This window comes from Actinomadura rifamycini DSM 43936 (assembly GCF_000425065.1).
Classification (GTDB): domain Bacteria; phylum Actinomycetota; class Actinomycetes; order Streptosporangiales; family Streptosporangiaceae; genus Spirillospora; species Spirillospora rifamycini.
Genome location: NZ_AULB01000008.1, coordinates 55,959 through 111,312, shown reverse-complemented (window position 1 = coordinate 111,312; position 55,354 = coordinate 55,959). Strand labels below are relative to the sequence as shown.

Here is a 55,354-nt window from a genome sequence, read left to right as displayed (position 1 = left end):
CCTTGGCGAGCGGGTTGCCGTCGTTCTCCACGCCGACGGCGCACTTGATCCACCAGTAGGGCGCGTGCAGGCCGTGCGCGTGGTGGTGGCCGCCGATCGTGAAGCCCGTCGACTTCAGCTTGGCCTCCAGCTCGGCGCGGGTGTAGATCCGCACGTGGCCGCCGGGGGCGGTGTGGTAGTCCTCCGACAGGGCCCAGCAGACCCGCTCCGGCAGCCAGGACGGGACGGTCGCGGCGAGCCGCCCGCCGGGCCGCAGCACGCGCAGCAGCTCGCGCATCGCCCGCATGTCGTCCGGGATGTGCTCGAGCACCTCGGAGGCGATGATCGCGTCGAAGTGGTCGTCGGGGAACGGCAGCTCCAGCGCGTCGCCCCGGACGGTCTCGGCGGCGGCGTCCTCGGGGACCTCGCCGCCGAGCCGCATCGCGCCGAACATCTTCTCGACGCCGGCCAGCTCGTCGGCGTCCTGGTCGAAGGCCACGACGTGCGCGCCCCTGCGGTACAGCTCGAACGCGTGCCGTCCCGCTCCGCAGCCCATGTCCAGGATGCGGTCTCCGGGTGCGACGCGGAACCGCTGGAAATCCACGGTCAGCAGGGTCGTGCTCCTTCCATGCGGGGAACGCCCGGCGGGCGTTCCCACGGGCCTTGCTGTTGGGGTCTGGTCGTCAGCCGCGCCGCGCCAGCCGCAGGTAGTTCTGCTGCGCGACGGCCTCGCGGTAGTGCCGCACGGTGGCCTGCGCGACGGCGGGCCAGGCGAAGCGCTCCTGGACGCGGGCCAGCCCGGCCGCGCCGGCGCGGGCGCGCTCGTCCGCCGAGTCGTGCAGGCCGCGCAGGGTGGCGGCGAGCTCCTCGACGTCGCCCGGCTCGACGAGGACGGCCGCGTCCCCCACAACCTCGGGCAGCGCCCCCGCGCGGGACGCGACCAGCGGCGTGCCGGACGCCATGTGCTCGACCGCGGGCAGCGAGAAGCCCTCGTAGCGGGACGGGACGACCGCGATCTCCGCGGACGCGAGCAGCGCGCCCAGCTCGTCGTCGCTGATGCCGCTCACGAACTGGACGCGGTCGCCGAGGGCGAGGTCGCGGACGAGCTTCTCGGTCGGGCCGTCCTTCTGCGGGCGGCTCACGACGACGACGTGCACGTCCCGCTCGGTGGCGAGCTTCGCGACCGCCCGCAGCAGCACGTCCACGCCCTTGATCGGCGCGTCCGCGCTGGCCATGGCCACGATCCGGCCGGGGACGCGCTCGCCGCGCGGGTGGAAGATCCGGGTGTCGACGCCCAGCGGCAGGATGTCGATGTCGCGGGGGTCGACCTTGAAATCCTTGACGATGTCGACCTTCGACGACTCCGACACCGTCAGGACGGGCCCGATCCGCCGCGACACCTGCGCCTGCATGCCCACGAACCCGTACCAGCGGCGCTTGCCGAACTTCTGCCGGATGCCCTGCGCCGCCTCCAGCTCGATCCGCCGGTCCACGCTGATCGGGTGGTGGATGCTGGTGACCAGCGGCAGCCCGAGCTTCGGGATGCCGAGGTTGCCGACGCCGAGCACCTGGTTGTCGTGGACGACGTCGAAGTCGCGGCGGCGGCGCCGCAGCTCCCGCAGGACCCGGATGCTGAACGTCAGCGGCTCCGGGAACCCGCCCGTCCGCATGTGGGCGAACTCCAGGACGTCCACCCAGTCGCGGAACTCGCCGAGGGCCGGGGTGCGGAACGGGTCCTCGTCCCGGTACAGGTCCAGGCTCGGGAGCTTGGTCAGCCGGATCTCGTCGCGGTCCAGCTCGGGATAGGGCTGCCCGGAGAACACCTCCACGGTGTGCCCGAGATCGACCAGTTCCCTGCTGAGATGCCGCAGGTAGACGCCCTGGCCTCCGCAGTGCGGCTTGCTCCGGTACGAGAGCAGGGCCACCCGCAGTGGACCGCCCGGCTCGTCTGCCTCACCCACGCCAGCCCCTGCCCACGCACCACTCCCGTCAGTCCCGGGACACCGGTCGCACACGCACCGGCATCTCCTTTATGCCGTTGATGAAACTAGACCTTAGCCTCCGTACGTTACCGCTGAGTTCGATATTGGGCATAGCGTCCAAGAGTGTTTCGAAGAGCACACTCAGCTCGAGTCGGGCGAGGTGGGCGCCCAGGCAGAAATGGGGGCCGCCTCCGCCGAAGCCGATGTGCGGGTTGGGGTCGCGGCCGACGTCGAACGAGAACGGGTCGCCGAACACGGCCTCGTCCCGGTTCGCGGACGCGTAGAACACCACGACCTTGTCGCCCGCCGCGATCTTCTTGCCGCCCAGCTCGACGTCGCGCACGGCCGTCCGCTTGAACAGGTTGACCGGCGTCACCCACCGGACGATCTCGTCCGCGGCCGTCCGGACGAGCGAGGGGTCGGCCCGCAGCCGCGCCCACTGCTCGGGGTGCTCGAGCAGCGCGAGCATCCCGCCGGACGCGGCGTTGCGGGTCGTCTCGTTGCCCGCGACGGACAGCAGCATCACGAACAGCTCGAACTCGTCGCCGTCCAGTACCTCGCCGTCGGCGTCCGGCTGCAGCAGCTTCGTCACGATGTCGCGGCGCGGGTTCCGCCGCCGCTCCGCCGCCAGCTCCGCCGCGTACGCGTACAGCTCCGTCGCGGCCTGCTGCCCCTCCTCGGGGCTGCGCTGGAAGTCGGGGTCGTCCGCGCCGATCAGCGTGTTCGACCAGTGGAAGATCTTGTCGCGGTCCTCCGGCGGGGCGCCGAGCAGCTCGCAGATCACGTAGAGCGGCAGCGGCGCCGCCAGGTCGCGGACGAACTCCGCCTCGTCCCCGCGCTCCGCCGTCTCCGCGACGAGCCGCCGGCAGATGTCGCGGATGTGCTCCTCCAGCGCGCCGATCGCGCGCGGCGTGAACCCGCGGTTCACGATGCTCCGCTTGCGCGAGTGGTCCGGCGGGTCCTGGTTGAGCATCATGAGCCGCTGCAGCGCCAGGTGCTCCTCGTCCGGCTCCTCGAACAGCGCGAGCCGCTCGTACGAGGAGAACACCTCCGGGTGGCGCGACACGTGGACGACGTCCGCGTGCCGCGTCACCGCCCAGAAGGGCGGGCCGCCCCGCTCCGGGTCGCCCTTGTGCCGGTGGACGGGATCGTGTTCGCGCAGCCACGCGAGCTGCTCGTGCGGGATGCCGCCGCGCTCGTAGGAGCCGGGCTCGACCAGGTCGATGTCGGGGGTGGCCGTCATCGTCGCGCCTCCGGGTCATGGGGGGCAGGGCACGGGGTGGAGTCAAGCACGCTTGGCCGACGGCGTGAACCGCACCGGCAGCTCCTTCAGGCCGTTGACGAAGTTGGAGCGCAGCCGGCGGGGCTCGCCGGCGGGCCGGATGTCGGGCATCCGGTCCAAGATCGTGTCGAACACGACCTTCAGGTTCATCCGGGCGAGGTGGGTGCCCAGGCAGAAGTGGGGGCCGCCGCCGCCGAACCCGATGTGCGGGTTGGGGTCGCGGGCGATGTCGAACGTGAACGGGTCGTCGAACACCGTCTCGTCCATGTTCGCGGAGCTGTAGAACAGCACCACCTTGTCCCCGGCCTTGATCGTCTTGCCGCCCATCTCGACGTCCGCGGTCGCCGTCCGGCGGAACTGGTTGATGGGGCTCACCCAGCGGACGATCTCCTCGACGGCCGTCGGCAGCAGGCTCCGGTCCTCCCGCAGCCGCTGCCACAGCTCCGGACGCTCGAAGAACGCCTGCATGCCGCCCGCCGTCGCCGTCCGGGTCGTCTCGTTGCCGGCGATCGACAGCATGATCACGAACATCGCGAACTGGTCCTCGCTGATCCGCTCGCCGTTCTCGTCCGGCGTGAGGAGCTTCGTCACGATGTCGTCCCGCGGCGTGGACTCCCGCTCCCGCGCGAGCTCGCCCGCCCATCCGGCGAACTCGGCGGCGTACATCTGCGACTCGGACCGGTCGCCGATGAACTCGGGGTCGTTGAACGCCACGAGCTGGTTCGACCAGTGGAAGATCTGCTGCCGCTGGTCCAGCGGCGCGCCCAGCAGCTCGCAGATCGTGTAGAGCGGCAGCGGGGCCGCGAAGTGCTCGACGAAGTCGCACTCGCCGAGCGCCGCCGCCTCGTCGATCAGCTTGTTGCAGATGTCGCGGATGTGCTGCTCCAGCCGTCCGATCATCCGGGGCGTGAACCCCTTGTTGACCATGCTGCGGAGCTTCGTGTGGTCCGGCGGGTCCTGGAACAGCATGATCTGCCCGTACAGGGCGATGTCGTCCTCGGTGAACTCCTCGAACATCGCCGTCCGGGTCTGCGAGGACAGCAGGTCGGGACGGCGGGACGCGCGGACCACGTCCTCGTGCCGGGTGATCGCCCAGAACCCGGGGACGCCCTCGTTCGGGTCGGCGTGCCAGTGCACCGGGTCGTTCTGGCGGAGCCACCTGAACTGCTCGTGCGGGATGCCGCCCCGCTCGTACACGCCGGGATCGATGACGTCGATTTCCCGGCCGGTGGGGGCGGGGGCCACGTCCTGTTGCGTCACGGTCGTCCCTTCGTGAAGAGCCGGCCCCGCGTCGCGCCGCACGGGACTCTGACTGAGCGCTTGCTCGGTCGAAGATCTAGAACACGTTCTAGCATGAGACTCCAGTCTCATCAAGAGTCTCAATCAGGAATCGTGCCCCGCCGCACGCCCCTCTCACCCCACCGCCACCACGCAAAACGCCCGCGAGCGCACAATGCACTCACGGGCGTTCGCGGCCGACCGGGTGGCCGGTCGGGTGGGTCAGGCGGCTCGGGGCCAGTTCTGGTGGCGGCCTTCGCGGTCCCACCAGTCGATGGCCTTGTCGACGGCCAGGCCGTCGGTCCAGAGGTCCTCGGGGTCGTCCGGCATGAGGACCTCGCGGAGCGCGTCGTCGAGCTGCCACGACTCGTGCTTCGCGAGGTCGCCCGTCTCCGGGTCCCTGTAGAGCGCGTCGACTTCGGCGGGGAGCAACGCCGCCTCGCTCTCCCGGCCGAGGGTGAACGGGAATCCGTATGCCGCGGACGCCGCGGTGTTCGGCTGCAGGCCGGTGGCCTCGGCCAGGCGGTGGATCTGGCGCACGTCGTAGGGGGCGGGCCCCCGCTCGTCGAGCAGACGCATGAACCGGGTGATGCGGTCGGGGCCGCCCCAGCCCTGCGGGCGCGGCTCGTACTTGTTCGTCCAGCCGGGGAAGACGAAGTCGCGGAAGGTCGCGTCGGGCGAGTACTCGATCGCCACCGAGTCCTTGTGCGGGTGGTTCTGGAAGGACAGGATCGCCATCGCCCCGTTCGGGGTCCGCCAGATCTGGCCGACCGGGTCCTGCGTGGTCTTCGACTGGAACCACAGGCGGCGCCACCGGCCGCTGCCGTCGCCCCACGGCGTGTCGCCCAGCGCGCCCAGCACGGCGAGCGACCTCAGGCGTTCGTGCTCGGGCGTCCACGGGCGGGACGCCAGCAGCGCCTCGCCGCCCAGCACGCCGAACCGCAGGTAGTTCGGGCGGGGGATGTCCACGCGGCCGAGCGGGTGCGGGGTGTCGTAGGCCGGGCCGGACTCGGCCGCCTCCGCCAGCACCTCCGCGAGGTGCCGGACGGCCGGGACCTCGCCGATGAACCGCCCGTGCCGCAGCCCGCTCACGCTCGCGACCCGGCCCGGCGTGCCCGCCGGGCGCGGCCGGCGGAGCGCGTCGTGCAGCCGCAGCGCGCGCAGGAGGGCGGCGGCGGTCCGCTGGACGAGCGTCCGGACGGCGCCGCGGAGCCGGGCGTCGGTGACGTCGGGCAGGACGCGGGGGAGTGCGTCGTCCAGCTCCCGCGCGTTGACGAGCGCCGCGTCGACGAGCCGGCCGAAGCCCGCGCGGTCGAGTCGGCGCAGCGCGGCCGAGCCGTCCGGGTCGGCGGGCGGAAGGTGCGGCCAGAAGCCCGGCGGGGGCATGACGGCGCCGTCCACGGCGCCGTGCGGGAACGGCCGCCGCGCGACCGTCCGGCCGTCCGCGATCAGCCGCAGGACGCCCCGGTCGAGCGTCACCTGCACGGGTTCGGCGGCTCCGGGGAACGTGACCGGGACGGACGTGGCGCTCTGCGGCCACGGCAGCCGTTCGCCGTCGGGGATCTCCAGGCGGCCGTCGTCCGCGAACCGGTACGTCTCCGGGCGCCCGTTGTGCAGGCGCGACAGGAAGGCGTCCGTGCCGTCGAACCACGGGAACGTCCCGGACGGGAAGGGCGTCGACCGTTCGTGCACGATCCCGCCGGGTCCGTGCACGACGATGCGCTCGCCGTCCAGCCCGAGCGTGAGCAGCTCGCCGTGCAGGACGGCCGTCACCGAGCCCTTCCCCGCGCCCGGGAACCGCAGCTCCTCCGGGAGGCCCGCGCGCAGCGCCCGCCACGCGCGGTCCACCGGGTCGGCGGCCTCGACGCCGGCGAGCATCTCGGCGTCCGGCAGCGTCTCGGCCAGCGGGACGAGCCGGGGCAGTGCGAGCTCCAGCCCCTCCAGGTCGGCGGCGCACTCGTCCCGCCACTCGGCGAACTGCTCGGCGAGCACCCGCCGGATCGGGCCCTGCGCCGTCATCGCGCGCATCATGGCCGGGTAGTCGACGTTGCCGTAGTAGCCGAGGGCGCGGACGAACGCGTCCAGCTTCCGGCGCTCGTCGGGGGAGCCCTCGATCTTCTCGGCGATGGCCGAGAAGTCGGTGTTTTCCCGCCAGTGCGGCGCCTCCTGGTCGAACCGACCCTTCGGCTTGACGGGGGTCAGCGGGTGCACGGGGGCGCGGCCGACGACCGGGTCGGCCTCGGGGTCGAAGAAGCGGCCGGGCGGCGGGAACAGCCGGTCGCCGGCGGCCGGCGCGAGCCGCAGCAGCTCGGCCGCCGGGAGCGGGCCCGCGGCGCGGAACCACTCGCGCGACAGCCGCCGCCCCGCGCGGACATGCCCGAGCAGCAGCAGCCAGTGCCGGTGGTGCGCGTCGCGCGGTTCCGGGTCGTCGTACAGGGCCGCGTCGGGGCGCGCCGCGATCAGCAGGTCGAGCAGTTCGTCGTCCGCGGCGAGCCCGCGCAGCGCCTCGTCCAGCGCCTCCCACACCGGCAGCGGCGCGCGCGGCAGGAGCCCCTCCCGGAGCAGCCGCTCGGCGACGTGCCGCTGCTCGGCGGCCGGGTCGGCCCCCGCCGCCCGCGCCACGCGGCCAAGGTCGTCCACGAAGTTGGGGTACGGGACGGTGCCCGCGTCGAAGAACGCGCCCACCGCCTCGCGGGCCCACCGGTGCGCCTCCTCCGGCTCGGGGTGGGTCGCGAGCCGCCGCAGGTGGTCGTACAGCAGGCTCGCCGTGATCGCCCCGGACGGGACGAGCGCCAGGAGCGTCCGCTGCGTCCGGGCGTCGTCCGGGGGCAGGTCGAGGAGCCGTGCGTGCGCGTCCGCGACCTCGCGGGACCGCCCGAACAGGAACGCCGCGTCCTCCGTCCGTCCGGCCGCCGCGAAGACGCCCGCGGCGTGCTCCAGGAACTCGGCCACCGCGCTCGCGGGGAGCGCCGCCGCCGCCCGGAACACCTCCTCCCGCGCACCCTTCGGGTCCTCCGCGGCCCGTGCCGCGGCCCCGTCCAGACCGGGCCATTCCTTGGTCATCCACACCCTCCTGATCATTTCTCCCGAGTCTGACGGACCGGCCCGCCGCGCGGCTCCCAACGGCCGGGAACGGTGCGGCATCACTTCCTGGCCGCCCAGTAGGCGGATCCCGGCCAGTCCCGGTGGCGGCCTTCGCGGTCCCACCACTCGACGGCCTTGTCGACGGCGAGGCCGCCGGTCCAGAGGTCCTCGGGGTCGTCCGGCATGAGGACCTCGCGGAGCGCGTCGTCGAGCTGCCACGACTCGTGTATGGCGAGTTCGCCGGTCTCCGGGTCGTGGTAGAGCGCCGCGACCTCGGCCGGGAGGAGCGCCGCCTCGCGTTCGCGGCCGACCGTGTACGGGAACCCGTACGCGGCGGACGCCGCCGTGTGCAGGCGCAGCCCGGTGGCGTCGGCCAGGCGGTGGATCTGTCGCACGTCGTAGGGGGCGGGGCCGCGCTCGTCCAGCAGGCGCAGGAACCGGGCGATGCGGTCGGCGCCGCCCCAGCCCTGCGGGCGCGGCTCGTACTTGTTCGTCCAGCCGGCGAAAGAGGTGCGGCGGAAGACCGCGTCGGGGGAGTATTCGATCGCTTCCGAGCCGTAGGTCAGCATGGCCCCGTCCGGGGTTCGCCAGACCCGGTCGTCCGCGGCCTGCTCGGGCATCGCCCGGAACTGCAACCGCCGCCACCGGCCGCTGCCGTCGCCCCACGGCGTGTCGCCCAGCGCGCCCAGCAGGTCGCGCGCCTGCGCGCGCGCGAAGTCCGGCGACCACGGGCGGGACGCCCGCAGCGCCTCGCCTCCCAGCGTGCCGAAGAGCAGCCGGTTCGGCATGGGCGGGACGGCGCGGTCGAGCGGCACCGGGGCGTCGGGCGCGGGACCGGACGCCGCGGCCTCGCCCAGTACCTCCGCGAGGCGCCGGACGGCCGGGACCTGGTCGATGCGGCGGCCGGCCCGCAGCCCGCTCGCGCTTCGGACCCGGCCGGGCAGCCCGGCGGGGTGCTCCCGGCCGAGGGCGTCGCAGAGCCGCAGCGCCAGGAGCACGAGACGGGCGGCTTCGGCCAGCATCGCCCGGACGGTGTCGCGCAGCACCGGGTCGGTGATCTCGGGCAGGACCCGGGCGAGCTCCGCGTCCAGCTCCCCCTCGCCGATCAGCGCCGCGCCGACCAGGTCGCGAACGGTACCGCGCTCCACCCGGCGCAGTGCCGCCGAGCCGTCCGGGTCGGCGGGCGCCAGGTGCGGCCAGAAGCCGGGCGGGACGCCCGTGAACGCCCGCCGGCGCGTGACCGTCCGGCCGTCGGCGCGCACCTCCAGAACGCCCCGGTCGAGCGCGACCCGGACGGGTTCGGCGGCTCCGGGGAACGTGACCGGGACGGACGTCGCGCTCTGCGGCCACGGCAGCCGTTCGCCCGCGGGAATCTCGACACGGTCGTTGCCCGCCACCCGGAGCGTCGTCGGCCGTCCCCTGAATACACACGACAGGAAGGTGTCCGTGCCGTCGAACCAGGGGACGAGCCTGCTGAAGTCGCTGAACCACCTCGCGCTTCCCGGGAAGAAGGGCAGCTCTCCCTCGTGCACCGGTCCGCCCGGTCCGTGCACGGCGATGCGCATGCGGGACGTGAACGTGAGAAAGTCGCCGTGCAGGGCGGCGCTCGCCCCCTCGACCCAGCCCTCCGGGGGACGGAACTCCTCGGGGAGTCCGGCGCGCAGCGCCCGCCACGCCGCGTCCACCGGGTCGGCGGCGGCGACGCCGTCGACGAGTCCGGTCCCGGCGGCGTCCGCGTCCATCGGCAGCCGCCGGGAGACCGCTACGGCCTCGGCCACCGGCGCCAGCCGGGGCAGCGCCTCCGCGAGGCCGTCGAGTCGGCCCGCCGCGCATTCCTCCCGCCACTCCGCGAACTGCTCCTCCAGAACCCGGCGGACCGGCCCGTGCTTCATCATCTTCCGCACCGCGGAGGGATAGTCGATATTGGCGGCCCTGCCGATAGCGCGGATGTAGGCGTCCAGGTCGCGACGCGCCTCGTGCTCCTTCTCCGGGTCCCCGAGCCGCGCCGCGAGCCGCAGGAGGTCGCCCCTCTCAGCACTGAAGGACGGCCACAACGCGTCGGTCCCGGACAGCGGGTGCGCGCGCGGGTTCTCGCGGCAGGCGACCGGGTCGGCGTCCACGGCGAAGCGCGGATCGGGCGGAGGGAACGCCCATGCGCCGGCGTCGTACGCCAACCCCATCGCGTCGTCCAGATGCAGCGGTCCGATGTCCCGGTACCAGTCGCGCGGCAGCCGTCCCGCTCCCGACCTCCCGACCAGCAGCCGCCAGAGGTGCTCGGTGCGGGCGTGGACGTCCGGCGGGGTGCCGGGGCCGGGAGCGGGACGCGCCGCCAGCAGCAGCTCGAACGCCTCGTCGTCCCGGGCGAGGTCGCGCAGCGCGGCGCCCAGTTCCGCCCACATGCCGATGGGCGCCCGCGGCAGCAACCCGTCCCGCAGCAGCCGCTCGGCGACGAACCGCCGCTCGGTGTCCGGGCGGGTGCCCGCCGCCCGCGCCAGGCGTGCCAGGTCGGGCATGGCGTAGGCGGGGACGGCGCCCGCGTCGAAGAACGCGCCCAGTGCCTCGCGCGCCCACCGGTGCGCCGTCCGCGGGTCCGGGTGGTCCGCCAGCCGCCGCAGATGTTCGGTCAGCGGACGCTCGTCGACGTCGCCGGACGCGACGCGCTCGACGAGCGCCCACTGCTCCCGCGCCACGGCCCCCTCCGCGTCCGGGATCTGCTCCGCCATCGCACCTCCGTCTCGTCGTGGTCCGCCGAGCCCCCCTCGGCGGACACCGCGTACGGCACTGTGACGATCTTGGACGGCGGCGGGATCCGGCCCGGCCGAAAATCGTTTGCGGGGCCCCGGGGCGCGGTTGGTACCGTCGGTCCCGTGCCACGCTTGTTCTTCCTCTGATCCCCTTCCGGACGGCCCGTCCCTCGCGCAGCGCGAGCCGCGGGCGGTCTGACGCTGCCATCAGCCAGCTCGAAGGCGCACCGTCCACGTGCCGTCCGCACGTGCGCGCCTCCGTCCGGAGGAAGAATGAACACCCTCTCCATCACCCTGCCCGCGCGCGCCCGCGCCCAGCTCGTCGCCGACGGGATCCGCGTCGCCCGCGGCGGGCGCACCGTCCTCGACGGCGTCACCCTGACCGTTTCGCCCGGCGCGCGCTGGGGGATCGTCGGCGAGAACGGCCGCGGCAAGACGACCCTGCTGCACGTCCTCGCGGGCGTCCTCACGCCCGACGAGGGCGCCGTCCAGCGCGTCGGCACCCTCGGGATCGCCGAGCAGGCCATGCCCGCCGGGGACGGCGCCACGGTCGGCGACGCGGTCGACGCCGAGCTCGCGGACGCCCGCGCCGCGCTGCGCGCCCTCGACGACGCGACCGCCGCGCTCACCGACGGGCGGCCCGGCGCCGACGACGCCTACACCGCCGCGCTCGACGCGGCCGAGGCCCTCGACGCCTGGGACGCCGACCGCCGCGTCGACCTCGCCCTGGAGCACCTCGGCGCCGTCACCGACCGGACCCGCCCGCTCGCCGCGCTGTCCGTCGGGCAGCGCTACCGGGTCCGGCTCGCGTGCCTCCTCGGCGCCGAGCACGACTTCCTGCTGCTGGACGAGCCGACGAACCACCTGGACGCGTCCGGGCTCGACTTCCTCACCGCGCGGCTGCGCGCCCACCCCGGCGGCGTGGCGGTGGTGAGCCACGACCGGGCGCTGCTGTCCGACGTCGCCACGACCGTCCTCGACCTCGACCCGAGCCGCGACGGGCGGCCCGCCGTGTACGGCGGCGGCTTCGCCGGGTACCGGGAGGGGCGCGAGGCGGAGCTGCGGCGCTGGGAGGACGAGTACGACCGGCAGCGGGCCGAGCACGCGCGGCTCACCCGCGACCTGTCGGAGGCGCAGAACCGGCTCGTCACCGGGTGGCGCCCCGACAAGGGGACGGGCAAGCACCAGCGGGCGACGCGGGCGCCCGCGCTCGTCCGGTCCGTGCACCGCCGCCGCGACGACCTGGAGCGGCACGCGGTGACCGCGCCGGTGCCGCCGCTGCGGTTCCGGATGCCCGGCCTCCCGGCGCGGCCGGGCGCCCGGCTGCTCACCGCGACGGACGTCCGGGTCGACGGGCGGCTGCACCGGGCGGCGTCGGTCGCGCTGGAGTCGGGCTCGCGGCTGGTCGTGACCGGGCCGAACGGCGCGGGCAAGTCGACGCTCCTGGCGGTGCTGGCCGGGACCGTCGAGCCGACGTCCGGGTCGGTGCGGCGGGCGCGCAAGGCGCGGGTGGAGCTGCTCGCGCAGGAGTCGCCGAGCGCGAGCGGCCGCCGCGCCCGCGACGTGTTCGCCGCGCGCGTCGGGCGGCTCGTCGGCACGGGCGTCCTCGCCGAGGGGGAGGCGGTCGCGCTGGGCGACCTCGGCCTGCTGCCGCCGGCGGACGCGGGCCGGCCGATGCGCGAGCTGTCCATGGGGCAGCAGCGCCGCCTCGACCTCGCGATGGCGCTGGCCGCGCGCCCGCACGTCCTGCTGCTGGACGAGCCGACGAACCACCTGTCGATCGCCCTCGTGGACGAGCTGACCGAGGCCCTCGGCGCGACCCCGGCGGCGGTGGTGCTCGCCACCCACGACCGTCAGCTCCAGAAGGACGCGGCGCCCTGGCCGCGCCTCGACCTGAGCGGGGACTGACCCGGGACGCCGCCCCGGCGGTGACGGCCCCGGACGCGCGCGCGGGAACGCGCGACGCCGTCCGGGGCGCCGGGGCGCGCGGGTGACGGCCGGGACGAGCGGACATGATCACGAAAGGTTCGGGCGCGTGCCAGCGGGGATCCCCTGAGCAGAGATGCCGTCGCCGGTTCCCGCGCTCCGGATCATGCGGGGCCGGGCCGCCCGTCCGCGGGCGTCCTGAGGGGAGGTCCCGCCGTGGTCGTCGCGATCCTGGTCTGCGGGGTCCTCGTGTACGCGCTGTTCGACCTCGTGCGGACGGGCGTGCGGCGGAGGCGCGCCGCGGCCGCCCACGCGGCGGCGGCCGCCGCGTGGGCGGAGGAGCTGGAGACCCTCGGGCCGATGCTGTGGACCGAGGCCGACCAGGAGTGGCTGGAGAGCCGCCGGATCAGCCTGCCAAGGTGAAGCTCAGGACGCCGTCGACGTCCCGGCGGCGCACGAGGCCGCGGTTCTCCAGGGTGCGCAGGTGCGCGGCGGCCTCGCCGGTCGCCATCCGGCGGGCCTCCAGGGGCATCTCGGTCCACGGGTGCCGCCAGGTGAGGCCCGCCGCCACGTCCCACAGGGCGGTCGGGGCCGCCGACAGCAGCGCGGTCACCTCGCCGAGCCGCTCCTCGTGGTGCTCGACGATCTCGCGGACGCGCGCGGGGAGGTCGGCGAACCGGTACTGGTGGGCGGGCAACACCTCGTCCACGGTCATCTCGCCGATGCGGGCGAGCGAGCCGAGGAACGCGCCGAGCGGGTCGACGTCCGGGATGTCGTAGGGGTACAGCCCGATGTGCGGGGTGATGCGCGGCAGGACGTGGTCGCCGGTGAAGATGCGGTCCGCGTCCTCCAGGTGCAGGCAGATGTGGCCGGGGGAGTGGCCCGGGGTGTGGATCGCGCGGAGCTTGCGCCCCGGCAGGTCGATCAGGTCGCCGTCGGACAGCTCCCGGTCGGGGATCGCGGGCGGGTCGACCCGGCCGCCGCCGCCGCCGGCGAAGCCCTCCAGCTCGGCCGCGGACGCCCCGGCGCGCTTCATCGAGTCGTGCTCGATGCCGGTGCGCTGGGCGCGGTCGACCGAGTTGAACAGCCGCACGATCTCGGCGTCCGCGCGGTGCATCGCGATCCACGCGCCGGACGTCTCCCGCACCCGGCCCGCGAGGCCCGCGTGGTCGGGGTGGAAGTGCGTGACCACCACCCCGTGCACGTCGGCCGCGTCGATGCCGAAGGTCGCGAGGCCGCCCGTCAGGGCCGTCCAGGCGTCCTCGTGCTGCCAGCCGGCGTCGATCAGGACGGGGCCGCGCGGGCTGTCCAGCGCGTACACCAGCGTGTACGCGAGCGGGTTGCCCGGGATGGGCACGGGAACGCTCCACAGGCCCCCGCCGAGGTCCTCCGGTTCCGGCTGCAATGGCAGACCGCCTTTCGCGCCTGGGGACGCCCGCGCCCGGGGCCGGGCGCGGGCGGTGCAACTGTCTCCGCGCCCGGACGGGGTCCGGGTGCGGACGCGTCCGGGGTCAGACGCGCTCGAGGATGGTCGCGGTCGAGAGGGCCCCGCCGCAGCACATGGTGACGAGGGCCGTCCCCGCGTCGCGGCGCTCCAGCTCGTGCAGCGCGGTGGTGATCAGCCGGGCGCCGGTGGCGCCGACGGGGTGGCCGAGGGCGATGGCGCCGCCGTTGACGTTGACCTTGTCCATGTTCGGCTCGTGGACGGACGCCCACGACAGCGCGACGGACGCGAACGCCTCGTTGACCTCGGTGATGTCGATGTCGTTCATCGTCATCCCCGCGCGGGCCAGCACCCGCTCGGTGGACTGCACGGGGCCGTCCAGGTGGTAGTACGGCTCGCCGCCCACGAGCGCCTGGGCCTTGAGGCGCGCGCGCGGGCGCACGCCGAGCGCCGCGGCCTTCTCCTCGGACATGACGACGACGGCCGCGGCCCCGTCCGAGATCTGCGAGGACGTCCCGGCGGTGTGCAGGGCGTCCTCGCCGAGGACGGGCTTGAGCTTCGCGAGGCCCTCGGCGGTGGTCTCCCGCAGGCCCTGGTCGCGGGTCACCGTGCGGGTCTCCCCGGTCGGGTTCCCCTCGGCGTCCAGGACGGGCGCCTCGACGGGGACGATCTCGCGCTCGAACCGGCCGTCGGCCCACGCCTTGGCGGCGAGCTGCTGCGACCGGGCGCCGAACGCGTCGATGTCGGCGCGGGTGAACCCGCGGCGGGCCGCGATCCGCTCGGCGGCGCCGAACTGGTCCGGCATGTCGAGCGACCAGTCGTCCGGGCGCGGGTCGGCGGGGTAGACGTTGGCGCCGAGCGGCGTGCGGCTCATCACCTCGACGCCGCAGCCGATGGCGACGTCCACGACACCGGCCGCCACCTGCGAGGCGGCGAGGTGGACGGCCTGCTGCGCGGAGCCGCACTGGGCGTCGACGGTCGTGACCCCCGTCTGCCAGGGCAGCCCCGCGTACAGCCAGGCGTAGCGGCCGATGTGGCCGCCCTGCTCGCCCGCCTGCGTGACGCACCCGGCGAAGACCTGTTCCACCTGGTCCGGGTCGATGCCGGAGCGCTCGACGGCGGCGGTCAGCACGTGCGCGAGGACGGCCTGGGCCTTCAGGCCGGCGAGCACGCCGTTCCGCTTGCCGAGCGGCGTCCGCACGGCCTCGACGATCACCGGGTTCCCCATGCGGTCTCCTTCTAGAACGCGATTCGCTTTCGAAGGTAACGCGTTCTAGTTCGGGTCGGAAGGGCGGTCCCGGAGAGTGAGATCGCCGCGACGGGTCAGCGGAAGCGGACGGGCAGCTCCTTGATCCCGTTCAGCCAGGCCGAGCGGAGCCGCCGCGGCTCGCCGGCCCGGGCGATGTCCGGCATCCGGTCGGCGATCGCGTCGAAGATCAGCCCGATCTCCAGCCGCGCGAGGTTCGCCCCGATGCAGTAGTGCGCGCCGGTGCCGCCGAACCCGAGGTGCGGGTTGGGGGAGCGGCGCACGTCGAACGCGGCCGGGGCGTCGAAGACGTCCTCGTCGAAGTTCGCCGAGCTGTAGTACATGGCGAGGCGCTGCCCGGCCTTGATCTCCACGCCGCCGAGCTCGGTGTCGCGGACGGCCGTGCGCTGGAACGCCGTCACCGGCGTCGCCCACCGGACGATCTCGTCCGCCGCCGTCGCGGGGCGCTCGGCCCGGTACAGCTCCCACTGCTCCGGGTGGTCGAAGAACGCGATCATCCCGTGCGTGATCGCGTTCCGGGTCGTCTCGTTGCCGGCCACCGCGAGCAGGATCATGAAGTAGCCGAACTCGTCGTCGGTGAGGCCCCGGCCGTCCACGTCCGCCTCGACCAGCTTCGTGACGATGTCGTGGGCGGGGCAGCCGCGGCGCTGCTCGGCCAGCTCCATCGAGTAGCCGATGATCTCCGCGGCGGCGCACGCCGGGTCGCCCTCGTACTCGGGGTCGTCGTAGCCGAGCATCTGGTTCGACCAGGAGAACAGCCGCCCCCGGTCCTCCTGCGGGACGCCCATCAGCTCGGCGATCGCCTGCAGCGGCAGCTCGGCGGCGATCTCGGTGACGAAGTCGCCGGTGCCGCCGCGGCGCCGCGCGTCCGCCACGATCCGCTCCGCGCGGTCCCGCAGGGCGTCGTGCAGCCCGTTGATCACGCGCGGGGTGAAGCCCCGGGAGACGATCCGGCGCAGCTTGGCGTGCGTCGGCGGGTCCATGTGCAGCAGCAGGTTCTCGCGCTGGACGTCCAGCTCCTCGGGCGCGAACCGCTCGTTGAACCGGATCACCGAGCCGTTCCGGGCGGCCGAGAACAGCTCGTGGTCGCGCGAGATCTCCTTGATGTGCGCGTGCTTGCTGACCACCCAGAAGCCGTCGTCGTCGAAGCCCGTCGCGCCCCGTGGCTGCGGGTTCCACCACGGGCGGGCGGTGCGGCGCAGCGCCGCGAACTCGGCGAGCGGGACGCGCTCGGCCATCAGGTCGGGGCTGCTGAAGTCGAAGCCGGCGGGGACGGCGGTCTCGGGTGCGGCGGTCTCGGGTGCGGTGGCGGTCATGGCGGCGCTCCTTGCCTGCGACGACGCTGCTGCTCCGCCCACCGTAGAACGCGTTCCACGGGCCGGACAAGAGAAAATGAGACTCAAGTCTAATCAAGAGTCTTATTCAAGTGCTTGCTTGGTTGAATCGCACTTTCGGCAGGCGAAACGGGCGCGGAACGTCCTGCCATGAGGACGTGATCGTTCTCAAGGTGAGGGGCGGTGAGCTTCGTCACCGGGCGAACCAGGTTTAGATAGAACACGTTCTAGTGAGCGTGTGGCGTCGGACACGCTGTCGCCGAACAACCGAGAGTTCACTCTCGGTTGTGTTAGCTTCGCTGGAGCATTAAGTGATAGTTGCGTATCGCTTGTGGCCGTCCCCGCGCGGGCGCCGCCCGATCCGCCGAGCGCGATCCGTCGTGATCATCCGAAAGCTCCCACGGAGGCTCGATACATGTCCCATGCGCAACCCCGGTCCGCGGAGCGGGAGGTGCCCGCGCCGGTGCGGGTGAACCTGGTCGTGGCGGTCCTCGCGTTCAGCGGGATCGTGGTCTCGCTGATGCAGACCCTGGTGATCCCGATCGTCCCCGACCTGCCCCGGCTGCTGGACGCCTCGGCGGCGGACGCCGCCTGGGCGGTCACCGCCACGCTGCTCGCCGCGGCCGTCGCCACCCCGGTGAGCGGACGGCTCGGGGACATGTACGGCAAGCGCCTCATGCTGCTGGTCAGCGTGGCCGCGATGGTGGCCGGCTCGGTCACGGCGGGGCTCAGCGACACCCTCCCGCCGATGATCGTCGCGCGGGTGCTGCAGGGGCTGTCGGCCGGCGTGATCCCGCTCGGCATCAGCATCATGCGCGACGAACTGCCCGCCGAGCGGCTGCCGTCCGCCATCGCCCTGATGAGCGCCTCCCTCGGCGTCGGCGGCGCCTTCGGCATGCCCGCCGCCGCGCTCATCGCCGACACCTTCGACTGGCACGCCCTGTTCTGGTTCTCCGCCGGCCTCGGCGGCGTCGCGTTCCTGCTCGTGCTGACCCTGGTGCCGGAGTCGCGGATGCGGACCGGCGGACGGTTCGACCTGGTCGGGGCCGCCGGCATGGCGATCGGTCTGGTCTGCCTGCTGCTGGCCATCTCGCAGGGCGCCGACTGGGGCTGGACGAGCGGCACGACCCTCGGCCTGTTCGGTGCGGCCGCCGCCGTCCTGCTGGTGTGGGGCGCGTTCGAGCTGCGCGTCCGGGACCCGCTGGTCGACCTGCGCACCACCGCGCGCCGGCAGGTGCTCGTCACCAACATCGCGTCGATCGCGATCGGCTTCTCCATGTTCGCGATGTCGCTGGTCATCCCGCAGGTCGTCCAGCTTCCGGTGGCCACCGGGCACGGCCTCGGCGAGTCGCTGCTGGTCGCGGGCCTGGTCATGATGCCCGGCGGGCTGGTGATGATGGCGACGGCACCGGTCTCCGCCGCCATTTCCAGGAGTGCGGGGCCGAAGACCACCCTGATGGCCGGCGCGCTGATCGTCGCCGCGGGGTACGGGGTGAACATCCTGCTGATGGAGGAGATCTGGCACCTCGTGCTGGCCACCTGCGTCATCAGCGCCGGCATCGGCTTCGCGTACGGGGCGATGCCCACGCTCATCATGGGCGCGGTGCCCGCGTCCGAGTCGGGGGCGGCGAACAGCCTCAACACGCTGATGCGGTCCATCGGCACGTCGGTCGCCAGCGCCGCGGCGGGCGTCATCCTCGCCGAGATGGTCGTGAGCCTCGGCGGTGTCCCGGTGCCCTCCGAGGACGGCTTCAAGGCGGTCATGGGCGCGGGGGCGGGCGCCGCCCTGCTGGCCTTCGCCATCGCCGCCCTCATCCCGCGGCGCCGTCCCGCCGCGCGGCCGCCCGCGTCGGGTACGGCGGTCGAGGGGGCGCCCGGCGGCGGCGCCCGCGAGCCGGCCGCCGCGGCCGACGTGAAGGAGGAGGCGCTCGCCGCCGCCCGGGGGCCCGGCGCCGCCGCCGCTCCGGCGACCCCGGCGGCCCCGGCGGGCCCGGGCCCGGCCGTCCCGTCCGGCGCGCCGGACGGGACGGGCGCGGCCGGGATCCCCGTCACCGGGCACGTCCGCGGGGCGGAGGGCGCGCCCGTGGCGGGCGCCGCGGTGACGCTGATCTCGCAGGCGGGACGCCAGGTGGGCCGGGCGGTCGCGCACCGCGACGGCGCGTACGTGCTCACCGCGCCGGACACCGGCTCCTACGTGCTGATCGCCTCCGCCGACGGCCACCAGCCGCAGGCCGCGTCGATCGCGGTCGGCGGCGCGCCGGTCGCGCACGACGTCCTGCTGGGCGGGACGAGCGGCCTGTCCGGCGCGGTGCGGTCGGTGCCCGGCGGGGCGCCGGTCGCCGGGGCCGTGGTCATCGTGACGGACGTGCGCGGCGACGTCCTGGCGACGGCGGAGACCGGCCCGCGGGGCGAGTTCGCCGTCGCGGACCTGGTCCCGGGCGCGATGACGCTCGCGGTCAACGCGCCCGGGCACCGGCCGCAGGCCGTCCCCGTCGAGGTCGGCGCGGGCGCCGCCACCCGGGTCGAGGTGGAGCTCCGCGCTGGCGCGCACGTGCGGGGCACGGTGCGCGGCGCGGGCGCGCCGCTCGGCGGCGCCCGGGTGACGCTGGTCGACGCGGCCGGGAACGCGGTCGCGACGACCACGACCGGCCCGGACGGCGCCTACGCCTTCTCCGACCTCGACGGCGGCGCGTACACGGTCATCGCGACCGGCTACCCGCCGACGGCGACCGCGGTCACCGTCACCGGGAGCGGGCTGGACGGCCACGACATCGACCTCGCGCACGGCGACGGGTAGCCGCCGTCCGGGCCCAGACCGGCCCGCCCCGGCGGCGCGTCAGCCGCCCGGGCGCCGGATCAGCAGCGGAGCCGGGGGCGGCAGCGGGCTCGCCGCCTCCGGCTTGAGCCCGTCGAGGAGCAGCCCGACGTAGCGCCGCCAGCCGTCCTCCCGCGGGTCGAGCGTCCACAGCACGCTGACCAGCATGGACATGATCCGGCGGACGTCGTCGGGCACGAGGTCGCCGCGGACGAGCCCGGCCTCCTGGCCGCGCCGGATCAGCGGGGCCAGCGACGCGAAGAACCGGGCGCCCGCGTCCACCGGGGAGCCGCCGGCGTTCCGGGCGGCGGCGACCATGTTGTAATCGCGGGCGGTGAGCGCCACGGCCGTCTCGATCACCCGGGCCAGCCCGCGGCGCGGATCCGGGTCGTCCAGGGCCTCCTCGATGACCGGCGCGAGCTCCTCGGTGAAGCTCTGGTCGAGGGCGGCCCGGACGAGGACGGCCTTGTCGGGGAAGCGGCGGTACAGCGTCGCGATGCCCACGCCCGCGCGGCGGGCGATCTCCTCCAGCGGCGCGTCGGGGCCCCGCTCGGCGTAGACCCGCCGCGCGGCCCGCAGTATCTTCGCGGAATTGCGGGCCGCGTCGGCGCGCAGCGGTCGGGAAGCTTCGCTCGGCACCTGCTCAGCCTATCAACCGATAGTGAACTATCGGTTTTGGCTCGGCGCTTGAAAAACGGCGCGGTGTCCGGTGGGTGCCGGCGTCAACTACCGTGGAGGCGTCCGCCCCCCGCGCCGGAGACGTCCGATGCCCGCAGATTTCGACGAGCCCGTGTTCGACGAAGACTTCGTCCGCGGTGCCGCGTTCACCGAACCCTCGGCACGAGAGCGGGCCCGCCCGCCGAGCCGCCGCGACCGGCGGGCGGCCCACCGCGCCGCGCGGCGCCGCGGCCGGGCCGCGCGCCCGCCGCGCGGCCGCCGGTTCCGCGACCCGAGCCACCGGATGGCCGTCGCGCAGCTCCTCGGCGGCATCATGGTGCTCCTCGCGATCTCGGTCGCGCTCTGGTGGTGGAACTCGCCGTCGCGCGAGATGGAGGCGCCCGGCCGGGTCGAGCCCGCCCCGACGACCACGGTGTCGCCGCCCGTGCCGTCCGCGGAGCCGTCCGGCGAGCCGGTGCCCCCGCGCATCTGACCCGCCCGGCCCGCCGGGCCCCGGTGGCCCCCGCTCACCAGGACGTGCGGACGTCAGGGGGCCGGCGCCACCCGCAGCTCCGCGTACGACGGGACGAGCACCCGCCGCGCCGCCCGCCGGCGCGTGATCGTGTACGGGCGCCCGTCGGCCAGCAGCGTCGCCAGCATCCGCGCCACCTGCACGCGTGCCACGGCGGCGCCCAGGCACAGGTGGCGGCCCCCGCCGAACCACAGCTGCCGGGTCTCCGGGACGTACGGGCGGCGCACGTCGAACGGTCCCGCGCCGTTCGTCGCCAGGTACGTCAGGACCAGCACGCGCTCCCCGGCGCGCAGCGTCCGCCCCGCGACGTCCGCGTCCCGCACGACGTGCCGTCCGATGACGGGCGCGGGCGCGGCGACCCGCAGGCCCTCCCGCACCGCGCCGTCGAGGAGGGACGGGTCGTCCAGCAGGGCGCGCTGGCCGCCGGTGTCGTGGACGAGCGCGACCGTCCGGACGGTCCCGGACGCCCCGGTCTCGGTGCCCGCGATCACCAGCAGGGTCGCGAGGCCGCGCGCCATCGGCAGCCCGATGCCGGTCTCCCGGCAGCGGCCGAGCAGGGTCTCGGGCCCGCCCGTCCGGTACGCCTCGGGGACGTCCGCGGTGATGCCCTCGACGATCGCGCGGGCCCGCGCGACGGTCGCCGGGTCGAGCTCGGTCGAGGCCGCGGTGCCGAGCGCGAGGGCGGCGAGGCTCTCCCCGGCGCCGAACAGCGCCCGGTACGTCCCGTCCGGCCGGTCCGCGGGGAGGCCGAGGACGTCGGCGACCATCCGGCCGGCGAGGACGCGCGCGGTGTCGGCGACGTCGACGGCCTCGCCGGCGGCGAGGCGGCGGGCCAGGTCGGCGTGGTGGGCGCCCTGCGACCGGTCGATCAGCGCGCGGGCGGCGTCCTCGGTGAACAGGTCGCGGGCGGCGGTGCGGACCTCGGTGTGCCGCGCGCCCCCGAAGAACTGCCCCATCTCCGCGCCGAACAGCTGCGTCCACAGGTGGCCGACGCCGCCCTCGCCGTTCATGCCGAAGTGCTCGTGGTCGTTGAGGACGCGGCGGGCCAGGACGGGGTCGGTCACCACCCAGCCGAGCCGCGGCACGCGCGCCACCGGGCCGGTGCGCCGCCCGGCCTGCAGGAGGGCGAACAGCCCCCGGTTGCCGTGCCACAGCAGCCGAGCCTCGTGCCGCCGCGCCTCCGCCGCCGCCCTCGCGCTCGGTCCCGTCGCCGGCCGCGGTGCCGGCCGGGTCGTCTTCGTCCTGGTCACCAGGTGATTGTCGCGGATCGTGTCACCGGACGGACCGGCTGTATCGCTCATTCGGGATAAGTGGTAGTACTCACCTCGAACTGGGCTACTTCCCCGGTGGCCTTTCCGTAAGGTCTCGCTGTCCGGAGGGCGCCCACGTCGGCGAACCTGGCCGTCCTGGCCGCCGACCGAGCACGAGGAACCGGGGGACCCCATGAGAGCCCGCATCACCGCCGTCGCCGCGCACCTGCCGGAGCGGACCGTGAGCAGCGCCGAGGTCGAGGCGCGCATCGCCCGCGAGAGCGCCGGCTACCGGCCGCACCCCACGATCGTCGAGCGGATGACCGGGATCCGCGCCCGGCACGTCATGCGCGACGACGAGCAGGCGTCCGACCTCGCCGTCGCCGCCGCCCGCCGCGTCCTCGCCGCCCGCGGCCTCCGCCCGGACGGCGTCGACCTGCTGGTCTTCGGGTCGGCGTCGCAGGACCTCGTCGAGCCCGCCACCGCCCACATCGTCGCCGCGAAACTCGGCGCGACCTGCCCCGTCTTCGACGTCAAGAACGCCTGCAACAGCTTCCTCAACGGCCTGCAGACCGCCGAGGCGCTGATCCGCACGGGGCAGCACGAGCGCGTGCTGGTCTGCACCGGCGAGAGCCCGTCCCGCGCGATCCGCTGGAGCGTCCGCGACCGCGCCCAGTTCGTCGACGCGTTCGCCGGCTACACCCTCTCCGACGGCGGCGCCGCGATGCTCGTCGAGGCCGCCCCCGACGGCGGGATCTTCTACCGCGACTTCGCGGCCGCCTCCGCGTCCTGGCAGATCGGGACGCTCCCCGGCGGCGGCTCCATGCACCCCCGCGACCCCGAGTACACCTACTTCAGCGGGGACGGCCGCCGCCTCAAGGACGCGTTCCTCGCGGGCGGCACCGAACTGTTCACGACCGCGCTCGAGAAGACCGGCCTGACCTGGGACGACTTCGCGGTCGTCGCCGTCCACCAGGTCACCGTCCCGTACCTGGAGGTGCTGCGCGCGGCCCTCGGGGTCCCGCCGGAGAAGCTCGTCGTGACGCTGCCCGACCACGGCAACGTCGCGTCCGCGAGCCTCCCGCTGCAACTGGCGACCGCCGTCGCCGACGGGCGCTGCGGGCCGGGCGACCGGGTCGCGCTCGTCGGCCTCGCGGGCGGCCTCAGCCTCGGCGTGCTGTTCGCGGAGCTGTGACCATGGACCTCTGGGTCGTCGTCCCCGCCTACAACGAGGAGCGCTCGATCGGAGCGACGCTGCGCCGCCTCGCCGAGCAGACCGACACCGCGTTCACGCTCGTCGTCGTCGACAACGCCGGCACCGACGCCACCGTGAAGATCGTCGAGGAGTTCGCCGCGGACGGCCCGGGCTTCGGCGTCCGGATCGTCCGGGAGGACGAGAAGGGCACCGGCGCCGCCGCCGACACCGGGTTCCGGCACGCCATCGCCGCCGGGGCCACGCACATCGCGCGCACCGACGCCGACTGCCTGCCGCACCGCGGCTGGATCGCGGCCGTGAAGCGGGCGTTCGGCGCGGGGCTCGAACTGGTCAGCGGGCCGCTGCGGCCCCGCACCGACGAGTTCCCGCTCAAGATGTGGGAGCGCACGCTGCTGCCCGCCGTCATCGACGCCGCCGCCCTGTTCGGCCGGTTCCGCCCCGGCAACCAGGACCCCCTCTACCTCGGGCCCTACGTGATGATGCCGGGCTGCAACCTCGCGATCACCGCCGACCTGTACGAGCGCGCGGGCGGCTTCCCGCGCACCCGCATCGAGGACGTCCACGAGGACCGCGCGCTCGTCAACCGCGTCCGGTACCTCACGTCCGCCTACGGGCTGCGCGACGACGTGGTCGTCTACGGGTCGGTGCGGCGGCTGCGCGCGTTCGGCCTGGTCCGGACCCTCGGCTGGTACGCCGACCACCGGTACCGGCCCGCGGAGGTCGACATCCGATGAACCGGGAACGCCGCCTCTACCTCGCCGCGCACCCGTTCGCGTACCCGCTGCTGCGCGGCCTCGCCCGGCGCGGCCCCGTCGTCCGGGTGCCCGGCGTGGGCGTCGTCGTGAACGACGCCGCCCTCGCCCGCGGCGTCCTCATGGACGGCGAGACGTTCCGCAAGGACGGCCCCGGATCGCCCGGCGACCTGTGGACGCCCGTGCTGGGGCCGTCCGTCCTGCTCAACATGGAGGGCGAGGCGCACCGGGCCCTCCGGCGCCGCCTCACCGACCTGTTCACCCCCGCCTACGCGGACGGCCTGTGCGCGCGCGTCCTGGACGGGCCGCTGGACCGGCTCGCCGGACGCCTCGCGGGCGGCGCGCCCGTCGACCTCGTGGACGCCGCGCGCGTCATGGCCGGCGCCGTGATCAGCGAGGTCGTCGGCCTGGAGCTGCGCACCGAGCACGAGTTCCGGCGGCTGTTCGAGCAGGGCGAGCGGGTCGTCTCGGCCGTCTCGCTGCGGACCCGGCGGCTGTCACCCGCGCAGGTCCGGCGCGCCCGCGCGGTGCTGGACCCGCTCGGCGACGCCGCCGCGAAGGCGTACGCCGCCGGGGACGAGTCGACCGTCATGGGACGCATGCGGACGCTCGGGCTGTCGGAGGAGGAGGCGCGCGGCGCCGCCGGGGCGTTCTTCCTCACCGGCACCGAGACCGTCGCGACGTTCACCCCCCGCCTCGTCGCCCTCCTCGCCGACTCCGGGCTGCTCGCCGACGCCGCCGCGTCCGACGGCTTCCTGGACCGGGCGATCGACGAGGCCATGCGGGTCACCACCCCGACGCCCGTCATGCTGCGCAGCGTGCACCGGCCGTCGCGGATCGGCGGCGCGGCCGTCCGGCCGGGCGACCGGATCCTCATCGCCACGCACAACTGCTGCCGCGACCTCGGGCCTTTCGACCCCGCCCGCCCGCACCCGCCCGAGCTGCGCCGCCTCTGGTTCGGCGCGGGCCCGCACTTCTGCATCGGCTACCCCCTCGCGCTGGCCCAGATCCGCCGCGTGGCCCGCACCGTCCTGGACGCCGCCCCCCTCCGGATCGTCGAACGCTCCGCCGCCCGGAACGTCCTGATCCCGACCTATCGCCGCCTCACGATCCGCAAGGAGCCCCGCCGATGACGCGCCCGCGTGCCTTGCCCGAGCCGACCGTCCGGCCGCGGACCCTCCCGCGGCGGACGCGCGCGGAGAGCGCGGCGCCTGCGCCGCGGCCGCGGCGCGAGCGGGCCGCCTGTTCAGGGGCGGGCCCGGCCGGCCGGGCCCGCGGAGGCGGCGCGGCGCTCGCGCCGCGCCTGCGGCGGGGGCGGGCCGCCCGGCCGGGGGAGGGGGCGCGATGACGCTCGTTCGGCGGTTGCTGGAGCAGGCGGGGCGGACGTCCGCGGCGGTCGCGCTCGTCGCGGGGGACGGCGCCGCGCTCACCTACGGGGAACTGCGGCGGCGGGTGCTGGCCGTCCGGCACGGGTTGATATCGGAGGGTCTGGAACCCGGGGACGGGGTGCTGTTCTCCGTGCGGCCGTCGCCGGAGTCGCTCGCGCTGGCGCTCGGCGTCGTCGCCGCCGGGGGAGTGGTCGTGTTCGCCGACCCGGGTGCCGGGCCGGAGATGTTCACCGCGCGGCTGCGGCTGGCGCGGCCCCGCTGGTCGGCGGCGGAGTCGGTCCTGTACGCGGGCAGCCGGCTGCGGCCCGTCCGGGCGTACGCGCGGCGCCGCGGGCTGCTCCTGCCGAACCTCGCCGAGCTGCGGGTCCCGGGCGCGGGGCCGATGCGGCACGTCCACGTGGGCCGGCGGCTGCCGGGCGTCCCGCGCGGCTCCCTCGCGTTCGCCCGCCTCGCGTCCGGCCCGGCGCCCGAACCCGCCGCGGACGCCGATCCGGACGCGCCCGCCGCCGTGATCTTCACGTCCGGGACGACGGCGGATCCGCGCGCGGTCGTCCACACGCAGGGATCGCTCGCGGCGGCGCTCGACCTGTTCCGGGCGCGGCTGCCGCTCGGCCCGGGCGACGTCGTCCACACCGACCAGCTCATGCTCGGGCTGCCCACGCTGATCTCCGGCGCCCGCTGGTCGCTGCCGCCGCTCGGCTGCCCGCCCGCCGAGTTCGCCCGGCTGCTCCGCGACCGCCGGGCGACGCACACGTTCTGCGTCCCCGTGCACCTCGCGGAGATCCTGGACGCGACGCCGGAGCTGCCGGGAACGCTGCGGCACGTCCTGCTCGGCGCTGCCCCGGCGCCGCCCGCGATCCTGCGGCGGGCCGCGGCGGCGGCGCCGTCGGCCGAGGTCGCGTCGGTGTACGCGATGACCGAGATCCTTCCGGTCGCGATCGCATCGGCGGAGGAGAAGCTCGCGTTCGCCGGGCCGGGCGACCTGCTCGGGACGCCGCTGCCGGGCGTCGGGGCGCGCGTCGCGGACGACGGCGAGCTGCTGCTCTCGGGCCCGAACCTGTGCCGCGGCTACCTCGGCGCCGACCCCCTGGACGAACTGCCGACCGGCGACCTCGCCCGCCTCGACGGCGGGCGGCTCGTCCTCACCGGCCGCAAGAAGGACATGCTGATCCGCGGCAAGTTCAACCTGTACCCGGGCCTGTACGAGCCGTCGATCGCCGCGCTCCCGGACGTCGCCGAGGCCGCGATCGTCGGCGTCCCGGACCCGTCCACCGGCGACGAGGAGGTGGTCCTGGCCGTCGTGCCCGCCGGTGCGGCCCCGCCCGGCCTGCCCGGACGGCTCCGCCGCGTCCTCCCGGACGTCATCGACCACGACGCGCTGCCCGACCGCGTCGTCGTCCTCCCCGAGCTGCCCCGCTCCGGCCGCACGCGCAAGCTCGACCGCGACCGGCTCCGCGAGGCGGTGGCGCGGTGAGGATCGCCGTGACCGGCGCGTCCGGGTTCGTCGGCGGCGCGGTGTGCCGCGCCCTCGCCGCCGAGGGCGCGACGGTCCTCGCGTTCGGCCGCCGTCCCGCCGTGGCCACGGGGCACGTGGGCGGCGCGCCCTACCGGCCGTGGGACCTCGCGCACGGCCCGCCGCCCGACCCGCCCCGCGTGGACGCGGTGATCCACTGCGCGGGGAGCGTCACCGACTGGGGACGCCCCGCCGGCCTGTTCGCCGCGAACCTCACCGGCACCCGCAGTGCCCTCGCGACGTTCCCGAACGCGCGGTTCGTGCACGTCAGCACGGCGAGCGTGTACGACCCGTTCCGGCCGAGCGCCATGGCGACCGAGGACGAGGCGCCCGTCCGCCGCTACATGAACGCCTACGGGGCCTCGAAGGCGGCGGCCGAACGGCTCGCGCTCTCCCGCGGCGCGGTCGTCCTGCGGCCGCACGCCGTCTACGGGCCCGGCGACACGACCCTGCTCCCGCGCGTGCTCTCCGCGGTGCGGGGGCCGGTGCTGCCCGCGGTCGGGACGGGCGGGCAGCGCGTCAGCCTCACGTCGATCGGCAACCTCGTGCAGGCGTGCACGCTGGCCGCGACCGTCCCGGACGTCGTCCCGCGCGCGTTCAACGTCGCCGACGCCGAACCCGTGACGATCGACGCGGCGTTCCGGGAGATCCTGCGCGAGCGCGGCGTCCGGGCCAGGCCGGTCTACGTCCCGGCGGCCCTGGCCCGCCCGGTCGCCGCCGTCGCCGAGGGCGCGTTCCTGCTGGCCGGACGTCCCGAACCGCCCCGGATCACCCGGTACGCGATCAGCCATCTCGCCGTCGAGCGGACCCTCGACATCACGGCGGCCCGCGGGATCCTCGGCTACCGGCCGCACCGGACGTCCTTCGCGGGGGCCGCCGACTGGTGATCGTCAACGTGCGGTTGACGGTCGGAACTACATCGGCACCGAGCACCTCCTTCTCGCGCTCCTCGAACTGGAGGACGGCGACGGCGTTTTGCCCCGGCCTCGGCGTCCGCCGGGACGCCGCCGAGGAGAGCATCTCCGCGGCCCCGGCCGCCGTCACCGGGTCCTGACCGCCCCCGGCCGGCGGCGCTCCCGCGCCGCCGGCCGATGAGTTCCGGGCGCCGCGCGGGTCGGAACGGGCATGGAAGAACTCATCAAGGCCAACGGCGTCGAGCTGTGCGCGGAGACCTTCGGCGACCCCGCGGAGCCGCCGATCCTGCTCATCGGCGGCACGATGCTCACCTGGCCCGACGCCTTCTGCACCCGCCTCGCGGCCCTGCGCCGCTTCGTCGTCCGGTACGACCTGCGCGACGTGGGCCGCTCCACCACCGTCGACCCGGACGCCCCCGGCTACACCCTCCGCGACCTCGTCGCGGACGCCGCCGCCCTGCTCGACGCGCTCGACCTGCCCCGCGCGCACGTCGCCGGCGCCGGTCCCGGCGGCTGGATCGCCCAGCTCCTCGCGCTGGACCACCCCGACCGCGTCGCCACCCTCACCCTCATCGGCACCCGGCCCGTCGCCCCCGGCCCGGTCGACCCCGACCTCCCCGACCACGCGCCCGAGGTCATGGAGGCGTTCATGAACGCTCCGCCGGTCGACTGGACCGACCGGGCGTCCGTCGTCGCCTTCCGGCTCGCGAGCGCCCGCGTGACCGGGGGCCGCGACTTCGACGAGGACGAGGCCCGCGCGGACATCGAGCGCGTCTACGACCGGACGCCCGCCGGCGACGACCCCGGCAAGGCGCACCGCGCGAACCAGATGGGCACCGTGTTCGCCGCCCTCGACTGCGGCGACCGCTGGCGCGAGCGGCTCCCCGAGATCACCGCCCCCGCGCTGGTGATCCACGGCGAGGACGACCCGTTCTTCCCGCTCGGCAACGCCGAGGCCCTCGCCGCCGAGATCCCCCGCGCCGAACTGCTGGTCCTCCCGCGCACCGGCCAGGGCCTCCCGCGCCGCACCTGGGACACGGTCGTCCCCGCCATCACCCGCCACACCGCCTGAGAGCGAGGCATCCCATGACCGGAGACGGACCCGTCACCGAGTTCGACGGCCGGTTCAGCGACCCGTCCGCGCGAGCGACGCCGTGGCCAGAGGCGCGGCGCGTGCTGCGGGACGCGGAACTGTACTGGCTCGCCACCGTGCGAAGGGACGGGCGTCCGCACGTGACGCCCCTCATCGGGGTGCTGCGGGAGGACGCCGTCCACTTCTGCACCGGCCTGCGCGAGCAGAAGGCCCGCAACCTCGACCACAGCCGGCAGGTGACGCTGACCACGGGGAGCAACGCGTGGGCGAAGGGCCTCGACGTGGTCGTCGAGGGCGCCGCCGTGCGGGTGACCGACCGGCCGTCCCTGCGGCGCCTGGCCGACGCGTACGTGGACAAGTACGGCGAAACCTGGCGCTTCGAGGTCGGGGACGGTGTCTTCGGCGCGGGCGAGGACGCCGCGGCCGTGTTCCGCGTCGAGCCGTCCGCCGTGTTCGCGTTCGCCAAGGACCCCCACGGGCAGACGAGGTACCGCTTCGCCCGGAACTGACGGGCGCGACCGCGCACCGGGCTCGGGGCGGTCCTAGGCGAGGCGGAGGGCGAGGAAGAAGTCGACCCGGTCCTCCAGGCGGGACAGGTCGCGGCCGGTGAGGTCCTCGATGCGCTGGATGCGGTACCGGACGGAGTTCACGTGCAGGTGCAGCCGTTCGGCGCATTTCGTCCAAGACCCGGAGCATTGCAGGAACGTCTCGAGGGTGCGGATCAGGTCCGCCTTGTGGGCGTCGTCGTAGCTCCGCAGCGGAGCGAGGAGCCGCATCTCGAACATCTGGCGGACGTCGTCCGGCACGCTCGCGAGCAGCAGGACGTGCGTGGCGAGCTCGTCGTGCCGGACGATGCGCACGGGGTCGGTGCGGCCGGCGGCGATGCGGCGCGCGCAGCGCGCCTCCTCGACGGCGCCGCGCAGTTCGGCGGCGGGGACGACGTCGCTGACGCCCACGGCGATGCCGGAGCCGGCGAGGCCGGGGGCGAGGGCCCGCAGGGCGGCCTGCACGCCGCCGGCGACGTCCGCGTCCGGGGCGGCGGGGACGAGCGCGACGGCCTCGTCGTCGAGCAGGCCCACGAGGGGGCGGGGGACCGGCGCGGCCTCCGCGAGGAGCGTGCGCAGCTCGCCCGGCCGCAGGGACCCGCGCCCCGTGGCGGCGACCGCGACGAACGACGCCGCGGGGTCGAGGCCCGCGAGTTCGAGCCGGGGGGCGATCTCGTCGGGGGGCGCGGCGGCGGCGACGAGGCGGACGAGTTCCTGCGCCACCCGGCCCTCCACGCCGAGGCGGTCGTCGAGGCGCGCGCGTTCGAGCGCGGCGATCGCGGCGAGCTCGGCGGCGAGGGCGCGGCGCTCGGGGGGCCAGTCGGCGGCGTCGCCCGCGCAGGCCAGGAACCAGTCGGCGACGCGCGAGGTGGCGTCCTCCGCGACGGGGAAGAGGGTGACGCCCGGGTCGGCGAGGTGGTGCGGGAGCCGCGGCGCGGTCAGGAACGCGCGGGCCAGGGCGTCCGGCGGCGCGGGCGCGGGCGGCCCGGCGACGACGCGGCCGGTGGGGCGGGCGCGGGCGGCCCGGCGACGACGCGGCCGGTGGGGGCGAGCACCCAGCAGCGCATGCCGAGGTCGCGGTCCAGGAGGTCGAGGACGGCGTCCAGGCCCGCGCCCCGGTCCGCGACGAGCCGGCGGTGCCGGTCGAGGACGGCGGTCAGGTCGGCGGCGCGGGCGCCCGACAGCCGCCGGACGACCTCCTCGGTGACGGTCGCGAACGCCACGTCCTCGGGGACCTTGAACAGCGGGATCCGGTGCCGTGCGCACGCCGCGACGAGGTCGTCCGGGACGGTGCCGGACGCGAGGTCCCACGCGGCGAGGGCGGACACCCCGGCCGCGGCGAGCGCCGACACGAACGTCTCGGAGTCGGCGGGGCCGGTGCGCCACACGAGGCCGGTCAGCACGAGCTCGCGGCCGCGCAGGTAGCGGCCGGGGTCGAGCAGGTCGGTGGTGACGACCCACCGGATCGTCCGGTCCAGCTCGTCCTCCCCGGTGACGACCTCCAGCCGCAGGGGCATGGCGAGGAGGGAACGCAGTCTCATACGGCCAGTTAACCCAGGGGGACGGGTCCGGGTGTAGGGCGCGCTTGGAGCAACGCACGAAACCGGGGCCCCGACCGGGGCCGCTTCTCGGAGGTCCTGTCCCTCGACCGGGCCGCGGGCCGCCGGGTCTACTGCAGTCAGGACGGACGAGGGGAGGCGCGGGTGCCGGTCACCGAGGACGACCTGCGGGCCTGCTGCGCGTCCCGCGCGTGGCTCGCGGCGGTGCGCGGCGCGGGCCCCGCGGAGCTGCGGACGGCGTCGGCGCGGGCGCTGGACGGGCTGGACTGGGCCGGCGTCGCGGAGGCGCTCGCCGCGCACCCCCGGATCGGCGACCGGGTGCGGGGCGGCGGTCGCGGCCCGGCGTGGTCGCGGGGCGAGCAGTCCGGGGCGGACGGGGCCCCGGCGGAGGTTCGGGACGCGCTGATCGAGGGCAACCGCGCATATGAGGAGCGGTTCGGGCATGTGTTCCTCATCTGCGCGACCGGGCTGAGCGCGGCGGAGATGCTGGCCGCCCTCCGGGAGCGGCTGGGCAACGACCCGGAGGCCGAGCGCGCGGTCGTCCGCCGGGAACTGGCCGGGATCGTCGATCTGCGGCTGGCGAAGCTGATGGGGGAGCGGCATGACTGAGCGGAGCGAAGGCATGAGCGCGGCTCTTGCCGGGGGGTGTGGGGGGCCGTCCCCCCACGGGGAGTCGGCGTGAGCCTTTCGACGCACGTGCTGGACGCGTCCCGCGGGCTGCCCGCGCGGGGCGTGCGGGTGCTGCTGGAGCGCAGGGAGCCGGACGGGGCGTGGACGGCGCTCGCGGAGGCCCGGACGGACGGGGACGGGCGCGTCCGCGACTGGGGCGTCGCACCGGGCGCGGGCGTGCACCGGCTGACGTTCGACACGGCGGGCCTGTCGGACTTCTACCCCGAGGCGGCGGTCGCGTTCACGATCGCCGACCCGGACGCGCACCTGCACGTCCCGCTGCTGGTCAGCCCGTTCGCGTACTCGACCTACCGAGGGAGCTAGGACGCATGGCGATCGTGCTCGGCGGCAACCGGTACGGGAAGGCGGAGACGCGGGTCGTCCGCGTGACCCGCGACGGCGACGTCCACCGGATCAAGGACGTCAACGTGAGCGTGCTGCTGTCGGGCGACATGGAGGCCGCGCATCTGACCGGCGACAACGCGGCGGTGCTGCCCACGGACACGCAGAAGAACACCGTGTTCGCGTTCGCGAAGCGGTACGGGGTCGGGGAGATCGAGACCTTCGGGCTGCGGCTGGCGCGGCACTTCGCGGACGCGCTGCCGCCGGTCGCGCACGCCCGGGTGGAGGTCGAGGAGTACGCCTGGAGCCGGGTCACCGGGCGGCACTCGTTCGTCCGGGACGGCACGGAGGTGCGGACCGCGCTCGTCCACAGCGACGGGACGGGCGGGCGGGAGACGGTCGTGTCGGGGGTGACGGGCCTCGCGCTGCTGAACTCGACCGGCAGCGAGTTCCGCGGGTTCGCCGAGGACGAGTTCACGACGCTGGAGCCCGCGGACGACCGGATCCTGGCGACGGCCGTGACGGCGACCTGGCGGCACCGCCGGGCCGGCGCGGATTGGGACGACTCGTACCGGGCGGTGCGGGAACACCTGCTGAGGGGGTTCGCGGAGACGTACAGCATGTCGCTGCAGCAGACGCTCTACGCGATGGGGCGGCGCGTGCTGCGGGAGCGCCGCGAGGTCTGCGAGGTGCGGATGTCGATGCCGAACCGGCACCACGTCCTCGTCGACCTGCGGCCGTTCGGCATGGACAACGACAACGAGGTGTACCACGCGGCCGACCGCCCGTACGGGCTCATCGAGGGCACGGTGCTCGACGACGACGCCCCGGGCGCGCCGGACGCGTGGAACTGAGGGGGACGCGATGGAGTTCCTGCGACCGGCGACCTGGGAGGACGCGCTCGCCGCGAAGGCCGCGCACCCGGGTGCGCTGCCGATCCAGGGCGGCACCGACGTCATGGTCGAGATCAACTTCGACGCGCGGCGGCCGGAGGCGCTGCTCGACCTGACCCGCGTCGGTGAGCTGGCCGCATGGGACGAGGACGGCGGGACGCTCCGCGTCGGCGCGGGCGTCCCGTACGCGCGGCTGATCCGGGAGCTGGGCGACCGGCTGCCGGGGCTCGCGCAGGCGTCCCGGACGGTCGGGTCGCCGCAGATCCGCAACCGCGGGACGGTCGGCGGCAACCTGGGCGCGGCGTCCCCGGCGGGCGACGCGCACCCGCCGCTGCTGGCCGGGGGCGCGGTGATCGAGGTCGAGTCGGCCGCGCGCGGCGTCCGGCCGGTCCCGGCGGAGGAGTTCTACCTGGGCGTGAAGCGGTCGGCGCTGGAGCCGGACGAGCTGATCCGCGCGTTCCGCGTCCGGCCGGCGTCCGGCCCGCAGTACTTCTCCAAGGTCGGCACCCGGAACGCGATGGTGATCGCGGTGTGCTCGTTCGCGGTGGCGCTGCACCCGGACGAGCGCCGCGTCGGCACCGGGTTCGGTTCGGCCGCCGCGACCCCGCGCCGGGCGCGGGAGGCGGAGGAGTTCGCCGCCGCCGGGCTCGACTGGGACGGGCGCGGCCCGCTGCGGGAATCGGCGGCGCGGGCGTTCGGCGAGCTGGTGGCGCGGGCGGCGGCCCCGATCGACGACGTGCGGGGCACCGCCGACTACCGCAGGCACGCCCTCGCGGTGATGGCGCGGCGCACGCTCACCTGGGCCTGGAACGACCACCGGGCGGGCATCGAGGGAAGGGAGGCGTCCTGATGCGCGTGAACCTCACCGTCAACGGCTCGGCGGAGACCGTGGACGACGTGTGGGAGGGCGAGAGCCTGCTGTACATGCTGCGGGAGCGCATGGGCCTGCCGGGCTCCAAGAACGCCTGCGAGCAGGGCGAGTGCGGCTCGTGCACGGTGTACCTGGACGGCGTTCCGGCGTGCGCGTGCCTGGTCGCGGCCGGACAGGCCGAGGGCCGCGAGGTCCGCACCGTCGAGGGGCTGGCCGAGGGGGCGCCGGGCGGGGAGCGGCTCGATCCCGTGCAGGAGGCGTTCGTGGAGGCGGGCGCCGTCCAGTGCGGGTTCTGCACGCCGGGCCTGATCGTCCAGTCCCACGACCTGATCGAACGCAATCCCGCGCCGAGCGACGCGGAGATCCGCGAGGCGCTCGCCGGGAACCTGTGCCGCTGCACCGGGTACGAGCAGATCCTGGACGCGGTGCGCCTCGCGGCCGCGCGCAAGGCGGCCGCCCGGGGACGAGCGACCGCATGAGGACCGTCATCGAGAACGCGCACGTCGTGACGGTGTCGGGGGACGAGCATCCCGGCGGGCACATCGTGATCGACGGCGACCGCATCACCGCCGTGGGGTCCGGGCCGGCCCCCGTGATCGAGGGCGCGGAGAAGATCGACGGCACCGGCTGCGTCGCCACCCCGGGCCTGGTCAACGCGCACCACCACCTGTACCAGTGGGCCAGCCAGGGCATGGCGAGCGACAGCACGCTGTTCGAGTGGCTGACGACCCTCTACGAGCCGTGGTCGAAGATGGACGCCGAGGTGGTCGCGGGCGCGGCAAGCGCCGGGCTCGGCTGGCTCGCGAAGTCGGGCTGCACCACGGCGTCCGACCACCACTACCTGTTCCCGAAGGGGCGCGGCGACCTGTTCGCCGCCGAGATCGACGCGGCCGCCGAGCTGGGCGTCCGGTTCCACCCGGCGCGGGGCTCGATGGACCGGGGGCGGTCCGACGGGGGCCTGCCGCCCGACGAGGTCGTCGAGGACCTCGACACGGTCCTCGCCGAGACCGCGGCCGCGATCGACCGGTACCACGACCCGTCGCCGGGGTCGATGCTGCGCGTCGCCGTCGCGCCCTGCTCGCCGTTCTCGGTGACCCGCGACCTGCTCGTCCGGTCGGCGGAGCTGGCGCGCGAGAAGGACGTCCGGCTGCACACGCACCTCGCCGAGACCCTCGACGAGGAGGAGCACACCCGCGAGCGGTTCGGCACGACCCCGGCCGAGTACCTGGACTCGATCGGCTGGCTCGGCCCCGACGTGTGGCTCGCGCACTGCGTCCACCTGCACGACGCCGACGTGAAGCGGCTGGCCGAGACCCGCACCGGCACCGCGCACTGCCCCAGCTCCAACGCCCGGCTCGGCGCCGGCATCGCCCGCGTGGCGGACCTGCTGCGGGAGGGCGCGATCGTCGGGCTCGGCGTGGACGGGGCGGCGTCGGCCGAGCTCGTCCCGCTCGCGGGGGAGATGCGGCAGGCGATCTACCTGCAGCGCGCCCGGTACGGGCCGGCGGCGCTGACCGCCCGGCAGGCGCTGGAGATGGCGACCCTCGGCGGCGCCCGCTGCCTGGGCCGCGACGACGAGCTGGGCACCCTCGAACCGGGGAAGCTCGCGGACGTCGCGCTGTGGCGGGTGGACGGCTTCCACGCGGCCGTCGACGACCCGGTGGTCGCCCTCGCGTTCGGCGGCACCCCGCCGCTGGAGCGGCTGCTCGTCGGCGGCCGGACGATCGTCGACGGCGACGTGCTGGTGAGCGTCCCGCAGGACGAGGCGGCGCGGCGCGGCGCGGACGCGCACCGCCGGCTGATGCGGCTCGCGGAGGAGGTGCTGTAGATGGCGTCCTCGATGGGAAGCGGCCCGATGGGAAGCGGCCCGATGGGAAGCGGCCCGCTGGGAAGCGGTCCGGTGCGGAGCGGTCCGGTGAAGAGCCCGGGCAGGGTGGAGGCGCCCGGCGCCGGCGGCGTCGGCGAGAGCCCGGCCCGCCCCGACGGCACCCTCAAGGTCACGGGCGAGTTCGCGTACGCGTCCGACCTGTGGATGGACGGGATGCTGTGGGGCGCCACGCTGCGCAGCCCGCACCCCCGCGCGCTCGTCCGGTCGATCGACGTCGGGCCCGCGCTGGCGGTGCCGGGCGTGCACGCCGCCCTCACGCACGAGGACGTGCCCGGCGCGAAGGTGTACGGGGAGGACGGCGCCGCGGACCAGCCGGTCCTCGCGTTCGGCGAGGTCCGGCACCAGGGCGAGCCGGTCGCGATCGTCGCCGCCGACCACCCCGAGACGGCGCGCCGCGCCCTGGAGCGCATCGCCGTCGGCTACGAGGTGCTGGAGCCGGTCACCGACCCCCGCGCGGTGGTCGCCGACCCCGACGGGCTCCGGGTGCAGCCGCGCGGCGGCATCGTCCGCCACCAGCCCGTCCGGGTGGGGGACGTCGGCGCGGCGCAGGCGGCCGCCGCGGTCGTGGTGTCCGCGGAGTTCGAGGTCGGCATGCAGGACCAGGCGTTCCTCGGGCCGGAGGCCGGGCTGGCCGTCCCGGCCGAGGACGGCGGCGTCGAGCTGTACGTGTCGACGCAGTGGCTGCACAACGACCTCGCGCAGATCGCGCCGTGCCTCGGCCTCCCCGAGGACCGGATCCACATGGCGCTCGCGGGCGTCGGCGGCGCGTTCGGCGGCCGGGAGGACCTGTCGGTGCAGATCCACGCCGCGATGCTGGCGCTGCGCACCGGCAAACCGGTGAAGATGTCGTACAACCGGGAGGAGTCGTTCTTCGGGCACGTCCACCGGCATCCCGCGCGGATGCGGTACGAGTACGGCGCCGCGGCGGACGGGAAGCTCCTGTACGCCGACGTGGAGATCGTCCTCGACGGCGGCGCGTACACGTCGTCGACCCGCAACGTCGTCGGCGGCGCCGCGTCGCTCGGCGTCGGCCCGTACGAGATCCCCAACATCAGGATCGACGCGTACGGGGTGTACACCAACAACCCGCCGTGCGGGGCGATGCGCGGGTTCGGCGCCGTCCAGGCGTGCTTCGCCTACGAGTCGATGATGGACCGGGTCGCCGCCGCGTGCGGCATCGGCCCGGTCGAGGTCCGCCGCCGCAACGCCGTCTCGCAGGGGTCGGCGATCGCGAGCGGGCAGATCATCGACTCCCCGGCGCCGCTCGCGGACATGCTGGGGCGGCTGGAGGCCGTGCCGATGCCCGCGCCCGCCGACACGTCCGACATCCGGAACCTGCCGGGCGGCGCGTCCCAGACCACCCGCGGCGAGGGCGTCGTGCGCGGCGTCGGCTACGGCGTCGGCTACGGCGTCGGGATCAAGAACATCTGCTTCTCCGAGGGCTTCGACGACCTGTCCACCGCCCGCGTCCGGCTGGAGGTCATCGGCGGCGCGGCGACCGCGCTCGTCCACACGGCGGCCGCCGAGGTCGGGCAGGGCCTCGTGACGATCCAGGCGCAGATCGCCCGCACCGAACTCGGCATCGGGAAGGTGGCGATCGCCCCGGCCGACATCCGGGTGGGCGACGCCGGCTCGTCCAGCGCGTCCCGCCAGTCGTACATGTCGGGCGGCGCGGTGAAGGCGGCCTGCGAGGCGGTCCGCGCCGGACTCCTCGCGCTCGCCGCCGACCGGTACGGCCGCGCCGGGACCGCGGACCTGGCCGTCGCCGGCGGCATGATCGTCTCGCGGGCGGACGGCGTGCTCGGCACGGTCGAGGACGCGCTCGGCGACGCCGTCCTCGACGAGACCCGCGAGTACCGCCACCGGCCCACCGTGCCGATGGACCCGGTGACCGGGCAGGGCGCCAGCCACGCCCAGCTCGCCATCTGCGTGCACCGCGCCGTCGTGGACGTCGACGTCGAACTCGGCCTCGTCAAGGTCGTGGAGCTGGCCGCCGTCCAGGACGTCGGCCGCATCCTCAACCGGCAGGCGCTGGAGGGCCAGATCCACGGCGGCTCCGCGCAGGGCCTCGGCCTCGCCGTCCTGGAGGAGATCCAGGTGTCCGGCGGGCTCGTCCGCAACCCGTCCTTCACCGACTACCTCATCCCGACCATCCTGGACATGCCGCCGATGCGGCTGGACATCCTCGAATACCCCGACCCCGCCGCCCCCTACGGGCTCCGGGGCGCCGGGGAGCCGCCCACGCTCTCCTCCACGCCCGCCATCGTCGCCGCGATCCGCGACGCCACGGGCGCCGCGCTCACCCGGGTGCCGGTGCGGCCCGAGCACATCGCCCCGGCCCCGGTGGGGGAGTGGGACCGCCGTGGCCGAGGATGACGGCATGCATCGGATGCGGAAGCCCCGAGGGAGGCGCGGATGAGGATGCGGTGGGCCGTGAACTGCTCGATCCTGTTCACCGAGCTGCCGCTGCTCGAACGTCCGGCCGCGGCGAAGGCGGCAGGGTTCGACGCGGTGGAGTTCTGGTGGCCGTGGCCGGGCGAGCCCGTGCCGTCCGCCGCCGGCGTCGACGCGTTCTGCGCCGCGCTCGCGGACGCCCGCGTCCGGCTGATCGGCCTGAACTTCTACGCGGGCGACATGCCGGCGGGGGAGCGGGGCGTCCTGTCGGACCCGGCCCGCGCCGGCGAGTTCCGCGACAGCGTCGCCGTGCTGGTCCGGATCGCCGAGCGGACGGGCGTCCGGTCGTTCAACGCCCTGTACGGGCAGCGGCTCGGCGGCGTCGCGGCGGCCGAGCAGGACCGCGCCGCGACGGCGAACCTGGTGTTCGCGGCGGACGCGGTCGGGGCGCTCGGCGGGACGGTGCTGATCGAGCCCCTCTCCCGGGGGGCGAACGGCGCGTACCCGCTGGAGACGGCCGCCGACGCGATGGCCGTCGTGCGGCGGGCGCGGGCGGCGGGCGCGGCGAACGTGAAGCTCCTCTTCGACGCCTTCCACCTGACCGTGAACGGCGACGACCTGGAGAAGGCCGCGCGCGAGCACGCCGCCGACATCGGGCACGTGCAGATCGCCGACGCCCCCGGCCGGGGCCGGCCCGGCACCGGGGAGATCGACTTCCCCCGCCTGTTCCGCGTGCTCGACGCCATCGGGTACGACGGCCGCGTCGCGCTCGAGTACCGGCCGGACGGGCCGACGGAGCGGGAGTTCGCCTGGATGGAGGACCTCCGGGCATGAGCGGCCCCGACCGTGAGCCGCCGCGGGGGCGCCCGCGGCGTCTCCGCTCCCCGGAAGGAGCCGCGTGCCCCCCGACCTCGTGATCAGATCCCGCCGGACCGTCCTGCCGGACGGCGAGCGCCCCGCGGCCGTCACCGTCCGCGCCGGCCGGATCGCCGCGATCGGCCCCTACGACGGGCCCCTCCGCGCGCCGTCCGGCGTCGACCTCGGCGGCACCGCGCTGCTGCCGGGCCTCGTCGACACGCACGTCCACATCAACGAGCCCGGACGCACCGAGTGGGAGGGGTTCGCGACCGCGACCCGCGCGGCGGCGGCCGGGGGCGTCACCGCCCTCGTCGACATGCCGCTCAACTCGCTGCCGCCCACCACCGGCCCGGCCGCGCTCGCGGCCAAGCGCGCGGCGGCGGACGGCGCGTGCCACGTGGACGTCGGGTTCTGGGGCGGCGCCGTCCCCGGCAACCTCGCCGCGCTGCGGCCGCTGCACGAGCGCGGCGTGTTCGGGTTCAACACGCTCTAGCGAGGAATCCCGGTCGTTCACGGCCGGGAGGAATCGCTTCCCTGCCCCGCGCCCGGACGTCAGTCCGGGCGTTTTTGCCGGTCGATGTACTCGGCGATGACCGTCAGCGGCGCCCCGCCGCAGGATGCCGCAAAGTAGGACGGCGACCAGAAATGATTGCCCCACAGATACGTGCGGACATGGGCGGGGAACTGTTTGCGCAGGTAGTGCGCCGAGGTGCCCTTGAGGCGGTTGACCAGGGTCGAGATCGCCAGCTTGGGCGGGTAGTGCACGAGCAGGTGGACATGGTCGTCCTCGCCGTTGAACTCGCGCAGCTCGGCGCCCATCCCCTCGCACACCTCCCGCATGACCGTCTCGCAGTGCTCCAGCATGGCCCCGGTGAACACACCACGCCGATACTTCGTGACAAAGACAAGATGAACATGGAGGTTGAAAACGACGCTGCGGCCACGCCTGATGTTGGGGTCTGGAACCCACCTCGGTGACATGGACAAGATGCTAACCTGGCGCGGTGAAGCTGGTCGTGCAGGTGAAGTTGTGCCCGGACGAGACCGCCGCGGCGGCTCTCCGGGACACGCTGCACGCCTGCAACCGGGCCGCCAACCACGCCTCCCGCCGCGCGTTCGCCACCGGCATCACCAGCAGAACCGGCCTGCAGCGCCTCGTCTACCGGGAGCTGAAGGGCATGGGCCTGTCGGCGCAGCCGGCGATCCACGCCGCCCGCAAGGCTGCCGGGGCCTACGCCACCTTGAGGGAGAACCTGAAGGCGGGCAACTACGGCCCGGAGGGTTGCAGGCGGCGCCGTGAGGTGGAGGGCAGACCGGTGCGGTTCCGCAAGGACGCCGCGCAGCCGTTCGACGACCGGTCGCTGTCCTGGCGGCTCGACGCCGGCACCGTGTCGATCTGGACCGTGCGCGGCCGTACACCCGGCATCGCCTTCCAGTGCTCGCCCGAGCAGCTGAAACTCCTCACCGGGTACCGGCGGGGCGAGTCCGACCTGGTCCACCGGGGCGGGAACTGGTACCTGCACGCCACCTGCGACATCCCCGAACCCGAGATCAACAACCCTGAGAACGGGTTCCTGGGTACCGATCTGGGGATTGTCAACATCGCCACCACCAGCGACGGCACCGTCCATGCCGGCAAGGACCTGAACCGGGTCCGGCACCGCAACCGCCGCCTCCGCAAGAAGCTGCAGTCCAAGGGCACCAAGTCCGCCAGACGGCGGCTGCGGCACCTGGCCGGCCGCGAAGCGCGCTTCGCGGCGAATACGAACCATTGCGTGTCCAAGCAGATCGTGACCGAGGCTCAACGCACCTGCCGCGGCATCGCCTTGGAAGACCTGGGCGGTATCCGGTGCAGGGTCCGGCTCAGAAAGCCCCAGCGGGTCACGCTGCACTCGTGGAGTTTCTCCCAGCTCGGCGAGTTCATCGCCTACAAGGCGCGCCGGGCCGGGGTGGTCGTGGTGCACGTCGATCCTCGCAACACCTCCCGCGGGTGTTCGGCGTGCGGCCATATCGACAAGAGCAACCGCCCCGACCAGGCGACATTCAGATGCACCTCGTGCGGCTTCGCTGAGCACGCCGACGTGAACGCAGCCCGCAACATCGCCGCGCGCGGTGCGGCGGGCTGGGCAGTGAGTCACGCTGCCGACGACGCGGCCTGACCCATCACACCCAGTGGTGGCGAGGAGCTGCAAGCTCGGTCCCTTCAGGGCCGAGAAGCTGACGTGCTTCACCGCCGACTCGGGGGTCCCGGAGTTCCCGCCGCTGTCCCCGGACGAGATGCGGGACGCGTTCGCCGAGATCGCGTCGTTCGGCGGCCTCGCCGTCGTGCACGCCGAGGACCCCGCCGCCCTGACGGCCCCCGCCGGCGGGGGCTACGCCGCGTTCCTCGCGTCCCGCCCGCCCTCGGCCGAGCGCCGCGCGGTCGAACGGGTCGTGCGGCTCGCCGCGGAGACGGGCGTCCGCGCGCACGTCCTGCACCTCTCGGCGGCCGACTGCCTCGCCCCGCTCGCGGCGGCGCGGGCCGCCGGGCTGCCCGTCACCGCCGAGACCTGCCCGCACTACCTCGCCCTCACCGCCGACGACGTCGCGGACGGCGCGACCGCGTTCAAGTGCTGCCCGCCCATCCGCGACCCCGGCAACCGGGACGAACTGTGGCGGGGCCTCGCCGACGGCGTCATCTCGTGCGTCGTCACCGACCACTCGCCCTGCGCGCCCGAACTGAAACGCGGCGACTTCGCGTCCGCGTGGGGCGGCGTGTCGTCCCTCCAGCTCGGCCTGCCCGCCGTCTGGACGGCCGCGCGCGCCCGCGGCCACGGGCTCGCCGACGTCGTCCGCTGGATGTCCGCGGCGCCCGCCGCGCTCGCCCGCGTCCCCGGCAAGGGCGCCATCGAGGTCGGCCGGGACGCCGACCTCGTCGCCTTCGACCCCGACGCGGCGTTCACCGTCGACCCCGCCGCCCTCCACCACCGCCACCCCGGCACGCCGTACGCGGGCCGCGCCCTCACCGGCGCCGTCCGGACGACCTGGCTGCGCGGCGCGCCCGCCGGCGGCGCCCCGGCCGGCCGCCCGCTGACCCGATCGGAGACCGCGTGACCGGCTTCGCCGCGCTCCCCGACCTGGCCGTCCGGACGCTCGGCGGCTCGGTGCTCGCCGCCGGCGACGAGTCGTTCGCGGCGAAGGAGAACCTGATCAACCCGTGGGCGCCCGCGTTCCGCCCGGAGACGTTCGGGCCGAAGGGGCAGGAGTACGACGGGTGGGAGACGGCCCGGCGGCGCGGCCCCGGGCACGACTGGGCGCTCGTCCGGCTCGGCCTGCCCGGCGTGGTCCGCGGCGTCGTCGTCGACACCGCCTGGTTCAGAGGCAACTATCCGCCGCACGCGTCCGTCGAGGCGTGCCGCGCCGACGGGTACCCGGGCCCCGCCGAACTCGCGGACGCCGACTGGGTCGAGATCGTCCCGAAGTCGCCGCTGGGGGGCGACGCCGCGCACGCGTTCCCCGTCGACGCGGGGCGGCTGTTCACGCACGTCCGGCTGAACATGTTCCCGGACGGCGGCATCGCGCGGCTGCGCGTGCACGGCGAGGTCGTCCCGGATCCGCGGCTGCTGACCGGGCTCACGGTGGACCTCGCCGCCCTCGAGAACGGCGCGCGGGTGGTCGGGTGCTCGGACGCGTTCTACTCGTCGCCCGGCAACATGCTGCTCCCCGGCCTCGCCCGCACCCAGGCGGAGGGCTGGGAGACGGCGCGCCGCCGCGGCCCCGGGCACGACTGGGCGCTCGTGCGCCTCGCCGGCCCGGGCCTGGTCACGCTGGTCGAGGTCGACACGACGAACCTGAAGTTCAACGCCCCCGCCGAGGTCGCCGTCCGGGCGATGCGCGACGGCGGCCGGGCGCCCTCCCACGACGTCCTGCCGCGGACCCGGGTCCGGCCCGACACCCGCCACCGGTTCCGCGTGCCGCCCGTGGAGGCGTCCCTCGTGCGCGTGGACGTGCACCCCGACGGCGGCCTGGCGCGGCTCCGCCTGCTCGGCGAGCTCACCCCGGACGGCGAGCGGGCCGTGCGCGCCCGGTGGGACGACCTCGCGGGCGCGTGACCCGGGACGGCGTCAGGACGCGAACGCGCGCTCCCCGGGCACGGCGATCGTGCCCTGCGCGGCCGCGCACAGCCGCTCCGTCCCGTCGGCGGCGACCGCCGCGATGTCGCAGCGGCACACGACCCGGGTCCGGCCGGCGCGGACGATCCGGGCGTGCGCCCGCAGCAGCGTCCCGTGGGCGGGGCGCAGGTAGTCGATGGTGAACCCCGCGGTGATCAGCCGGGTCCCCACCACGCTCCCCGCGGCGAACGTCAGGGTGTTGTCCGCCAGGTAGCCGAGCACCCCGCCGTGCACGTGGCCGTTCTGCTGCCGCAGGCCGTCGTGGACGTCCAGTTCGAGCGTCGCCTCCCCGTCGCCGAAGGCGACCAGCCGCGCGCCGACGAGCGTGTTGAAGGGTTGCGCCGCCAGCACCTGCTGCGCGGTCGCCAGATCCACCGTCGTGTCCATGCCACCTCACTTCACTAGTGAAGTGAGAATGCCGGGCCGTCTCCCCGCGTGTCAACGCCCCACCGCGCGGGCGTCGCCGGCTCGCGGGGTCTGCCAGGATCGCGCTATGTCCGAGGCTGAGCCCGATCCGCGTCTGTTCTTCCTGCTGCAACGGGCGGCGCACCGGCTGCGCACGGTCGCCGACCGGCGCTGCCTCGCCGCCGCCGGGGTGACCACCGCCCAGCTCGGCGCGCTGCTCGCCGTACGGGAGGGGCCGGACGTCACCCAGCGCGGGCTCGCCCGCACCCTGGGGCTGCGCGAGTCGGCCGTGACCGCGCTCGTCGCCCGGCTCGTCAAGGCGGGGCTCGTGGCGCGGCGGGCGCATCCGCGCGAGCACCGCGCCGTGGTGCTGGAGCTGACCGCCGGCGGGCGCGCCGCGCTCCGCGCCGCCCAACCCGAGATCGACCGGTTCAATGCCGAGCTGCGGGAGCTCCTCGGGGACGACGGGTTCCTGCGCACCGCCGCCGCCATGCGCGACCTCGCCCACTGGGATCCCGGCGCCCCCGCCTGACCCGCCGCCCCGTGGGGCCGGACGGCACCGCGCTGCCGTGCCCGGCCGCCTACGGGATCACCGACCTCGCGTTCCGAACGTCCGGGACGAGCCCCTCGCCCGGGTCTGGACGGACTCGCCGGCCTTCAGCGCCTACCGGGGCACGAGCTGGATGACCGGCCCGTGCCGGGAGTGCCCCCGCCGCGAGACCGACTTCGGCGGCTGCCGCCGCCGGGCGCACGCCCTCACCGGGGACGCCGCCCGCACCGACCCGGCCCGCGCGCTCTCCCCGGACCACGGCCTCGTCCGGGACGCGGCCGCCGCCGCGGGCGGTCCCGGCCCCCCGTTCGTCCACCGCCGCCCCGGCGCGCTCCGGTGGCCCGGACGGCGGGCCGTCACGCCCAGCCCGCGGCGGGGGACGTCGTGAGGCCCGCGGCGTCGGCGGCGGCGTAGTCGTCGTCGATCAGGACGACGTCGCGGCCGGCGCGGTCCAGGAGGCTCGCGGCGATCGACGCCCGGTAGCCGCTCGCGCAGTGCACCCACAGCTCGTCGCCGGGAAGCTCGTCGACGAGGGCGCCGAGGGTGTGCAGCGGGACGCCGATCGAGCCGACGACGGCGCCGCGGGCGCGCTCGTCCGCGCGGCGGACGTCCAGGACGGTCGCGCCCGAGGGGACGTCGGCGAACGCGGCGGTGGGGTAGCCGGTGACGCTGCCCGGGGCGGCGGCCTCGGGCGGCCCGACGGCGGCGCCCGCCGGGCGCTCGATGCCGATGCGGACGAGCTGGCGCTGCGCCTCCGCGATCTGCTCGGGGGAGTCGGACATCAGGGTGATCGGGGCGCCCCAGGGGATCAGCCAGCCGATGTAGGTGGCGAACGGGCGGGAGAGCTCGACGCCGACCGTGCCCCGGACGTGGGAGGCGGCGTAGGCGGTGCGGGACCGCAGGTCGACGACCCATGCGCCGCGCGCGATGCGGGCGGCGAGCTCGTCCGGGGCGACGGGGGCGGGCGGGGAGAGGTCGGCGGGGCCGGCGCCCGCGATGTTCCGCTCGCCCATCTGGGCGTAGTAGCGCGGGTAGGCGGAGAGGCCCGCGACGAGGCGGTCGACGAAGGCGTCCTCGGACGGTTCGGTCAGCGCGTCGTTGCGGGCGCGTTCGTCGCCGAGCGTCCACACGGCGTCGTCGGTGGCGGGGGCGGACGAGCAGAAGCTGCCGAACCCGTGCGTCGGGTAGACGCGGGCGTCGTCGCCGGCGACGCCGGCGAGCCGGCGGGCGGAGCGGTACTGGGCGCGGGCGAGTTCGCGGGTGCGGGACCGGGCCACGAGGTCGGTGCGGCCGACCGTCCCGTAGAGGAGGGAGCCCCCGGTGAACAGGGCCGTCCCGCCCGGGCCGTCGACGGCGTAGGCGAGGTGGGCGTCGGTGTGGCCGGGGGTGGCGACGGCCCGGACGTGCAGGTCGCCGACGTCGAGTTCGTCGCCGTCGGCCAGCGGGCGGTGGTCGAACGCGAGGAGGGCGGACGCCGGGAGGCCGTGGTCGGCGCCGGTGGCGCGGGCCAGTTCGAGGCCGCCGGACACGTAGTCGTTGTGGACGTGCGTCTCCAGGACGAGCGCGCAGCGCACCCCGAGTCCGTCCAGGACGCGGGAGACGCGGTCGAGGTCGCGCTGCGGGTCGATGACGATGGCGTGCCCGCCGTCGTGCGCGACGTGGCTGCGGTCGCCCAGTGCGGCGGTCTCGATGATCTCGACGTCGGTCATGGTCGCCCCCTTCGACCGCCCGCCCGCGCGGCGGGCTCGTCCGATGAGGGGTACATGCCCGTCGAAACCGGGGCAATTCGGCCCCGCGGTCCGGAGCGGAGCGCGGGGCCGGAGCGGGGGTCAGGCCCCCTCGGCGGGCTCCTCCTCCAGGAGGTCGTCGAACTCGCCGTCCTTGACGCCCGCGATGAAGGCGTCCCACTCGGCCTCGGTGAAGTAGAGGATCGGGCCCTCGGGGTTCTTCGCGTCGCGCATCACGACGGCCCGCTCACCGAAGTCCTTGTGCCGGACGGGGACGTCGCCGCCGTCGACGAACTCGATGATGACCCCGTCGCTGAGGATCGGTTCCTGCTCGGTCACTGCACACCTTCTTCGTCCCGGCGCTGTCGGCGCCCAGCGTAGTCCGGGACGGGCCGGTCACACAGCGGAACGCCCCGGCCGCCCACGGTGGGGGGAGCGGCCGCCCGCCGCGGGGAGCGGCGGCCGGGGCGGGGCCTCGCGGCGGGGAGGAGCCCGCATGCCGGACTGTACGGGCGAGGACGATCGGCCACAATGAATCGCCTTCGAGGGCTTTTTCAGTGTGTATCCCGTTGTCGTCGAAGGGGCCGCCCGTCTCGGCGGAAAAAACCGCGAACGCGCGCCGGGGGATCGGCGAAGCGGGAGTGACCGACGCTCACAGCGGAAGGCACGACATGATCCCTGACCCCACGCGGGCGGCGTTCCCGGACCGCCCGCGTCCCCCTGATCCGCCGGGCGGGCGCGCATGACGGCGCCCGCCATCGACGGCGACACCGAGATCGTCCGGCGCTCGCTGACGGAACCGGAGTGCTTCGCCGCCCTGTTCGACCGGCACTACGCCGCGATCCACGGGTACGCGTCGCGGCGCCTCGGGCCGACGCTCGCCGACGACGTGGCCGCCGAGACGTTCTTGATCGCGTTCGACCGGCGCGGGAGCTACGACGCGTCCCGCGCGGACGTCCGGCCCTGGCTGTACGGGATCGCGTCCAACCTGATCGCGCGGCAGCACCGCGCGGAGGCCCGCCAGTACCGGGCGCTGGCCCGCGCCGCGGCTCCCGCCGCCGACGCCGGGCACGCCGACCGCGTCGCCGGGCGGCTCGACGCGCAGGCCGCGCGCGGGCCGCTCGCCAAGGCGCTGCGGAAGCTGTCGCGCGGCGACCGGGACGTGCTGCTCCTGGTCGCCTGGGCCGACCTCGGCGTGCAGGAGGCGGCCGAGGCGCTCGGCATCCCGGCCGGGACGGCCCGGTCGCGGCTGCACCGGGCCCGCAAGAAGATCCGTGCCGCACTGGGCGGCGGCTTCGACCTGGGAGAGGACACCATCCGATGAACGACATCGACGCCCTGCGCGAGGCGTGGGACGAGCCGGCGGCGCCCTCGTCCGCCGCCCGGACCGGCGCCCGCGCCGCCCTCATGGACCGCACCGCCGGACGCGCGCCCGCCGCGGCGCCCCGGCACGCCCCCGGCGGGCGCCTCCCCCGCCTCGGGATCCGGCTCGCCGCGGTCGGCGCGCTCGCCACCGCCGCCGTCGTCGGCGTGACGGTGCTCCAGTCGGGCGGCGTGGACGAGCACGGACGGCCGGCGCCGGTCGTCCCGGGCATCCCGGCGGGACCGGTCGCGAACGCGTCCGAGCTGCTGGAGCGGGCCGCGATGTCCGCGGAGACCCGCGCGTTCACCGCGCCCCGCCCCGACCAGTGGGTCTACGTCGAGTCGCGGTCGCGGCGCGGCGACACCCCCAACGGGCCCCTGTCGGACGACCCGGCCGACACGCGCACGAACAAGAGCTGGACGCGCGCCGACGGCAAGATGATCGCGTACATGGAGAACGGGCGGCTCGAACGGTCGCCGATGATCGCGGGGTCGCCGCCGTCGGACTACGCGAGCCTGGCGAAGCTGCCGACGGACCCGGACGCGCTGCTGACGTGGGTCTACGCGGACATGGGCGGGCTCGGCGAGACCGCCGAGGGGCGCTACGCGACGGCTTACACGACGCTCAGCGCGATCCTGCGGGACAACGTGCTGCCGCCGAAGCTGGAGGCGGCGGTGTTCCGGGCGATCAAGCAGATCCCGGACGTGACGCTCGTCGAGGGGCGCCTGGACATGTCCGGGCGGCAGGCGATCGCCCTCGGCCGGATCACCGAGGGGTACCTCCACGAGGAGATCCTCTTCGACCCGAAGACGTACGGCTACCTCGGTGAGCGGGCCGTCGCGATCAGGGAGCACTCGACGCGGGGAGAGGACGGGACCCTCGCGTTCCGCAAGGGCGACCTGATGCGGCTGACGGTCCAGGTGAAGACCGGGATCGTGGACGACGCCGGGCAGCTTCCGTAGCGCGGAACGCGACGGGCGGCCGGAGGCGGGTCCTCCGGCCGCCCGTCCGCGTTCAGTCGGCGAGGAGCCGCGCGGCGGCGATCTCCAGGCGGGCCTGGATCTCGTCGGCCCCGGCCTGCCCGCGCAGCATCTCGATCATCTCCATCGTCCAGACGGCGGTGAGCGCGCGCGCCATCACCCGCCGTGGGTCGTCCACGCGGGCGCCCGGCTCCGGCGCGCCGCTCTCGGGCGCGCCGCCGTCGGTCGCGCCGGTCTCGGGCCCGAGGGCGGCGCGCAGCAGCAGGCCGGTCATCCGGTCGCTGAAGTCGGTCTGGACGTCCGACAGCAGCAGCGACCGGATCAGCGCGGCGGCCAGCTCCGGCTCCCGCATCAGGCCGCGGGTGGCGCGCATCAGCGCCTCCACCGCCCGCTGCGGGGACGTGCCCGCGCGGGGCGGGCGGCGCTCGATGCTGCGTTCGAGCAGTTCGATCTCCTCGCCGACGACGGCGACGACGAGGTCGTCCTTCGACGGGAAGTAGCGGTAGAGGGTGCCGAGCGCCACCCCGGCCCGTTCGGCGACGGTGCGCATCTGCATGGCGTCGATGCCGCCGCGCGACGCGAGCGCGGCCGCCGCCTGGACGATACGCTTGCGCCGCTGGTGCTGGCTGCGGGACCGCGCGTTCTGGCCCGCCCGCCCGGCGGGCTGACCCGGGCTCTCGTCCTCGGCCACGGTCGGCTCTGCGGTCACGGTCCTCACATTCCCTTCGGGCGGGCCCGATCGCCCGCCGTGTCGCCCCCAGCCTACAACGGTTGCAAGAACCTGTTATCTGAACGGTCGGCGCAGGGTGCCGTGCGACCGTCCGTCGCCGTCCCGTCCACGCGGCCATGCTAGGTGAATCGCGCCCGAACGGGCGCCGATCAACCCTCTGGACACAAAGTAGAATCTGTTCTACTTTCGGCCGTGGGGTCGGCGCGGCCGGCCGCACCTCCTGGAAGGGAGCGGATGAGTGGACTTCAACCTCGACGAGACCCGGGGCGAACTCCGCGGCCTCGCCGCGGACGTCCTGGCGCGCGAGGCGACGGCCGAACGGCTGGAGGCGTTCGACGAGGAGCACGGCAAGGGCGGGCCCGCGTTCGACGGCGGCACCTGGAAGGCCCTCGCGCAGGCCGGGCTGCTCGGCGTCGTGCTGCCCGAGGACGTCGGCGGCGCGGGCCTCGGCCCGGTCGAGCTGGCCGTCGTGCTGCGCGAGGTCGGCGCGAAGGTCGCGCCCGTCCCGGCGTACGCGTCGCTGGCGCTCGCGGCGCTGCCGATCGCCCGGCACGGCACGGCGGAGCAGCGCGCGCTGCTCGCCCCGCTGACCGAGGGCGAGACCGTCCTGACCGGCGCGTACCGCGAGCCGGGCCCGGCCGGGGAGGTCGGGGCGACGGCCCGCCGGGACGGCGACGGCTATGTGCTCGACGGCGTCAAGACGTTCGTGCCGTGCGCCCGCGAGGCCGCGCGGATCCTCGTCCCGGCGCGGGTCGAGGGCGCGGGCGTCGGCGTGTTCCTGGTCGAGCCGTCGCGGGTCGCGATCACCGCGCAGCCGTCGGCGATCTCCGAGCCGCTGTCGCGGATCGCGCTGGACGGCGTCCGGGTCGGCGCCGACGCGCTGCTCGGCGGCCCCGACGCCGGCGCGGACGGCGCCGCGTGGGACACCCTGCGCCGGACGGCCGTCGCGGGGGCCGTCGCCGTCGCGTCCGGGGTGATCGAGGGCGCGCTCGACCTCACCAAGGAGTACGTGAAGACGCGCGAGCAGTTCGACCGGGCGCTCGCGCAGTTCCAGGCCGTCACGATGCAGATCGGCGACGTCTACATCGCCAAGCGCGCGCTCGACGTGGCCGTCTGGGCGGGCGTGTGGCGGCTCGCGGAGGGCGCGCCCGACGCCGACGAGGTGCTGGCGGTCGCCGCGTTCAACGCCTGCGAGCCCGTCGTGCAGGCCCTCTACACCTGCCAGCACCTGCACGGCGGCATCGGCCTGGACGTCACCTACCCGCTGCACCGCTACTTCGCCTGGGGCAAGCACTACGGGCACCTGCTCGGCGGCGCGGAGGACACCCTCGACACGATCGGCGCCCTCGTGCGGGTCCGGGAGGACTGAATGTTCATCGACCTGACCGACGAGCAGAAGAAGCTCCGCGCCGAGCTGCGCGAGTACTTCCGCGGCTGCCTGACCGCCGAGCAGGCCGAGGCCATCCGCCGCGACCCGTTCGGGCCCGAGTTCATGGAGCACACGCGGCGGCTCGGCCGCGACGGGATGCTCGGCGTCGCGCTGCCGAAGGAGTACGGCGGCCGCGGCTACGGCCCCGTGGAGCAGACGATCTTCGCCAACGAGATCGCGTGGGCGGAGGTCCCCTACCCGCTCATCACGCTGAACTCCGTCGCGCCGACGATCCTGCAGTACGGCTCCGACGCGCACAAGGAGTACTTCATCCCGCGCATCCTCGCGGGCGAGTGCCACTTCGCGATCGGCTACAGCGAGCCCGGCGCGGGCACCGACCTGGCGGCCCTGCGCACCACCGCCGTCCGGGACGGCGACCACTACGTCGTCAACGGGCAGAAGATCTTCACCTCCGGCGCCCAGCACGCCGACTACGTCTGGCTCGCCGCCCGCACCGACCCGGACGCCAAGAAGCACAAGGGCATCTCGATGCTCATCGTCGACTGCCGGGACCCGGGGTTCTCGTGGACGCCGATCATCACGATGGACGGCCGGCACCACACCAACTCGACGTACTTCGAGAACATCCGGGTCCCGGCCGACATGCTGATCGGCGAGGAGAACAAGGGCTGGGACCTCATCGTCAACCAGCTCAACCACGAGCGGGTCACCCTCGCCCCCGCCGGGAACATCGGCCACACCTACGACCGGTTCGAGCGCTGGGCCCGCACGGCGGACGGGCGGGGCGGCCGGCCGCCCATCGAGGAGCCCGCCGTCCGCCGCGCCCTCGGCCGGGTGTACGCCTACCTGCGCGTGAACGAGCTGCTGAACTGGCAGGTCGCCGCGAACCAGGACCTCGGCTGGCTCGGCGCCGCCGACGCGTCCGCCAGCAAGATCTACGGCTCGGAGCGGATGCAGGACGTCGGCCGGATCATCGGCGACGTGCTGGCCCGCTTCGGCGACCCGGGCGACCCCGCGACCGCCGACTTCATCGAGCGGCTCGACGAGGGCGTCAAGGGCGCCCTCGTGCTGACGTTCGGCGGCGGCGTCAACGAGATCCAGCGCGAGCTGATCTCGATGATCGGCCTCGGGCTGCCCCGCGCCCCGCGCTGACGTCCGGGGGAGGTGCCCGGCGCACCCGGCCCGCCCGCCGGCCCGCCCGTCGGCGGCGGGCGGACCGGGGTCAGCCGGGTGCGCGGACGGCGGCCAGGTCGGGCAGCCCGAACCGGCCGCTCATCTCCTCGAACGCGGTGACCTTGTCGTCCCCGTACCGGCGGACGTGCCGGGCGAACTCGCCCGCGGACACGAACCGGGGCGGGTCGCTCTTGCTGTGGAACTTGTCGGCGTACATGACGAGCTCCTCCTCGACCGTCTCCGCGAGGTAGTCGGCGACGGGGAGCGGCAGCCCCTGCCGGCGGACGTCCTCGCGGGTGAGGCCCACGCCGGTGTGGTGCGAGCAGAACCGGCACACGGCCTCGGGGAACCCCTCGTCGGCGAGGATCTCGTGGCCGAGGATCCCGTGCCGGATGTAGCCCGCGTGGTCGAGCACGCCGTCCGCGTCGTACAGCCGGTAGACGCCGATGTCGTGCAGGAGGCAACCGACGCGGACCAGCTCGGCGTCCACGTCGAGGGGGCGGCGCGCGAGCAGGTGCTCGGCGATGCGCCAGACGGTCTCGCAGTGCGAGTGGACGAGGTCGAACGCCTCCTGGGTCGGGGCGTACTTGGCGTGCAGCGCGCGAACGTCCTCGTCACTCAAAAGCCGCATTGCCGGATCTTAACAACCGATCGCGAGCTCACGAGGGAAGCGGCCGGGCCGCGTCGCTCGTACATGTCTATAACTGCTCCTTCTTATGGTTAGAAGAAGCATCTCTTGGACTTATGGCCGGTCCGGCTTCGATGATGGAGGCATGCCGAATCACGAGAAGGCCATGCGCCCCGAAGACATCACCCGCCTGTTCGTCGAGCGCTCCAACGCGGGCGACGCGGCCGGGGTGGCGGCGCTGTACGCGGAGGACGCCGTGCTGGCGTACCCACCGGGCGCCGTCACCGTCGGCCGCGAGGCGATCCGCGAACTGTGGGAGAAGGTCCTGGCGAACCGCCCACGCTTCGAGCCCGAGGAGCCGCTCCCCACGCTCGTCAACGGGGACATCGCGCTCACCTCGACGCCGCCGCGGGACGGCGCGGGCGCCCGGGCCCAGGTCGTCCGGCGGCAGCCCGACGGGAGCTGGCTGCGCGTCATCGACCAGCCGGAGTTCGTGCCGCCCGCGGGTTAGCCGGGGCTAGCGGGAGATCCGGTAGGTGAGGTGGGTGACCAGGTCGGTGCCCGGCGCGTCGCCGGACGCCCGCAGGGCGAGGTCGCCCACCCCGTCGAACAGCCGCGCGCCGCCGCCGAGGACCACCGGCGCCACGTGCAGCCGCAGCTCGTCGATCAGCCCGGCGGCGAGGTACTGGTCGATCGTCTGCGCGCCGCCCGCGATCGCGACGTTCCGGTCGCCCGCCGCCTCCCGGGCCCGGACGAGCGCCGCCGCGATCCCGTCGGTGACGAAGTGGAACACCGTCCCGCCCCGCATCGCCACCGGCTCGCGCGGGTGGTGGGACAGGACGAACACCGGCGCGTGGTACGGCGGCTCCTCGCCCCACCAGCCCGTCCAGTCCAGGTCCCACGCGCCGCGGTCGGGGGCGAACATGTGGCGGCCCATGATGTAGGCGCCCGCCGCCGTGATCTTCTCGACCGCGGCGGCGTTCCGCTCCCGCTGCTCGAACTGCCAGCGGTGCAGCCGCTCGCCGCCCTCGCCCAGCGGATTCCGCAGGCTCTGCTCCGGGCCCGCCACGTAGCCGTCCAGGGACATCGTGACGTCGCAGGTGACCTCGCCCATCGTGCAACCTCCGTTCGCGGCGCCCCTCGCGGGCGCCCTCGCCCATGGATCGGAGCCGCCGCCCGGTTCTCGACATCCCGCCCCGGAGAATGCTCCGGCCGCCGTGCCGATGACCCCATCCCTCGACGGGGCGGCGATAAACGTGCACGTCCCGGCTTGATATGCAAGTGGAAGCTTTCCTATGCTGGGGCGCGTGGCGGAAGACGTCTTCAAGGCCCTGGCCGATCCGACGCGGCGCACGATCCTCGACGAGCTGACCGAGCGCGACGGGCAGACCCTCTTCGAGATCTGCGGGCGGCTCACGACCAAGCACGGGCTCACGTCGTCCCGGCAGGCGATCAGCCAGCACCTCGCCGTGCTCGAGGCCGCCGGACTGGTCCGGACGCGGCGCGAGGGCCGCTACAAGTTCCACGACCTGGACACCGAACCGCTTGAGCGCATCGCCGACCGGTGGCTCAAGCGGAATGCGAGGCAGCGATGAAGATCTACATCACCAGCGTCTACGTCGACGACCAGGAGCGGGCCGAGCGCTTCTACACCGAGGTGCTGGGGTTCGTGAAGAAGACCGACGCCCCCGCCGGCGAGTACCGCTGGCTCACCGTCGTGTCCCCGGACGACCCCGACGGCGTCGAGCTCCTCCTCGAGCCCGACGCCCACCCGGCCGCCAAGCCGTTCAAGGAGGCGCTCGTCGCGGACGGCATCCCGCTCACGTCGTTCGCCGTGCCGGACGTCCGCGCCGAGTACGAGCGGCTGACGGGCCTCGGCGTCCGTTTCACGCAGGAACCGGTGGACATGGGGCCCGTCACGACGGCCGTCCTCGACGACACCTGCGGCAACCTCATCCAGATCGCCCAGCTGAACGGGTAGCGGTCAGGAGGGCGGCAGGAGGGTGCCCAGCGGGCCGAGGTCGAGGTTCAGCTCGTCCATCGTCAGGCCGTGGCGCTCGCAGAGGTCCTCCATCCGGTCGTAGAGCGTCATCAGCGTCATGCCGATCCGCTCCTCCTGCTCCTCGGTCAGGTCCCCCTGGTCGACGCGGTGCAGCGCCGTGCGCTCCATGAGCTGGCGCAGCAGCTCCACGACGGTCAGGACGAGCTTCACGAGGTCGCGCTCGACCGTCTCCGGGTCGGTGTTCAGCCGCTCGGCGACGGACGGCACCCGCGGCTCGCCGGGCGGGGCGGGCAGCAGCTCGAACGCGCGGGCGGCGGCGTCGGCCACCCCGTCCAGCCGCAGGTCGCCGGGCGGGGCGGGACGGCCGGGCGGGGCGGGACCCCGCCGTTCGGGGCCGCCGGGACCGCCGGGACCGCCGGTGGCGGGCCGGCGTCCCGGCGGGGTCGGGACGGACCTGTTCGTATCGGTCTCGGTCGGGACGCGCTTCGGGTCGGGCCGGGCCGGTTCGGCGGGCCCGGCCGGGTCGGGGGCGTCGGCGGCGGGTTCGTGCACAGAGATCACCAAGGGGCCGGGTCGTCGGGCGTGACGGAATGGATGACGGCGCGCAGGTTGATCCGGACGAGGTCCACGTCGGCGATCGACAGCACCAGGTCGCCGGTCAGCACGGCGCCGCTGTTCAGCAGCCGGTCCAGCAGGTCGATCAACGCGACCTGGTGGCCCGCGAGGGCCGGCTCCTCGTCGAACCCCCGCAGCAGGACGTCATCGCCCACGCCGGTCCCCGTCCTCCGCGCGCGGGGCGGGCGGCGAGGCGAAGCTGTACGGCGCCCACGGGCCGGTCACCTCGACGCGCACGCCCGGCAGGTCCCGGGCCGCCTCCCGGATGGCCGCCGCGAACGCGTCGGTCGTCCCCTTCGGCACCAGGTACGCCTCGTTCGTGATGTTGCGGCCCTCCCCGGTGGCGAGTTCGCCCTGCTGCGGGCGGTGCACCACCCGGTCCACGGCGTGCGCCGCGGCCACCTCGCGGACCCGCGCGGAGGTCTCCGCCGCCTCGCGCGCCGCGTCCTCGTGCCGGGTGCGCTGCGCCTTGCGCCGCTGCAGGTAGGCCCGGCCCGGGTTGGTCCCGCCGCCGTCAGGCCGCGCGGCGTCCGGCCGGGCCGGGGCGGACGGGGCGCTCCGCGGGCCCGGCGGCAGCGCGTACACCTTCACGCCGCACTCCAGGTGCCCGGCGAGCCGCTCCAGCAGCGCCGTGAACTCGGGCCCCGACTCGTCCAGCATCGCCGCCACGCGCGCGTCGTCGCGGTAGACGGTCGCGAGCCGGAGCGGCAGGACGGTGACCGCGCGGAACAGGGTGTCGACCACCCCGTGGTGGGTCCGCGCGATCACCTCCAGCCGTCCCAGGTCCTCGAGCTGGGCCTTGAAGCCCTCCTCGCCGAACTGCGCCTCCGGCACGCTCGAGACCACCGCCGCGAGACCGCCCGACTCCACGGTGTGGACGGGCCGGTCCAGCAGGCCCGTGAGCCGCGGCACGGCCCGCTCCAGCTCCGGGACGCGCGGCCCCACCGCGTACACGTAACTCAGCTCGGCCGTCGTCGTCGGGGTCGGTGCGACGGTCATCGGGTGTCCTCCTCCCGGTCGGCGGCGGGCAGGCCGGCCACCTCGCGCAGCCGCTCCAGCTCCTCGCGCAGCCGCGCGTTCTCCTCCGCCAGCGAGTCCCGCCCGCGCGGGGTGCCCGCCTGGACGGCGGGCCGCCGCGCGTGCGAGCTGAGCGACGGGTCGTGCTCCCACC

General features: G+C 75.1%; 55 protein-coding genes and 2 pseudogenes (2 of these 57 only partly in view). 33 read left to right on the top strand and 24 right to left on the bottom strand.

Features of this window, described 5'->3' with window-relative positions; translation table 11 throughout:
* The 6 genes from H505_RS0105445 to H505_RS0105420 form a co-directional block, all read right to left on the bottom strand.
* A protein-coding gene (locus H505_RS0105445; RefSeq protein ID WP_199747982.1) for a class I SAM-dependent methyltransferase crosses the window boundary here: on the bottom strand, positions 1-592 show its 5' portion. The gene continues 170 nt to the left of window position 1, outside the view; 592 of the gene's 762 nt are visible here — the first part of the coding sequence; the start codon lies at positions 590-592; its stop codon lies beyond the left edge, outside the window.
* 70 nt (positions 593-662) lie between these two features.
* Positions 663-1,940 carry a glycosyltransferase family 4 protein gene (locus H505_RS0105440; RefSeq protein ID WP_026401167.1) on the bottom strand — a complete coding sequence of 426 codons (1,278 nt, stop codon included), beginning with the start codon at positions 1,938-1,940 and terminating at the stop codon, positions 663-665.
* 28 nt (positions 1,941-1,968) lie between these two features.
* Positions 1,969-3,204, bottom strand: coding sequence for a cytochrome P450 (locus tag H505_RS0105435; protein WP_026401166.1), 1,236 nt, complete (start codon positions 3,202-3,204; stop codon positions 1,969-1,971).
* A gap of 42 nt (positions 3,205-3,246) precedes the next feature.
* Positions 3,247-4,503 carry a cytochrome P450 gene (locus H505_RS0105430; protein ID WP_233617775.1) on the bottom strand — a complete coding sequence of 419 codons (1,257 nt, stop codon included), beginning with the start codon at positions 4,501-4,503 and terminating at the stop codon, positions 3,247-3,249.
* 240 nt (positions 4,504-4,743) lie between these two features.
* The gene (locus H505_RS0105425) at positions 4,744-7,584 is read right to left on the bottom strand and encodes a hypothetical protein (protein ID WP_157432912.1); all 2,841 of its coding nucleotides are present in this window, start codon (positions 7,582-7,584) and stop codon (positions 4,744-4,746) included.
* Positions 7,585-7,664: 80 nt separating this feature from the next.
* The gene (locus tag H505_RS0105420) at positions 7,665-10,328 is read right to left on the bottom strand and encodes a hypothetical protein (RefSeq protein WP_026401163.1); all 2,664 of its coding nucleotides are present in this window, start codon (positions 10,326-10,328) and stop codon (positions 7,665-7,667) included.
* 294 nt (positions 10,329-10,622) lie between these two features.
* Here H505_RS0105420 and H505_RS0105415 point away from each other — a divergent pair, with 294 nt between their 5' ends.
* Both H505_RS0105415 and H505_RS0105410 read left to right on the top strand, forming a co-directional pair.
* A complete protein-coding gene (locus H505_RS0105415) occupies positions 10,623-12,257 on the top strand; it encodes an ABC-F family ATP-binding cassette domain-containing protein (RefSeq protein ID WP_026401162.1) in 1,635 nt (544 codons plus the stop codon).
* 234 nt (positions 12,258-12,491) lie between these two features.
* A complete protein-coding gene (locus H505_RS0105410) occupies positions 12,492-12,698 on the top strand; it encodes a hypothetical protein (protein ID WP_026401161.1) in 207 nt (68 codons plus the stop codon).
* On the opposite strand, the gene H505_RS0105405 is transcribed toward H505_RS0105410, so the two are convergent.
* From H505_RS0105405 to H505_RS0105395, 3 genes are all read right to left on the bottom strand, one after another.
* On the bottom strand, positions 12,682-13,632 hold the full coding sequence (locus H505_RS0105405) for an MBL fold metallo-hydrolase (RefSeq protein ID WP_245592445.1): 951 nt from the start codon (positions 13,630-13,632) through the stop codon (positions 12,682-12,684). The genes H505_RS0105410 and H505_RS0105405 overlap by 17 nt on opposite strands.
* A gap of 154 nt (positions 13,633-13,786) precedes the next feature.
* Positions 13,787-14,947, bottom strand: a complete 1,161-nt coding sequence (locus H505_RS0105400) for a steroid 3-ketoacyl-CoA thiolase (RefSeq protein ID WP_026401159.1) — start codon at positions 14,945-14,947, stop codon at positions 13,787-13,789.
* A 95-nt stretch (positions 14,948-15,042) separates the two neighbouring features.
* Positions 15,043-16,302, bottom strand: a complete 1,260-nt coding sequence (locus H505_RS0105395) for a cytochrome P450 (RefSeq protein ID WP_026401158.1) — start codon at positions 16,300-16,302, stop codon at positions 15,043-15,045.
* Between the two features lie 433 nt (positions 16,303-16,735).
* Between H505_RS0105395 and H505_RS51445 the strand changes: the two are divergent.
* Together H505_RS51445 and H505_RS51440 are read left to right on the top strand one after the other, a co-directional pair.
* Positions 16,736-18,160 (top strand): annotated as a pseudogene (locus H505_RS51445) (MFS transporter); the annotation flags it as partial.
* 72 nt (positions 18,161-18,232) lie between these two features.
* Positions 18,233-19,117: an MSCRAMM family protein gene (locus H505_RS51440; protein WP_245592454.1), complete on the top strand. Its 885-nt coding sequence runs from the start codon at positions 18,233-18,235 to the stop codon at positions 19,115-19,117.
* 39 nt (positions 19,118-19,156) lie between these two features.
* Here H505_RS51440 and H505_RS0105385 read toward each other — a convergent pair whose 3' ends face one another.
* A complete protein-coding gene (locus H505_RS0105385) occupies positions 19,157-19,774 on the bottom strand; it encodes a TetR/AcrR family transcriptional regulator (RefSeq protein ID WP_034516825.1) in 618 nt (205 codons plus the stop codon).
* A 127-nt stretch (positions 19,775-19,901) separates the two neighbouring features.
* Here H505_RS0105385 and H505_RS0105380 point away from each other — a divergent pair, with 127 nt between their 5' ends.
* Positions 19,902-20,285, top strand: coding sequence for an SCO2583/SCO2584 N-terminal domain-containing protein (locus tag H505_RS0105380; protein WP_026401155.1), 384 nt, complete (start codon positions 19,902-19,904; stop codon positions 20,283-20,285).
* Positions 20,286-20,338: 53 nt separating this feature from the next.
* Here H505_RS0105380 and H505_RS0105375 read toward each other — a convergent pair whose 3' ends face one another.
* The gene (locus H505_RS0105375) at positions 20,339-21,574 is read right to left on the bottom strand and encodes a cytochrome P450 (RefSeq protein WP_233617773.1); all 1,236 of its coding nucleotides are present in this window, start codon (positions 21,572-21,574) and stop codon (positions 20,339-20,341) included.
* A gap of 193 nt (positions 21,575-21,767) precedes the next feature.
* Here H505_RS0105375 and H505_RS0105370 point away from each other — a divergent pair, with 193 nt between their 5' ends.
* The 7 genes from H505_RS0105370 to H505_RS0105340 all read left to right on the top strand — a co-directional run bounded on the left by H505_RS0105370 (position 21,768) and on the right by H505_RS0105340 (position 28,959).
* Positions 21,768-22,769 carry a 3-oxoacyl-ACP synthase III family protein gene (locus tag H505_RS0105370; RefSeq protein WP_026401153.1) on the top strand — a complete coding sequence of 334 codons (1,002 nt, stop codon included), beginning with the start codon at positions 21,768-21,770 and terminating at the stop codon, positions 22,767-22,769.
* Positions 22,770-22,771: 2 nt separating this feature from the next.
* Complete coding sequence (locus H505_RS0105365; RefSeq protein WP_026401152.1) at positions 22,772-23,524, top strand: glycosyltransferase family 2 protein; 753 nt, start codon at positions 22,772-22,774, stop codon at positions 23,522-23,524.
* Positions 23,521-24,675 (top strand): cytochrome P450, encoded by a 1,155-nt coding sequence (locus tag H505_RS0105360; RefSeq protein ID WP_026401151.1) that lies wholly within the window; start codon positions 23,521-23,523, stop codon positions 24,673-24,675. Before H505_RS0105365 ends, H505_RS0105360 begins: the two co-directional genes overlap by 4 nt.
* Before the next feature lie 211 nt (positions 24,676-24,886).
* Positions 24,887-26,404, top strand: a complete 1,518-nt coding sequence (locus H505_RS0105355) for a class I adenylate-forming enzyme family protein (RefSeq protein ID WP_026401150.1) — start codon at positions 24,887-24,889, stop codon at positions 26,402-26,404.
* Positions 26,401-27,330, top strand: coding sequence for an NAD-dependent epimerase/dehydratase family protein (locus tag H505_RS0105350; protein ID WP_026401149.1), 930 nt, complete (start codon positions 26,401-26,403; stop codon positions 27,328-27,330). Before H505_RS0105355 ends, H505_RS0105350 begins: the two co-directional genes overlap by 4 nt.
* A gap of 238 nt (positions 27,331-27,568) precedes the next feature.
* Positions 27,569-28,429, top strand: coding sequence for an alpha/beta fold hydrolase (locus H505_RS0105345; protein WP_026401148.1), 861 nt, complete (start codon positions 27,569-27,571; stop codon positions 28,427-28,429).
* Between the two features lie 14 nt (positions 28,430-28,443).
* Positions 28,444-28,959 (top strand): pyridoxamine 5'-phosphate oxidase family protein, encoded by a 516-nt coding sequence (locus H505_RS0105340; protein ID WP_026401147.1) that lies wholly within the window; start codon positions 28,444-28,446, stop codon positions 28,957-28,959.
* A 33-nt stretch (positions 28,960-28,992) separates the two neighbouring features.
* On the opposite strand, the gene H505_RS50905 is transcribed toward H505_RS0105340, so the two are convergent.
* On the bottom strand, positions 28,993-29,718 hold the full coding sequence (locus H505_RS50905) for a PucR family transcriptional regulator (protein ID WP_211238398.1): 726 nt from the start codon (positions 29,716-29,718) through the stop codon (positions 28,993-28,995).
* Positions 29,719-29,933: 215 nt separating this feature from the next.
* Positions 29,934-30,536: a PucR family transcriptional regulator ligand-binding domain-containing protein gene (locus H505_RS50900; protein WP_211238397.1), complete on the bottom strand. Its 603-nt coding sequence runs from the start codon at positions 30,534-30,536 to the stop codon at positions 29,934-29,936.
* Positions 30,537-30,698: 162 nt separating this feature from the next.
* On the opposite strand from H505_RS50900, the gene uraD reads away from it, so the two are divergent.
* From uraD to H505_RS0105290, 9 genes and pseudogenes are all read left to right on the top strand, one after another.
* Entirely contained in the window at positions 30,699-31,163 is a 465-nt protein-coding gene (gene uraD, locus H505_RS39955; RefSeq protein ID WP_034516823.1) for a 2-oxo-4-hydroxy-4-carboxy-5-ureidoimidazoline decarboxylase, read from the top strand.
* A 69-nt stretch (positions 31,164-31,232) separates the two neighbouring features.
* Entirely contained in the window at positions 31,233-31,547 is a 315-nt protein-coding gene (uraH, locus tag H505_RS0105325) for a hydroxyisourate hydrolase (RefSeq protein ID WP_026401146.1), read from the top strand.
* A gap of 5 nt (positions 31,548-31,552) precedes the next feature.
* Positions 31,553-32,419, top strand: a complete 867-nt coding sequence (gene pucL / locus H505_RS0105320; protein ID WP_026401145.1) for a factor-independent urate hydroxylase — start codon at positions 31,553-31,555, stop codon at positions 32,417-32,419.
* Between the two features lie 10 nt (positions 32,420-32,429).
* Positions 32,430-33,308, top strand: coding sequence for an FAD binding domain-containing protein (locus H505_RS0105315; protein WP_026401144.1), 879 nt, complete (start codon positions 32,430-32,432; stop codon positions 33,306-33,308).
* Entirely contained in the window at positions 33,308-33,808 is a 501-nt protein-coding gene (locus tag H505_RS0105310) for a (2Fe-2S)-binding protein (protein WP_026401143.1), read from the top strand. Before H505_RS0105315 ends, H505_RS0105310 begins: the two co-directional genes overlap by 1 nt.
* Positions 33,805-35,157: an 8-oxoguanine deaminase gene (locus tag H505_RS0105305; RefSeq protein ID WP_026401142.1), complete on the top strand. Its 1,353-nt coding sequence runs from the start codon at positions 33,805-33,807 to the stop codon at positions 35,155-35,157. The genes H505_RS0105310 and H505_RS0105305 overlap by 4 nt, the downstream gene beginning before the upstream one ends.
* Positions 35,158-35,199: 42 nt before the next feature.
* Positions 35,200-37,593, top strand: coding sequence for a molybdopterin cofactor-binding domain-containing protein (locus H505_RS0105300; protein ID WP_084549926.1), 2,394 nt, complete (start codon positions 35,200-35,202; stop codon positions 37,591-37,593).
* Between the two features lie 45 nt (positions 37,594-37,638).
* On the top strand, positions 37,639-38,445 hold the full coding sequence (locus tag H505_RS0105295; RefSeq protein ID WP_199748090.1) for a hydroxypyruvate isomerase family protein: 807 nt from the start codon (positions 37,639-37,641) through the stop codon (positions 38,443-38,445).
* A 79-nt stretch (positions 38,446-38,524) separates the two neighbouring features.
* Positions 38,525-38,950, top strand: a pseudogene (locus H505_RS0105290) (amidohydrolase family protein); the annotation flags it as partial.
* 71 nt (positions 38,951-39,021) lie between these two features.
* Here H505_RS0105290 and tnpA read toward each other — a convergent pair.
* The gene (tnpA, locus tag H505_RS0105285) at positions 39,022-39,450 is read right to left on the bottom strand and encodes an IS200/IS605 family transposase (RefSeq protein ID WP_084549891.1); all 429 of its coding nucleotides are present in this window, start codon (positions 39,448-39,450) and stop codon (positions 39,022-39,024) included.
* Between the two features lie 23 nt (positions 39,451-39,473).
* On the opposite strand from tnpA, the gene H505_RS0105280 reads away from it, so the two are divergent.
* From H505_RS0105280 to alc, 3 genes are read left to right on the top strand one after another with little or no spacing between them, the layout of a single operon-like run.
* Entirely contained in the window at positions 39,474-40,628 is a 1,155-nt protein-coding gene (locus H505_RS0105280; protein ID WP_026401137.1) for an RNA-guided endonuclease InsQ/TnpB family protein, read from the top strand.
* Between the two features lie 16 nt (positions 40,629-40,644).
* On the top strand, positions 40,645-41,562 hold the full coding sequence (locus H505_RS39950) for an amidohydrolase family protein (protein WP_341849554.1): 918 nt from the start codon (positions 40,645-40,647) through the stop codon (positions 41,560-41,562).
* A complete protein-coding gene (gene alc / locus H505_RS0105270; RefSeq protein ID WP_026401136.1) occupies positions 41,559-42,560 on the top strand; it encodes an allantoicase in 1,002 nt (333 codons plus the stop codon). The genes H505_RS39950 and alc overlap by 4 nt, the downstream gene beginning before the upstream one ends.
* A 12-nt stretch (positions 42,561-42,572) precedes the next feature.
* Here alc and H505_RS0105265 read toward each other — a convergent pair whose 3' ends face one another.
* The gene (locus tag H505_RS0105265; RefSeq protein ID WP_026401135.1) at positions 42,573-43,007 is read right to left on the bottom strand and encodes a PaaI family thioesterase; all 435 of its coding nucleotides are present in this window, start codon (positions 43,005-43,007) and stop codon (positions 42,573-42,575) included.
* A gap of 106 nt (positions 43,008-43,113) precedes the next feature.
* Here H505_RS0105265 and H505_RS0105260 point away from each other — a divergent pair, with 106 nt between their 5' ends.
* On the top strand, positions 43,114-43,557 hold the full coding sequence (locus tag H505_RS0105260) for a MarR family winged helix-turn-helix transcriptional regulator (RefSeq protein ID WP_026401134.1): 444 nt from the start codon (positions 43,114-43,116) through the stop codon (positions 43,555-43,557).
* A gap of 151 nt (positions 43,558-43,708) precedes the next feature.
* On the top strand, positions 43,709-43,963 hold the full coding sequence (locus tag H505_RS47300; RefSeq protein ID WP_026401133.1) for an SPASM domain-containing protein: 255 nt from the start codon (positions 43,709-43,711) through the stop codon (positions 43,961-43,963).
* Here H505_RS47300 and H505_RS0105250 read toward each other — a convergent pair.
* A complete protein-coding gene (locus H505_RS0105250; RefSeq protein WP_026401132.1) occupies positions 43,932-45,284 on the bottom strand; it encodes an MBL fold metallo-hydrolase in 1,353 nt (450 codons plus the stop codon). The genes H505_RS47300 and H505_RS0105250 overlap by 32 nt on opposite strands.
* A gap of 120 nt (positions 45,285-45,404) precedes the next feature.
* Positions 45,405-45,641, bottom strand: a complete 237-nt coding sequence (locus tag H505_RS39940) for a DUF397 domain-containing protein (protein WP_034516820.1) — start codon at positions 45,639-45,641, stop codon at positions 45,405-45,407.
* 403 nt (positions 45,642-46,044) lie between these two features.
* Between H505_RS39940 and H505_RS0105240 the strand changes: the two genes are divergently transcribed.
* Both H505_RS0105240 and H505_RS0105235 read left to right on the top strand, forming a co-directional pair.
* Positions 46,045-46,626, top strand: a complete 582-nt coding sequence (locus tag H505_RS0105240) for an RNA polymerase sigma factor (RefSeq protein WP_026401131.1) — start codon at positions 46,045-46,047, stop codon at positions 46,624-46,626.
* The gene (locus H505_RS0105235) at positions 46,623-47,627 is read left to right on the top strand and encodes a CU044_5270 family protein (RefSeq protein ID WP_026401130.1); all 1,005 of its coding nucleotides are present in this window, start codon (positions 46,623-46,625) and stop codon (positions 47,625-47,627) included. The genes H505_RS0105240 and H505_RS0105235 overlap by 4 nt, the downstream gene beginning before the upstream one ends.
* 52 nt (positions 47,628-47,679) lie before the next feature.
* Here the strand turns inward: H505_RS0105235 and H505_RS0105230 are convergent, their stop codons facing one another.
* Positions 47,680-48,354, bottom strand: coding sequence for a TetR family transcriptional regulator (locus H505_RS0105230; protein WP_026401129.1), 675 nt, complete (start codon positions 48,352-48,354; stop codon positions 47,680-47,682).
* 259 nt (positions 48,355-48,613) lie between these two features.
* On the opposite strand from H505_RS0105230, the gene H505_RS0105225 reads away from it, so the two are divergent.
* Entirely contained in the window at positions 48,614-49,744 is a 1,131-nt protein-coding gene (locus H505_RS0105225) for an acyl-CoA dehydrogenase family protein (protein ID WP_026401128.1), read from the top strand.
* The gene (locus H505_RS0105220) at positions 49,745-50,917 is read left to right on the top strand and encodes an acyl-CoA dehydrogenase family protein (RefSeq protein ID WP_026401127.1); all 1,173 of its coding nucleotides are present in this window, start codon (positions 49,745-49,747) and stop codon (positions 50,915-50,917) included. It begins immediately after the preceding gene.
* A gap of 70 nt (positions 50,918-50,987) precedes the next feature.
* Here the strand turns inward: H505_RS0105220 and H505_RS0105215 are convergent, their stop codons facing one another.
* Positions 50,988-51,569 (bottom strand): HD domain-containing protein, encoded by a 582-nt coding sequence (locus H505_RS0105215; protein WP_026401126.1) that lies wholly within the window; start codon positions 51,567-51,569, stop codon positions 50,988-50,990.
* 142 nt (positions 51,570-51,711) lie between these two features.
* Here H505_RS0105215 and H505_RS0105210 point away from each other — a divergent pair, with 142 nt between their 5' ends.
* On the top strand, positions 51,712-52,077 hold the full coding sequence (locus tag H505_RS0105210) for a YybH family protein (protein ID WP_026401125.1): 366 nt from the start codon (positions 51,712-51,714) through the stop codon (positions 52,075-52,077).
* Positions 52,078-52,083: 6 nt separating this feature from the next.
* Here H505_RS0105210 and H505_RS0105205 read toward each other — a convergent pair whose 3' ends face one another.
* Positions 52,084-52,680, bottom strand: coding sequence for a dihydrofolate reductase family protein (locus tag H505_RS0105205; RefSeq protein WP_026401124.1), 597 nt, complete (start codon positions 52,678-52,680; stop codon positions 52,084-52,086).
* Between the two features lie 181 nt (positions 52,681-52,861).
* Between H505_RS0105205 and H505_RS0105200 the strand changes: the two genes are divergently transcribed.
* Positions 52,862-53,161 (top strand): ArsR/SmtB family transcription factor, encoded by a 300-nt coding sequence (locus H505_RS0105200; protein ID WP_199748168.1) that lies wholly within the window; start codon positions 52,862-52,864, stop codon positions 53,159-53,161.
* A complete protein-coding gene (locus tag H505_RS0105195) occupies positions 53,158-53,547 on the top strand; it encodes a VOC family protein (protein WP_026401122.1) in 390 nt (129 codons plus the stop codon). Before H505_RS0105200 ends, H505_RS0105195 begins: the two co-directional genes overlap by 4 nt.
* Positions 53,548-53,550: 3 nt before the next feature.
* Here H505_RS0105195 and H505_RS51435 read toward each other — a convergent pair whose 3' ends face one another.
* The 4 genes in view from H505_RS51435 to H505_RS0105175 are tightly spaced (at most 5 nt apart) and all read right to left on the bottom strand, a layout consistent with a single transcriptional unit that may run on beyond the window.
* Positions 53,551-54,120 (bottom strand): gas vesicle protein K, encoded by a 570-nt coding sequence (locus H505_RS51435; protein WP_245592444.1) that lies wholly within the window; start codon positions 54,118-54,120, stop codon positions 53,551-53,553.
* A 5-nt stretch (positions 54,121-54,125) separates the two neighbouring features.
* Positions 54,126-54,338 (bottom strand): gas vesicle protein, encoded by a 213-nt coding sequence (locus tag H505_RS0105185; protein WP_211238396.1) that lies wholly within the window; start codon positions 54,336-54,338, stop codon positions 54,126-54,128.
* A complete protein-coding gene (locus H505_RS39935) occupies positions 54,328-55,182 on the bottom strand; it encodes a GvpL/GvpF family gas vesicle protein (protein ID WP_051300282.1) in 855 nt (284 codons plus the stop codon). The genes H505_RS0105185 and H505_RS39935 overlap by 11 nt, the downstream gene beginning before the upstream one ends.
* Positions 55,179-55,354, bottom strand: the final stretch of a protein-coding gene (locus H505_RS0105175) for a gas vesicle protein (protein ID WP_026401119.1). It continues 232 nt past the right edge of the window; only the last 176 of its 408 coding nucleotides appear in the window; its start codon lies beyond the right edge, outside the window; its stop codon occupies positions 55,179-55,181. Before H505_RS0105175 ends, H505_RS39935 begins: the two co-directional genes overlap by 4 nt.

Bases quoted from the DNA above. Each gene is read 5' to 3' on its own strand.
- H505_RS0105435 (WP_026401166.1), bottom strand. From the start codon at position 3,204: ATGACGGCCACCCCCGACATCGACCTGGTCGAGCCCGGCTCCTACGAG.
- H505_RS0105425 (WP_157432912.1), bottom strand. From the start codon at position 7,584: ATGACCAAGGAATGGCCCGGTCTGGACGGGGCCGCGGCACGGGCCGCG.
- H505_RS0105420 (WP_026401163.1), bottom strand. From the start codon at position 10,328: ATGGCGGAGCAGATCCCGGACGCGGAGGGGGCCGTGGCGCGGGAGCAG.
- H505_RS0105415 (WP_026401162.1), top strand. From the start codon at position 10,623: ATGAACACCCTCTCCATCACCCTGCCCGCGCGCGCCCGCGCCCAGCTC.
- H505_RS0105400 (WP_026401159.1), bottom strand. From the start codon at position 14,947: ATGGGGAACCCGGTGATCGTCGAGGCCGTGCGGACGCCGCTCGGCAAG.
- H505_RS0105395 (WP_026401158.1), bottom strand. From the start codon at position 16,302: ATGACCGCCACCGCACCCGAGACCGCCGCACCCGAGACCGCCGTCCCC.
- H505_RS0105380 (WP_026401155.1), top strand. From the start codon at position 19,902: ATGCCCGCAGATTTCGACGAGCCCGTGTTCGACGAAGACTTCGTCCGC.
- H505_RS0105370 (WP_026401153.1), top strand. From the start codon at position 21,768: ATGAGAGCCCGCATCACCGCCGTCGCCGCGCACCTGCCGGAGCGGACC.
- H505_RS0105365 (WP_026401152.1), top strand. From the start codon at position 22,772: ATGGACCTCTGGGTCGTCGTCCCCGCCTACAACGAGGAGCGCTCGATC.
- H505_RS0105360 (WP_026401151.1), top strand. From the start codon at position 23,521: ATGAACCGGGAACGCCGCCTCTACCTCGCCGCGCACCCGTTCGCGTAC.
- H505_RS0105355 (WP_026401150.1), top strand. From the start codon at position 24,887: ATGACGCTCGTTCGGCGGTTGCTGGAGCAGGCGGGGCGGACGTCCGCG.
- H505_RS0105345 (WP_026401148.1), top strand. From the start codon at position 27,569: ATGGAAGAACTCATCAAGGCCAACGGCGTCGAGCTGTGCGCGGAGACC.
- H505_RS0105340 (WP_026401147.1), top strand. From the start codon at position 28,444: ATGACCGGAGACGGACCCGTCACCGAGTTCGACGGCCGGTTCAGCGAC.
- H505_RS50900 (WP_211238397.1), bottom strand. From the start codon at position 30,536: ATGAGACTGCGTTCCCTCCTCGCCATGCCCCTGCGGCTGGAGGTCGTC.
- pucL (WP_026401145.1), top strand. From the start codon at position 31,553: ATGGCGATCGTGCTCGGCGGCAACCGGTACGGGAAGGCGGAGACGCGG.
- H505_RS0105315 (WP_026401144.1), top strand. From the start codon at position 32,430: ATGGAGTTCCTGCGACCGGCGACCTGGGAGGACGCGCTCGCCGCGAAG.
- H505_RS0105310 (WP_026401143.1), top strand. From the start codon at position 33,308: ATGCGCGTGAACCTCACCGTCAACGGCTCGGCGGAGACCGTGGACGAC.
- H505_RS0105305 (WP_026401142.1), top strand. From the start codon at position 33,805: ATGAGGACCGTCATCGAGAACGCGCACGTCGTGACGGTGTCGGGGGAC.
- H505_RS0105300 (WP_084549926.1), top strand. From the start codon at position 35,200: ATGGGAAGCGGCCCGCTGGGAAGCGGTCCGGTGCGGAGCGGTCCGGTG.
- H505_RS0105295 (WP_199748090.1), top strand. From the start codon at position 37,639: ATGCGGTGGGCCGTGAACTGCTCGATCCTGTTCACCGAGCTGCCGCTG.
- tnpA (WP_084549891.1), bottom strand. From the start codon at position 39,450: ATGTCACCGAGGTGGGTTCCAGACCCCAACATCAGGCGTGGCCGCAGC.
- H505_RS0105265 (WP_026401135.1), bottom strand. From the start codon at position 43,007: ATGGACACGACGGTGGATCTGGCGACCGCGCAGCAGGTGCTGGCGGCG.
- H505_RS0105260 (WP_026401134.1), top strand. From the start codon at position 43,114: ATGTCCGAGGCTGAGCCCGATCCGCGTCTGTTCTTCCTGCTGCAACGG.
- H505_RS47300 (WP_026401133.1), top strand. From the start codon at position 43,709: ATGACCGGCCCGTGCCGGGAGTGCCCCCGCCGCGAGACCGACTTCGGC.
- H505_RS0105250 (WP_026401132.1), bottom strand. From the start codon at position 45,284: ATGACCGACGTCGAGATCATCGAGACCGCCGCACTGGGCGACCGCAGC.
- H505_RS0105240 (WP_026401131.1), top strand. From the start codon at position 46,045: ATGACGGCGCCCGCCATCGACGGCGACACCGAGATCGTCCGGCGCTCG.
- H505_RS0105235 (WP_026401130.1), top strand. From the start codon at position 46,623: ATGAACGACATCGACGCCCTGCGCGAGGCGTGGGACGAGCCGGCGGCG.
- H505_RS0105220 (WP_026401127.1), top strand. From the start codon at position 49,745: ATGTTCATCGACCTGACCGACGAGCAGAAGAAGCTCCGCGCCGAGCTG.
- H505_RS0105215 (WP_026401126.1), bottom strand. From the start codon at position 51,569: ATGCGGCTTTTGAGTGACGAGGACGTTCGCGCGCTGCACGCCAAGTAC.
- H505_RS0105210 (WP_026401125.1), top strand. From the start codon at position 51,712: ATGCCGAATCACGAGAAGGCCATGCGCCCCGAAGACATCACCCGCCTG.
- H505_RS0105205 (WP_026401124.1), bottom strand. From the start codon at position 52,680: ATGGGCGAGGTCACCTGCGACGTCACGATGTCCCTGGACGGCTACGTG.
- H505_RS0105200 (WP_199748168.1), top strand. From the start codon at position 52,862: ATGCTGGGGCGCGTGGCGGAAGACGTCTTCAAGGCCCTGGCCGATCCG.
- H505_RS0105195 (WP_026401122.1), top strand. From the start codon at position 53,158: ATGAAGATCTACATCACCAGCGTCTACGTCGACGACCAGGAGCGGGCC.
- H505_RS39935 (WP_051300282.1), bottom strand. From the start codon at position 55,182: ATGACCGTCGCACCGACCCCGACGACGACGGCCGAGCTGAGTTACGTG.